Source organism: Aminobacter sp. DSM 101952, assembly GCF_001424795.1.
GTDB classification, from domain to species: Bacteria; Pseudomonadota; Alphaproteobacteria; order Rhizobiales; family Rhizobiaceae; genus Aminobacter; species Aminobacter aganoensis.
The window spans coordinates 1-57,671 of record NZ_LMCL01000010.1 but is presented as its reverse complement, the minus strand read 5'-3'; the positions used below and the strand labels follow the sequence as shown (position 1 = coordinate 57,671).

The following is a 57,671-nucleotide window of genomic DNA, read 5'->3' as shown; positions in this document are numbered from 1 at the left end:
GCGCGCCTCGATGTCGGCAAGGGTGAGCCGGCCATAAGGACCGTTCGGGTCAAGGCCATACAGGTTGGTGTTGGGTCCATTGAGGACTTCGATATGCAATATGTCGGACATGTCGGTCACGCGCTCGCAATCATGCTTTGATCTTGGTGGGTTCGACCGGCGCCACACGGTCATACGGCTTGGTCGCAACCATCGACGCACGGGCATCGAAATCGGCGAACCAGCGCGCAGCCGCAGGACGCCCTGCGCGCCAGTCCAGTTCGGGAAAACGGAAGTCGAGATAGCCGAGAGCGCAACCGAAGCTGATGGTTCCGATCGTCGCTTCGCCTCCGATTTCGGGCAGCAAGGCTTCGATCCTGTCCAGCGCCGCCTCGACCTTGCGCAACTGCGCGGCGCGCCACTGCGGCGAACGCTCACCCTCGGGCCGCATCAGCATCTCATAGCGGGCGAGCAATGCTGCATCGAGCAACCCGTCACCCAACGCCTGCTGCATCAGCGCCTGCCAATTGCGTTGTCCCTGTCGTCCAAAAAGCGTGGCGCTTTCGGCCTGGTCAGCGAGGTATTCGCAGATGACCCGGCTGTCGAACAGACACATGCCGTCGTTTGTCAGCAAAGCAGGGATCTTGCCGAGCGGGTTGACCGCAATGAGGTCCTCGTCGCCTGCGAGCGGCGTGGTGCCGCTCGTCACCAGCTCGATGCTGGAGACCAGCTGGACTTCGTGGGCAACCACCATGACTTTACGGACATAGGGAGAAGTGGGAGCGTAAAACAGCTTCAAGACAGGGACCCGCCTTTTGCAAGAGTTCTGAAATGGACTGCCGCGGCGAAGCCACTGGCCCGGCGAAATCGGCCCAGGCTGAACGAGGCGAGTTAGGGCTTTTGGTCTTCGGCGCCGATGCCACTGAGAGCGGCACGCGCCACCTCGACATCCTGGGCGCCCGTCCCCGATCCGACGCCGACGGCGCCGACACAGTGGCCGTCGATCAATATCGGCAAGCCGCCCTCGAGATTGGTGAGGCGGCCGCCGCCCGCAATCGCGAGCTTGATTTCATAGTTCGGATCGAGACGCGATGTGGGCTGGCGATGCGAGGCGGCCGTAATCGCCTTGGACATCGAGGTTTCGCGCGACAACAGTTTTGCCCCATCCATGCGCACAAACGCCAGCAGGTTGCCGCCATCGTCGACGATGGTGATGTTCTGGGGAACGTTGAGCGATTCAGCTTTGGCGACAGCGCTGGCGAGAGCCTTGAGCGCGCCGGCATGCGTGAGCTTCAATACAGGTCTGGTTGTCATGCCTACCTCCAAAGATGATGCCGGCCACGACGATCAGCCTGGCACGACATCTTCTTTGATAGGTATCCACCCAGGCCGTTAGATCTGTAAAATAGTATAGCTCGTGCCTATGGATCAATTTTTGCGATCTTGCGACGAAGCGGCACTAATCTGCGCAGTGGCGGATAAAATCGGCGAACAACGGCGCCTGTACCGACTCCACGACGCGCCAGCTCTCCAGTGCCAGCGAAACCAATCCCGAAGTGTCGATGGTGATCCGTCCCAGCGACAGAGAACCCGGTTCATTGGGCCGGCGTATGACAACATCGTAGCCACCGCAGGCAGGCTTGAGCACGCTTGCGTGCCATGCCACGATCCTCTCCCCCGAGCGTAACACCGCAGCTGGCATCACTCCTAGCTCGACGGTCCAGGCATGGCCGAGCAATGAACTGGCGCCTTCGACATCGCCCGCCATGAGCAGATCGCGCACGCGCGTCGACGAGCATGTGGCGTCGTCCCACTGGACCTCCTCGACTGCCGTTACGGCGAAGCCGCGCAGTCGACCGACGCGTCGCAACAGATCCACGTCGCCGCGCCGCCTTCGGCCGAAGCGAAAATTGTGGCCAACGACCAGCCGTGACACCTTGAAACCGCCGACCAGGATCTCATCGATGAACTCTTCCGGCTCCTGGCCGGCGAAGGCGTGGTCGAAACGCGGGCTATACATGAACTCGACACCGAACCGGCCGAAAGCTTCAGCCTTGGTAGCAGGCGTACCAAGACGAAAGGCAGTGGAGTGCGGCGCAAAAAGCTGTCGCGGATGCGGCTCGACCGACATGACACCGATCGGGCTGCCACCTGCAAGTGCCGCAGCCCGGGCGGCAGCCATCAGCGCCTGGTGGCCGCGATGGAAGCCATCAAAATTTCCGAGCATCATGACGCCTGCTTGCAAATGAGCCGGCACGGTCGTTGCGTCGGTTAGCAGTTGCACCGGACCGCCGCATTGCTCGACGAAGGTCGCGCCATTGGCTTCATGCAAGTTGAGCCGCACAAGGGACTGCTGGCCGCGTCCGGCAAAGCAGCCGGGATACGGCGAAAAGAATGCGTTTCGAGTATCGACCATCTTGTTCATGATCGAAAGCGTAGCCCAACGTCGCGCCTCGGGAAAATATCAAACAACAACCAACGGCATCAGCAATTCTGATCCAGCGGTCACAGCTCTGTCTCGGGCTCGATAACGGCAACCAGGCATGCGCTGCCCTTGCCCGGAGCAATATCGACCTCGGCGACGTCACGCACGACCAGCGTTTCGCCGGCCTCGATGCGGCCAGCGTCTGCTGTGCATTCACCGCACATCACGTGCACGACGAGCAGCCCGCCTGATGGAACCGACATGCCTGCTGCGTCAGCTCCACCGATCACGGCGACTCGCGCGTCCCAACGCCTGCGGCGCGTCATGACGTTCAGGACCTGCGTGGCGCCCACCGGCAGCCGCGAAAAGGGCGCCAAGGCGCTGTCGAAACGGTAGGGCGACAGATGCTCCAACATCACCTCCCTCCCATCTTCGAAGCGAAGAACCAGCGGATTGTCACCGATGCGCGTAATCGTCCTGTCGATGCCCGGAAACGGCGAGAATTGAGATTCATCGACGATCGGCGCCCGGCTGATGCGGATATCAAAATTCTCGTGCGATGCGCCTTGCGGCAGCAAAAGAACGTCTTGGGTCACGCCCTTGCCGTTTTTCCAGGGCGTCGTTCGATAGTCCTGCTCGGACAACAATTCCAACATCAAAGATGCCTTTCTGCCGGCCAGGTTGCGCGACTGCCGACTATCCGCCTTGACCGGGCGAACCGTTCAGTTCGGATTGTCAGCCAGCAGAATGACCTGAGACAAATCAAAGGCTATCTGCGCCGGCATGCCTACGGGGACCCTGCCAACGACGTCGCCGCCGGGCAGCCGCATTTCGATCGGGCCTAGACCGTCAATGCGCAGGCGCGTGATGGTATGCGAACCCTGGTAGATGTGGGTCAGCACTTCGCCCGTGACCACGTTGCTGCCGGCGTCGGCGGACGTCGCCATGCGGACATGTTCGGGTCGCACGAACGCCTTCACCATCTCGCCAGAGCCGAATTTCCATTCGGGACGGCGCGGTGCGGTCATGCGGATATCGCCTATTGCCAGCGAGATCTCGCGATCTGACGCCTGGTAGATAGCCGCTGGCAAGGCATTGATCTCGCCGATGAACGAGGCGACGAACCCGTTGGCCGGATTGCTGTAGAGATCAATCGGCTCGGCCACTTGCTGGATCTGGCCACGGTTCATCACCACGATGCGATCGGAAAGGCTCAGGGCCTCACCCTGGTCATGTGTCACGAAGATCGTCGTCAGGCCCGTATTGCGGTGCATCTCGATCAGTTCGACCTGCATCTGGGCGCGCAGGCTCTTGTCGAGCGCCGACAAGGGTTCGTCCAGAAGCAGAACCTTGGGCTGGATGGCAATGGCGCGCGCCAGCGCGACACGCTGCTGCTGGCCTCCCGACAGTTGCGAGATACGCCGGCCTTCCATGCCCGACAGCTTCATCATCTCGATGGTCTGCATGACCTTCCGGGTTACTTCGCTCTTGGAGAACTTCCGCTGCCGCAGGCCGAAGGCCACGTTGTCGAAGACGTTCATGTGCGGGAACAGCGCATAGCTCTGAAAAACCATGCCTGTATCGCGGAGGTGGACGGGAACATTGGTGACGTCGACGCCACCGATGTGGATTGCACCGGCACTGGGGTCGATGAAGCCCGCCACCATGTTGAGCAAGGTGGTCTTCCCGCACCCGCTGGGTCCAAGCAGGGTGACGAATTCCCCGGCACGGATTGGCAGCGACACGTTGTTGACTGCGTGGAACGCGCCGAATGTCTTGCTCACAGCCTTGATCTCGACCGAGTGTTCGAGAGCTGTGATGGCGGTCATTTTTTGATGCATCATGGTGCTAAACCTCTAGCGCTTCAGCCGTTGTCGATTCCGAGAATTCGACGGAGGCCGAGGAAATGATTGGCGATGATCATGATGGCTGTTGTCGATAGGATCAGCAGCGCCGATATCGCCGAAATGGTGGGGTCCGCATATTCCCGGATGTAATTGTACATCGCCACAGGCAGCGTTTGCGTGCGGCTCGCCGTGACGTAGAGCGAAGCCGTGAACTCGGTCAGCGACAGGATCGCTGCGATGAGCCAGCCGCCTATCATGCCAGGCAATATCAGGGGCACGGTGATCTTGAACATCACCCTGGTGGGGGTAGCGCCGAGATTGGCCGCGGCGCGGGCGTAGTTCGGGTCGACATTGCTCAAAGAGACGAAGACCGCGCGCGTCACGAATGGTGTCACGAGCAGCAGATGGGCCATGACGATAACGGCAAATCCCTGCGTCAGGTTGAGATGGCTACCGAGCAGGAGGAAGCCAAATCCGGTGGTGAAATGCGGAACGATCAGAGGCGACCACAGCGCGGCTTCAAGAAGACCGCGACCACGGAAATTGTAGTGGAAGATCAGATAGGCAAAGCTTGATCCAAGCAGCATGGCGAGCGTCGACGACATCCCCATGACGATCAAGCTGTTCTTGAAGGCCGCCTGAAAATCCGGATAGGTCAGCGCCTTTTCATACCAGCGCAGCGAAAAGCCGCTTGGTGGAAACGCCATCACCTCGGTGGGGTTGAATGACGTCGCCACGACGACCACGGCAGGCAGCGTCATGTAGACCAGGATGGCGACCACAGCCGTCCAGAACAGAATGCTTCGCATGTTCGTACCCTTGCTCATGACGTCGCCATATTCTGCTCGAGGCGGGCCGTGAGGAGTTTCATCAATGCCAGGCTTCCAAGCGCGGCAAACAATGCGACCAGACTGAGAACCGCGGCAAAAGGCAGGTTGAATGACGAGAAGCCCTGGAGATAGACGACATTGGAAATCATCAACACCTTGCCTCCGCCTATCAATTGAGGTGTCGAGAAGGCGCTCATCGTCCAGGCAAAGACCACCACGAAGCCGGAGAGAATGCCTGGCAGAGTAAGTGGAATGGTGACCCACCAGAAAACCGTGTTGGGCGTGGCGCCGAGATTTGCCGCGGCCTTTTCGCAGTCACGATTAATCTGGCTGATCGCGGTCGCCAGCAGGATGATCATGACCGGCATGGCAAACTGCACCAGTGCGATGACGACACCCACCCGCGTGTACATGATAGGCACGGACCTATCGATGACACCCAGCGACTTCAGCGCCGTGTTGACGACACCGTCCGAGCCAAGCACCAGCATCCAGGAATAGGTGCGCACGATTTCGCCGGTGAACAGTGGCGTGATCGCCAGGACGACAAGCACTGACCGCACCCAGTTCCGCTCGGCGCGTACCAATGCAAACGAAATCGGGTAACTCAACAGCAGGGCGAAGAACGCCGTCGCAAAGCTCAGAATGAACGTGTCGAGCAAAACCCAATAATAGATGGGCCGATTGATACGGGTGAAATTCTCCAGCGTGAAGCCCCCGACATTCAGCGAACCCGGAACGAATTCGAGGAAGCTGTATTTCAGGACGTTGAACATCGCTGCGGCGAAAATCACCGCGACGAGCACCGCAGGAACGAGAAATTGCACGAAGAAGGGGCGCTGTCTGGTCATGGCCGTTGGGCAGCGCACACGGCGCTGCCCATCCTTTCAGCTGGTTACTGCATCATGTTTTCGGTGAACCAGGTCTTCCACTGCGGAAGAAGCTTGGCGTAGGTCGCATCGTCGAGCACGATGGCCTGGGTCTTCCACTGCTCGTCGGTGGTGAAGATACCCGGCAGTTTCGCCAACTCTTCCGATATCTTGGCCTTGCGGTTCATGGGCGAGCATTTGTGGAATTCACAGATCTCCTGCTGGACGATGGGGTCCAGCGCGACGTTGATGAACTCGTGCGCGGCATCCAGCTTCTTGGTTCCGGTGTTGATGCCCAGCGCACCGATGCCAACCACGGCCCCTTCCTTGGGGATGGCGATCTCGATCGGCAGGCCCTGCTCGATGAGGTGGTAGCCGTTGATCGACAACAGCACTTGCACAGGCGTCTCGCCGGTACGGATGAGATCCTGGCTGGTCGCGTCGGACTGGTAAAACGCCTTGATGTTGGGCTTCAGAGCAGTCAGCTTGTCGGTGGTGCTTTCCCAATCGGCCGGGCTCTTGCCTTCCATGACCGATGCGGCAATGACGATGTGGCTGGGATCAAAATCCGGCAGGCCCAGATTGCTTTTCATAGCATCGTCCCAGAGCACCTTCCATGAATCGATCTTGAAGCCGGCGGGCATGAGATCGGTGCGGAAGGCCGGCGAATAGACGTAGGAGTAGACACCCATCTCGTAGCCGCCTCGATCGCCTGCCGGGTAGAGGTCGGCGGCGTTCGGAATCTTGCTCATGTCGAGCTTCTCGAACAGGCCATCCGACTGGTAAAGGGCACCCACATGCGAAGTCGTGTAGGTTACGTCCGACTCAGGATTGCCCTTGGCGACCTTGGCCTTGGCCAGTCGATCAAGCGTACCGCCGGTAATGAACTCTACTTCCATGCCGGTTCGCTTGGTGAATTCCTTGGCGATGATGGCCGTGCCGTCCTTCCAGTTGCCGCCCCAAGTGCTGACGACCAGCTTCTCCTGTGCGATTGACTGTGTCGCCAACGATGCCAGCGCCACGGCACCGATGCCAATCCAGAAATTCTTCATTGCATGCTCCTCATTTTTTCATTGTTTGTTTATTGACACCATCGTTGTCAGGCATCGCGTTCCCCAGCGATGCGAGACAGCGCAAACCTCAGGGTTTTTCCCCGAATTTAGTAACCCCTTTGCGGATCGACCTGATGAAGGGGTGGTTCGCCGCGACGCACGCGCCTTATGCTCTCGGCCACATCGCGAACCGCTAGGGCCGGCACGGTGATGCTGGCCAAATGCGGCGTTATGAAAACATTGTCCAAAGCCCAGTATGGATGCTCGGGCGGCAGGGGCTCGGCACCGAAGACGTCAAGCGTTGCTTCGCCGATGGCACCCGATCTGAGCGCTGCCACCAGGGCCGCCTCGTCGACCACGGCACTGCGCGATACATTGATGAATTTGGCACCTGCGGGCATCAGCGCCAGTTCGCGAGCTCCCAGCAGAGCCTGTGTATCGTTTGTGGCAGGAAGCATCGAAACGAAGATTTCGCAGTCGCCAAGCAGGGTTTCGAGCGAGCCGCGCCCGGCATGACACTCAACGCCTGGAATGGTCTTCAACGTGCGCGACCAGCCGCGGACGTCATAACCCATGTCGGCAAGCGATTTGGCTGCGTGGGCGCCGAGTTCACCGAGGCCAAGGATGCAAACCTTGATTTCGGCGAGAGGGCGCGGATGGACATAGTGCCACTGACCCCGCTGCTTGGCGCGCTCGAAGATGTGCATGTCGCGGGCATAACGGGTCACCGCGAAGATGACATAGCTCGTCATCAACGACACCATGCCGGGGTCGGAAAGGCGGGTGATCGGGACCGGCACGAGGTCGTCGCGGTTCAACAACGCATCCACCCCGGCACCGAGATTGGTCAAGAGCTTGAGATTGCTGAAGCGCCGAAAGAAGCCCTTGGGCGGCAGCCATGCCAAAGCGTAGTTTATTTCGGCGGGATCGCCGACGTCAGGGTCGATGCGGAAATCCAAATCCGGAAGTTCGCTAGCTAGAGCATCCCGCCAAGCCGTTGGGTCATCCACTGGACTGTAAAAGACGAGCGCATCACGCTTCATGCTAAACCCTTTTGCCGGGATCGGTCGCGATTTTGCCACCATGGATGGGCCTTTGTTAAAGCCTATCGAGGCCTGCAAATTGCACCAATCTATCGAAGATGGCTGGTTAACGATGTGACGCAGCGTGACCTTTGAAAAGAACTTTTAGTCGTTCCTTTGGATTGGATATTCCGATCCTGTCGCTGCCAGGCACAACTGGTGAGTGGGAACGCAGCGAAATCAAGCCGGTGCGCTGCGAGCGGCGACAATAGAAGTCAACGCAACCGCCCATCGTGCAATGCCTAGCTGGCCGGTCGGCTCGGGAGCGATACGCCCCCGAGCCCTGCTGATGCGCGATTTCTCAGTCCCTAGCCACTGACGGAAGCCAGGTTGCCAGTTCCGGAACGGCCATCAGCACCAGCGTAAAGGCCAGCGTCACGATGAAAAACGGCATGTTGGCCCGGAACACCTTGAGCTGATCGCACTTGGCAATGCGCCCGGCAATGATGAGCGACATTGCCACAGGTGGAGTAACCTGGCCGATCACCACCGCCATCACCATCAGAACGCCGAAATGCAACAGGTCGATATCGAACGCGATGAGGGTCGGCAGGAGTACGGGCACAAGGACCGGGATCAGCGGATCGAGGAACATGCCGGCGATGATGGCGATGACCATCAAGGCGCACAGGCGTAAGAAGAGGCTGTCGCCGATGGCTAGCACGTCGATGAAGGAAGCAAGCGTGGCCGGAATATGCGCGGCCGAAAGGACCGACCCCAACGCAGCCGAGAGGCTGACGATCAGGAGCAATTCTCCGGACAACTGCACGGCCGCCACGGTGGCCCGGTAAAGACCCATCCAGTCGATCGAGCGATAGACGAACAGCGCCAGGAAAGCGGCATAAACCGCGCCGAATGCTCCGGCTTCCGACGGCGTGAAGATCCCCAAGACCAGACCGCCAACGATGATGCCCGGCATGCCAAAGGCGAGGCTGGCGGAAAGGGCCGCACGCCTGATCTCTGCCAGGGAGAAGCGGCCGAATGTCGGATAGCCGTTCTTGTGCGCCAGATAGCCGACAGTGATCATGAACAGGATGCCAAGGATAACGCCAGGAATAAGTCCGGCTAGGAACAGCGCGCCAAGCGAGGTTCCCGTAACCGCCGAATAAAGGATCGCAGGCGAACTCGGGGGGATCAATGGACCGACGCCGGCGGATGACGCGCTGACAGCCGCAGCAAAGGGTGCGCTGTAGCCCTCCTTCTTCATTTCCGGAATGAGGATCGAGGCGCTACCGGCAAGGTCCGCAGTAGAGGAGCCTACCATGCCACCAAAGAAGATGCTGGTCAGCACGTCGACCTGTGCGAGGCCGCCCTTCATCCAGCCGACCAGCGATCGGGCAAAATTGAACAATTTGCCGGATATCCCGCCTGCGTTCATATAGATGCCCCCAAGCACGAAGAGCGGGAACGAAATGAGCGTATAGCTGCTCATGCCAGCGACCATGTTCTGTGGCAGGACGAGGCCCCATTGGCTGCCGAGGACAATGCTGATGGTAACGGCGATCATCAGCGCAGCAATCATGGGAACGCCTGCGACCAGGAAGGCCACAAGCGAAGCGATGCCTATTGAAGCGCCGATCATGATAGTCCCCCTGCATTGGCACCGGTTTCGCCTGGATCGACCGCGTCGTTGCGACGGAAATGGCCGATCGCCTCGGCAAGGAAGGCAAGACAGATCAGCCCAGCGCCGATGCACATCGCCGAGGTGAACCAACCCTTCGACACCGACAGATAGACTGAGCGATCCGCCCCGAAGAGCGAAAGATAGTTGAACGATACCAGCGCCAGATAACCGAAGGCGACGGTGGAAAAAAGTTCAGTGCAGACGAGCAGGAGCCGGCGCGAACGCGGCTTGAGCTGGTCGATCAAGAAGCCAATGCGGATGATCTCCCGCCTGCGCACCGACAAGAACATGCCGAGCATGGCGAGCCAAGGCACCAGGGCGATGACGACCTCGTCCGCCCATATGATCCCGCTATTGAGAGTGTAGCGCAGGAAGGCATTGGCGAACACCAGCAGGGTGATGGTTGCGAGGACCAGCACGCCCAGGAACTCCACCACGCCGTTTATCCATTTGTCCGCCGTGGTTTCATCGACCGGACCTGCAAGCTCGGCCTCGATCGAGGCCTTGGTGATGGCGTGCGCAAGATCGGCACGCAGTTCGCTGTCGCGAACGGTCATGGAATCTCCTCCCAGGAATTGGCAAGATCGCTTGGCTGGCGCCGTCGCCTTGCGACGACGACGCCACCCGATGATCACTTCGCGGCGGCAGCCTCGAGCACGGCCTTGGTAAGGTCGGCTCCGGCGATACCCTCCACCGAGGCGTAGATCGCCGCGGAATCGGCCTGGAATGCCGGCCGGTCGATCTCGTTGATCGCGATCTTTCCGCCAGCCTTGAGCTTGTCGAGCAGATCTCGGTCCTTTTGCTCGCCGATCTTGCGAAGCTCCACCGCTGCGTCAGCCGCGGCTTCCTTGACCAATGTCTTTTGAGCGTCGCTCAGGCTGTCGAATTTCGAGCCGTTCATCACCAGGGTAACCGGCGTGTAGACATGGTTGGACAACGACAGATAGGCCTGCACCTCATGCATCGAATTCGAAACGATGTCGTTGAGCGGGTTCTCCTGGCCGTCGATGGTCCCACTTTGCAGGGCAAGATAGATTTCGCCGTAATTCAGCGAGACCGGCGTGGCACCGAACGTCTTGAACGTCAGCATGCGCGCCTGGCTGCCTGGAACCCGCAATTTCACACCTCTCAAGTCTTCTGGCTTGGTGATCGGGCGGACATTGTTGGTAATCTGGCGGAACCCCATTTCGCCGAACGCCAGCACTTCCACACCAGCCTTGGCCCGCATGGACTGGCGAAGCTTTTCGCCGATCTCGCCATCGAGCAAACGGGCAACATCGCCGCGATCGCCAAACAGGAAGGGAAGTTCGAACACGGCCCAGGACGGATCGAGCTGCACGGCGTCGGACCCCATCGGAGTGACGTCGATCTGGCCGGTGCGGATCTGCTGCAGATGGACATTCTCGTCGCCCAGCGCCGCACTGTGATGAAAATCGCCTTTGAGGTCATCGCCCAGCTTGGCCTTGAGCTTGTCGGCCATGGTCTGCAGGAGCAGTGTGTCCATGGTCGCGGCGGGTGAAGGACTGGACATCCTCAGCGTCAGCGTCTCCGCGCTAGCTGGTGCGGCAAACAAGGCCGCTCCGAGCAAGAAAAGACCGCTTCCGGTGACACGCTTTACGATATTGAGCATTTCAGTTCCCCATTTTTTGCTTTCTTGAAATGTCTAAAGGTACTTCTGGACGAGCGTTTCCTTGAGCCTTTCGCGGTTGAGAGTGACGCCGAAGCCGGGCGCGTTCGGAATGGCGACCCGACCGTTCTCCGCCTTGGGCGCGTCGATGAACATCTGTTCCTCGACCTGCTCCGACCCGAGATGGATTTCTGCCAATGTGCCGTTGCGGAAGCCGGCTACGTGATGCAGGCACCAGATGCCGCCGCCGCCGGCGTCGGACAAAGGCTTGTTGTAGGCCTGGGCAAGATGGGCGACCCTGCGGGTCTCCGTCATACCGCCATTGTACATGCTGTTGGGCATGAAGATGTCTATGGCATCGTGCTCCACCCACTCCCGGAAGCGAAGCACATGGCCATCCATTTGGCCGGCCGAGAACGGGATCGTCGTGCGCTTGCGCAGCATGCCGAGGTCGCGAGCATCGACCCGGCGCAGCGGATCTTCGAACCAGGCGATGTTGTAATCCTGTATCATCGGACACAGGCGCATCGCGTTTTCGGCGTTGAGGCTCTCGTTAGCATCGACCGCAAGCAGGATGTCGTCGCCGATTGCTTCGCGTACCATGCGCACACGCCGGGCATCCTCAACCACGCCGCCCTTGGAACCCACGAGCATCTTGAGCCGTGTGTGTCCCTTGCCGATCAAGCGGCGCGCCATCTCGATCAACTCGTCCGTGCTATAGGCGAGGAACCCATAGGTCACATAGGCGTCGGCGTAGTCCTTGTGTCCGCCCAGCAGTTGCGCGACGGTGCGGCCACTCTGCTTGCCGATAAGGTCCCACAACGCCAGATCGACACACGACGATGCAGAAAGATTGATGCCAGTCATCTGACCGCGTTCCGAAAGGATCGGCTGCAATCGGGCATGGATCAGTTCGAGGTCGCGTGGGTCCATGCCCATGATGGCCGGGGCGATGTGATGGGCGACGATACCGGCCACGCCGTGCCAGAGAAACCGCGACGCCATGCCGAAGCCTACGTGCCCGTCGTCGGTTTCGATCTCGCATATGATGCGATAGTCATCCTCGATAGGCTTGTTGATGATCGGGACGAAGTTCTTGAAAGCGTGGATGCTGACCCGGATATCCTTGATTTTCATACTTGTTTTCTACCCTTTCAAATATTATTTGAATGATTGAGGATGAGCGGGTACGGATCCCCATCTGTCTTCTGAGAAGACCATCATTCAGGATCAGAGCTAGCAACGATATATTTCCAATCCAAAAGATCGGAATTCTTAACCTTCGCCTCCTTATTTGCGAACTTGTTGGAGGCTGAAAAGCTGACCGGCTTGCTTTAGACGCGGCGGCCCGCAAGACTGCGCCAAGTCCCCCTGGACAAGACCAACAGTGTCGGGGCCGACACAGCCTGCAGGTCGGCAACCAATAAGACTTCATGGAGAAGCAAGGCTTTGTCGGCGGATCCATCGCAGGAACCGACCGGCAGGCCGATTCCCGAACCACCCGGCGCGCCAACAATGTCAGGTCGAAGGGCCACTCGCACGTCGAGCATGTCTTCGCCGAGTTAAGAGGTTATGGGGTCGTCATTTGAAGGTGCCGCACAGGCCACGACGAAGTCTGGCAGCTTGGCCTCGTATTGCGGGGAACACGAAGAAGATGCAGATTTATGATAGATTCTTTGGACTACTATTGATCTCAACGTACCTATCTGAAAACAGCTCTAATTTCTAAAAACATTACCCTAATTCGCCTGAGTATACGTGCAGTTATACTTTCTCCGAATTGGACTTTTCTGCGATTTGACGGACCCTTTTTGCAAGCACGCTTGCCAGCTGATGCCAGAATCTCGTCATCACCGGGCTTCATAGAAATCATATTCGCTCTCCAATTAGGCGCTTTATCCTGCTATCCTCTTCTAGAACCCGAGATAATTTGGCGTCGTAGAATCAAATTTGTCCGGCTCAGCATCATATAAACTTCGTTTTGATGCATTTCCGAGCACGCTATACGCATAATCAAAGTGATATTTCAGACCAAAAACCTTCACTATCAGACCACTTATTCCACAATCAGGCAGATTTGAAACTTTTGTTACATAAGCGTTACTGATTTCATCAGGTGTCGCATTTCGCCCAACACCTAAGACCTCGTATAAAGCTGTACCTGTCATCACTTTGACTCGAAGCTCGAAATAATCCACGCTGACGTTGAACCCCCTGCGTAAAATTACAAAACACCTTTTCCGAACCAGTAACTCAAGAATCCTGATGCAGGCCCAGTTGCCAGATCGTTCGACAAGTGACGTGCCCAAACAGCCGCTAACCACAACAAAGGCCGAGCAAAAGCGGCGCGCATTCATCAGGACAAACTCCAGCCCCAACGCGCCCAACGATGCTGCAAAATCCTTGCCTGGACGCCCTAGAGTTGCGCTTGCATAAAACGTTCAACGGTTCATCCTGACCTTCTCGACCTTTAGCGCGCAGTTCAAAACGCTCTGTGCTTCCCCATCTCCTGTGACGGCAGGGAAAGTAGCGCTGCAGCTGGGCAAGGCCTTCACTCCTTCGCTTCTGAGGAAGCGTCCCTCGCGGGTACTGATCAGCGATCAGTCCGCCTGCCTTGGATCCTTTGCATTGTTCTTCGAAGCTACCTGCCAAACTGTTCGAAGAGATCAGCGATCTCTCCCATCGGTTTGTTGGCCAACGCCAAGCACAACAGGACCCGCGCCTTCGGGCCGCGCAGGCGCCCGGCAAAAAACGCCCCGGCATCCTCAAGGTCCCGTCCGCCACCGTCGCCATAAAGCGGGAGCACCCGGCCTTCGGGACAGCGGGAAGCGACAACGGTGACAATGCCCTTTTGGCTTGCCCGGGCTACCGCTGCGACGACCGCAGGAGTAGCGTTGCCGCGGCCGAATGCCTCGAGCACGATGCCGCGAGCGCCCGACGCCACTGCGGCGTCAAACAGGCGGCTGTCAGCCCCCATCGCAAGGGTGATCAGATCGACGCGTGGCTCGATAAGTTCGGCCTTGATTCTCGGATAGCCCGAAAGCCGCCTGGTGATCAGGACCGCACCGTGGTCGACCTCTCCCAGCGGCCCGAAAGCGCTTGAATCGTATGCCGCCAAGCGCGAGGTATGCACCTTGGTGGCATCTATGGCGGCCAGCACCTTGCCAGCGAACACGACCAGCGAACCGAGGTCGCGGGCATCGGGCGACGCAGCCACGGCGATGGCATCTGCAAGGTTACGGGGTCCGTCCGCATCGGGCTGGTCGGCGCCACGCTGAGCACCGGTGAAGGCGACCGGTTTGGGTGACGAAACTACAAGGCCAGCGAGGAAGGCACTTTCCTCCAGCGTATCGGTGCCGTGGGTGACAACACATCCGCTGATCGTGTCGTCCCTGAGCCATTTGTCGATCTGGCGTGCCAGGCGGAACGACGTATTTAGGTCGATGCGGTTGCTGCCGACATTGCTGAACTCCTCAACGACAACATCCACGTCAGGCGCGAGCATACCGAGCGTCGACAGCAATTCCTCACCGGTGGCAACGCTTATCAAGGCGTTTTCGTCCGGATCGTAACGCGAGGCAATGGTGCCGCCCGTCGAGACGACCAGGACCTTTTGCCCGCTCCTTCGATCTGTTTTCATTGCCCTCGCCTAGTGCAGGATCTGACTGAGGAAAAGCCGCGTGCGGTCGTGCTTCGGCGCGTCGAAGAAGACAGATGGTTCGGCGCTTTCGACGATCTGGCCGCGATCCATGAAGATGACACGGTCGGCGACACGGCGCGCAAACCCCATCTCATGGGTGACGCAGATCATGGTCATGCCTTCTTCGGCCAGGCCCACCATCGTGTCGAGAACCTCCGTCACCATTTCCGGGTCGAGCGCGGACGTCGGTTCGTCAAAAAGCATCACCTTCGGGTTCATGCAAAGGGATCGCGCAATCGCGGCGCGCTGCTGCTGCCCACCGGAAATCTGCGAGGGGTACTTGTGCGCGTGATCCGAGATCCTGACGCGCGAGAGATATCGCATGGCGGTTTCATTAGCGGCCTTTCGGCTAAAACCGCGCACCGACATCGGCGCAAGCGTGCAGTTTTCGAGGATAGTCAGGTGAGGAAAGAGATTGAAGTGCTGGAAGACCATTCCAACTTCTCGACGCACCTCATCCACCGACTTTGCATCGTCAGTAAGCGCGATGCCGTCGACGACGACCTGGCCGCTCTGATACTGCTCGAGGCGGTTGAGACAGCGGATCAATGTCGATTTGCCGGACCCCGACGGGCCGCAGATGACCACGCGCTCGCCCTTGGCCACGTCGAAATCGATGTCTTTGAGCACCTGGAACTGTCCGTACCATTTGCTGACCGAGCGCATCAAAACCGCGGCATCGGATGCTTTAGCCGGCATTTGCATTGATCAGCCCCTCGCTTGGAATTTCGTGCGGCACGGCCATGCTCAGGGGATCGAGCAGGACGTCCAGTGCGACGGCATCCAGGCCGAGCGACACCGCGACCTCCTTGACGGTCCGGCCGGACGCAAGCGCCTGCTTGGCGATATCGGCGGCCTTGGCATAGCCGACCACCGGCACGAGTGCGGTAGCCAGCGAGATGCTGCCTTGGGCCCCGGCGCGGCAGCGTTCGACATCCGCCTCGATACCCGCCACGCATCGCTCGGCAAGATTGGTCATGGCCCGCCCGAGCAGGCGCATTGAAGTCAGCAGGTTGTAAACGATCAGCGGCTCGAACGCGTTGAGCTGCAGCTGTCCGCCCTCAGCGGCCATGGTGACGGCGAGGTCGTTACCGATGACCTGGTAACATACCTGGTTGACGGACTCGGGAATGACCGGGTTGACCTTGCCGGGCATGATCGACGATCCGGGCTGGACCGCCGGCAGGCGGATTTCGCCAAGTCCGCTGCGCGGCCCGCTCGAGAGCAGCCTCAGATCGTTGGCAATCTTGGAAAGCTTGACCGCGATCCGTCGCAAGATGCCGGAGAATGTCACGAAGGCACCGGTGTCCCAGCTCGCCTCCAGAAGGTTGCTGGCGGCCTTCAACTCAAGGCCTGATATCTTCGACAGCTCGACGATGGCCCGTTCGGCATAGGCGCGTGAAGCATTGATCCGGGTGCCGACGGCGGTTCCGCCAAGGTTCACTTCCTGGAAGAACGAGGCGACCTCCTCCAGCCGGGCTGTATCTTCCCTCAGTGTCGCGGCAAAGGCTTCGAATTCCTGGCCAAGAGTGATCGGGACAGCATCCTGCAGCTGGGTGCGACCAATCTTGACCGTTGTCGAAAACTCGCGCCCCTTCACCTCGAAGGCAGAGATCAGCTTGGCCAAGGCGGTCTGAAGGTCGGAGCAGCTGAGCACCAGCGCCAGCCGAACCGCGGTCGGATAGACGTCGTTGGTCGACTGAGACATGTTCACATCGTCGTTGGGATGGATCGTCTCGTATTCGCCCTTTGGTCGCCCCAGATGCTCAAGCGCGCGATTGGCAATCACCTCGTTGGCATTCATGTTGCTTGAGGTGCCGGCGCCGCCTTGGAAGACGTCCACGACGAACGGGTTCATCAGCTGTCCGTCAATAACGTCGTCGCATGCCCTGACGATGGCCCCGAATTTCGGCTCGGGAAGCTGCCTCGCGACATGGTTGGAAATGGCCGCTGCCTTCTTGACCATGGCCAGCGCGCGGACCAGCGTCGGAAAGTGGCTGAGCGCGATGTCGGAAAGCGAGAAATTCTCGACAGCCCGCAGCGTCTGGATGCCAAAATAGGCGTCAATGGGGACATCCCGTTCGCCCAGCGAATCGCGCTCGCGCCGTGTGCGCGAGCGATTGTCTTCGTGCCCGGTCATGGTCGATCTCAGGCCACTTCGTGCGCCGGCTTTGCGGCCTTTGCAGTGTTCGCTTCGAGCTCCGATCTGGTGCCGAAATAATCGGCGCGAACCGCGGCGCCGATCAGGTTGACGAAGAACCGTCCGGCCGAGATCGCAGTGAGCTGGTTGACGTCCTTGGAAGGCGTGATCTCGACGATGTCCATGCCAACGACGCGGCCCTTCTTCACCAAGCCGTGCAGCAGCTTGCGGGTCTGGGCGTAGGTCACGCCAGCCAGTGCGGGACCGGCGACGGCCGGCATCACCGAAGGATCGATGCCGTCGGCGTCGATGGTGATGTAGTAACGGCCGCCATCGGGGATACGGTCAAGGATGGCGTCCATGCCGACGTCGTGCAACTCGTATGCGGTGATGATGTTGGACCCGTAGGCCTTGGCCGCTTCGTATTCTTCCGGACGCGCCGTGCCCTGGGCGCGGATGCCGATCTGGAAGATGTCCTTGACATGGGCCATCTCCGAGGCACGGCGGATCGGGCTGGACAGGCCGTCATGCACGCCGTTGATCTGGTCACGCCAATCGAGATGCGCGTCGATCTGGATCAGCGTGATCGGGCCCTGATCGTCATACGCGCGCAGGACCGGAATGGGGATGCCGTGATCACCACCAATGATCAGGGGCAGCGCGCCGGCGGCCAATATCTTGCGAACCGCTGCTTCCGCATTGCGATAGTGAGCGCCTGGATCCTTGGGATCGCCAACGACGTCACCGCAATCCACGGCCTTGATGGCACGGTCGTCATACAGCGGCCCGCCGACGTCGAAATCATACCTGTCGAGGTTGCGGACGGCGCGGTCGGTCGCCTGGCGCACGGCGGTCGGTGCACGCGTCTGGTCATTGGTCACTTCGTCGATGGTATAGGCCGAGCCGTAGGGGATGCCGAGGAACGCGATATGCGCATCCAGCGTGTCGAGATCGGTGTGCACCTTGGAATAGAGCATGCTTGTATGGCCATGCTTGGGCGCGGAAGTGAGCTGTGCTGTCATTTCGCTGTCCTTCTCAGTGGATTGGCTGTTCGGCTGCAGGCGACGAACCGTTGCTTGCCGGTTGTTCGGATGTGATCTGCGAGAGGAATTCACGCAGACGAGGATTGGTCGGGTTGGAAAGTACGTCGTTCGACGGACCGGCTTCGGCAACGTAGCCTCGGTCGAGAAAGACGACCCGGTCCGCGACATGGCGCGCAAAGCCGATTTCATGGGTGACGATGACCATCGTCATGCCGGAGTCGGCGAGTTCACGAAGGAACAATAGGACTTCCTTGACGATTTCAGGATCGAGCGCCGAGGTCGGCTCGTCGAACAGCATCAGCTCCGGTCCCATGGCCAGCGCACGCGCGATCGCGACGCGCTGCTTCTGGCCGCCTGAAAGCGAAGAGGGGAACATATGAGCCTTGTCCCGCAGCCCAAACCGCTGCAACAGCGCAAGCGCCTGTTCTTCGGCTTCCGCACGTGGTCGTTTCTGGACTTTGATGGGGCCCTTCACGAGGTTTTCCAGAACGCTGAGATGCGGCCACAGATTGAACTGCTGAAAGACGAAGCCCATCTTCGGACGCATGCGGTCGATCTCGCGATGCGACTGCATCCTCAGCTTTCCGTCCGTCCTCCGCTCCCTGCCGATATAGGCGCCGGCAACTTCAACAAGTCCGCTGTCGGGCGTGGTGAGGTGGTTGATGCAGCGCAGGAGCGTGCTCTTGCCGCAACCGCTGGGACCGATAATACAGACGACCTCGCCTGCCGCGACATCGAAGCTGATATCGCGAAGAGCCACCGCACCACCGAAGCTTTTGGCCAGATTAGATACCTTGAGAAGGGTCTTGGTCATGCCGGCCTCCGTGCGCCGATCAAAAGATACTTGTCCGCCAGACTGCTCCGCGCCTGGTGAGCCCCCTGAGCGGCGCCAAACGCCCTCTCCGCGCGGTGCATGAAATGGGCAAAGATCGCGGTGACAACCCAGTAGACGGCTGCGGTGGTCAGGAAGACTTCGAACGGGGCGAAGGTTTCGCCCTGGACGACGAGCCCTTGGTAGGTCAGCTCCGCAACGGTAATCGCGCTGAGCACCGAGGTTTCCTTGACCATCGAGATGCTGGTGTTGGTCGAAGGCGGCACCAACAGGCGCACGGTCTGTGGAGCCACGATTTCCCAAAGGCCCTGGAAATAGGACATGCCGATCGCCCGAGCCGCCTCCATCTGCCCCTTCGGCACAGCGAGGATCGCGCCGCGGATGATCTCGGCGAAATACGAACTGGCAAAGAAGGCGAGCGCGATCGTGCCGACGATGGCTTCGGGCAGGCGAAGGTTGAAGAACGGCAGGCCGTAGAAAAACAGGTAGAGCACGACGATGAAGGGGATGTTGCGGAACCACTCGACATATGCAGTGGCGATCCAGCGCAAGGTCCGGCGATGCGACAGCGCCATCAGCGCGATCGGCATGGAGATCAGGAACCCCGCTGCGACGGCAGCGACCGCGATGACGATCGTCAGCCATGTGCCGCGCGCGAAAAGCGCCCAGTTGTCGAGAATGACATTAAAGTCGAAGGCCATGACTTTATCCTCTGCGCGCGGCGAAGCGCGTCTCCAGAATCCTGCCGCTCTGGCTGATGACGAAGTTCACCGCAAACAGGATGATCGCTGCGGCGAGCAGGGTTTCGAGCGGCCTGAAGGAGGCGTTGGCCACCTGCTGCGCGGTTCGCAACACTTCCACCACCGTGATCACCGACAGCAGGGCTGTGCCCTTGACGATGGTGGTGAGTTCGTTGACCAACGGCGGCATGATGCGGATGTAGAGCTGCGGCAGGATTACCTTGGTCCAGATGACCTTGCCTTTGATGCCGAGGGCGATCGCTGCTTCGACAGGACCGGAATCCATGCCGGACAATCCTCCGCGCATGATCTCGGTGATAAATATCGAGCTGTTGAACGCGATGGCCAGGATGCCTGCCTGAATCGGCGACAAGTCGAGGCCGAGAGCCGGCAGGCCGTAGTAGAATAGGAATATCTGCACGAGGATCGGTGTTCCCCGTATGAAGCTGATCACCACGCCGATCGCTGCATTGAGCGGCATGATGCCAAGCGTGCGCAGGATCGTAAGTGTCGTCCCGCCGATCAAGGCCAGAAGCATGGCGACAAGGGAGATCGCCAGATTGGTGCCCATGGCCGGCAGGAGCTGGGGAAAGGCGCCGCCCAGGGCGGCAACGCTGAAGTCCATCGTCGGTTTCCTTCGACGTCGGGGTGGATGGCTGGCCTACAGCGCCCCACGTCCTGTTGAGCACACCAAGGACGCTGTAGGATCTTGGATTTGTGCATGGTTCCGTTCGAAGATCGTTTCCGATTTTCGTGGTCATGCCGGTCCCGGGCCTTTGGCGTCGGGACAGCAGGGAGGCGTTTAGCGAGCGCCCTCTGGCAGGTAGCCCTTCTCAGGCAGATCGTAAGTCATGCCGAGCCACTTTTGCTGCAATTCGGCCAACTTGCCGCTCTTCTTGAGTTCGAGGATCGCTGCATTGACAGCATCGCGCAGGTCCTGGTCCTCGGGGCGAACGACCCATGCATTGTAGCTCGGTACCACCGCAGCCTTGCCGACCAGTTCGAAGACGCCGGGGCGCTCGTTCATCAGATTCTGCAGGACCGGCAGGCCGGCAAGTGCAGCGTCTGACGTGCCATTTGCGACCGCAAGGAATGAGTCATTGAATGTTGGAAACAGCTTGAGGTCGGCAAAGCCTTCACCGCTGGCCTTCAGGCGCTCATCCAGGGCCTTGGCAACCGGATCGACCGCCGAAGCAAGCTGCGTCGACACGACCTTGCCCTTCAGGTCTTCGACCGTCTTGATGTCGGCATTGCCGATCTTCTTCATGGCATAGGCGGTGCTGTCGGCAATAGGCAAGGTGTAGGCGTAGCGCTTGGCCCGCTCCGGGTTGATGCCAACCGAGGTGGCCACGAAATCGAACTTGCCGGCAATGAGCCCTGGCAGGATGCCCTGGAACGGCAGGTCGAGCTGCTCGACCTCAACGCCCCATTGCTTGGCTATCTCATCCAGCAGATCTTTGCCGAAGCCGACGATCTGGCCGTCTTTGACGAATTCGAAAGGCGGATAGGCAGCCTCGGTTCCAACGGTAACCTTCTTCGTCCGCTGGATCTTCTCAAGCGTGGTCTCGGCCAAGCTGGGTGCGGCATAAGAAACTGCGCAGGCCAGGCCAAGCGCTGCAATTCCGAACATGCGTCTGGTAAGCATTTGGTTCATTCCTCCAAAAAAACCGATGGGCGTTGGAATATTAGAGACGGGTGTTGGGCGCAAACATAATGAATCCACCGCATCTCCTGGAAACCGCCATCGTCCCCGCGCCGGCGTTGGATGGACGCCGTGTCGGCACTTGTGAGTGCAAAAAATTACACTGCAATTACAATCTATTACTCTCACCCATCGCATAGGCTGCTGCGAAATGTTTCGCATTGGGGCGGAGGTTGACGATTACCGACATTTCTGACTAACATGATCCATATTCATAGTAGTGGCGTGCAATGGTGACGAACTCGACTGCGCACAACCAGATGGTGGTTAGCCGGTTGGGCTTTGACCTTCAGTCTCTGGAGATTTTCACCACTGTTTGCAGGACAGGCAGCATGACTGCCGCTGCGGCCCAGGCCGACCTGACACAATCGGCAGTCTCGCGGCAGATATTGAACCTGGAGCGACGTCTCGGTGTTTCGCTGATCGAGCGTGGATCGCGACCGCTCAAGGCAACTCTGGCCGGACAAAAGCTGGTCAATGTTGCCGAGCGGCTGATTGCCGAAGCGTCTGCGGTCCGCGCGCAGTTGCAGAGCGCAGACGTCCGGATGATCCCGCAGCTGCGCCTGGGCCTGATCGACTCGCTGTCCGATCCGCTGGTTCCAATACTGATAAAAGCGCTTCGCGACCGTGTCGGCTCGATCTCGGTTGCGACAGGATTCATGGAACCGCTGCGCCAGCGGCTGCTCAAGCGTGAACTCGATGCGGTGATCTCGGCCGATCCATTCGACGATGTCGACGGTTTCGAACGGTTTGAGCTGTTTCAGGAGCAGTTCGTGGTGCTTGTGTCTCGCGGGGAGCCGCCTTTTGGGGATGAAAGCGAGTTCCGCAGCTTCGCCACCCGTTTTCCTATGATCCGCTCAGGCAGCACCACCGGAATCGCCCAACGGGTCGAGCAACATTTTCGCAGGATGAGACTGGACGTGCCCCAGGCGTTCTCTTGCGACACGATTGAATCGATCGTCAGTCTTGTTGCCTCAGGCGTAGGGTGGTCGATCCTGACACCTGTGTGCGTCAGGAAGTGCATTTCGCTGGCACCCGCAATCCAGGTGCTCCAACTCCCTGGAGCGGGGTTCTCGCGACACATTTATCTTGTTGTCAGGCAAGGCGAGATGGGCAGCTTCGCAAAGCAACTTTCGACAATCTGTCGTCGCGCTGTGCAGAAGAGCTACATGCCGCCGCTTGTAGCGGTAGCACCATGGATGGTGGACGCGATTACGGTTGCTTGATGTCAGAGCGACAACGCAGCTAAGTTCGATCGAAGCATGTGGTAAACTCGCAGCCGCATGCAGCGCACGAGGCGTCGTGCAGGGACTTGCCTTCCAGGCGCTGGAGGAGTTTCCCCAAACGTTGTGACAAGCCGCCGCCGCTGGGCAAACCAAAGCCGGAGAGCCAGCACGATTTTTTCGCGACTTGGCGGCGACTGGTCGAGTGACGGCTCCCCGCCTAGACTAGCGATCGACAAAGGCCGTCTGACGTCAGCCCGGCCAACCCAGGAAGAGCCGCGCCCCACTCCGGAAACCTTTGGAGGCTTTCTCGCCGCTCGCTTGGCGGGCCAGAACCTACTTCAGGTACATTCGTGTCGGGTCGATCCCTCGCAAAATGCTCAGCTCCTCGAGCGACGGCGGCTCACTCACCACGATGTTGTCCGGGATGTCTGGTCGGAAACCCATGTTGTCGAGGACCGCATCGATCTTCACGCCCGGGTGCAGAGCACTCACCGACAGTCGTCGCGTCTGCGGATGGCAATCGAACACGCAGAGGTTGGTAATGACTTTTAGCACGCCGCCGGCGATCAAGCCGCATTTGGCGCGCGACTGTCCACCGGCGACATAGCCGGGGCTGGTGATGAAGTCGACGGTCTCGACGAAGCGTTTCTTCTCGTGCGGCATGATGACGATGGTTTCGGCGAGGCTCGCTATGTCGTTGCCGCCACCCGAGCCTGGCAGCCGCGTCGACGGTTGCCGGTGGTCGCCAAGATAGGAGCTGTTGACATTGCCATACTGGTCGATCTGGGCGCCGCCGATGAAGCCTATGTCGACATAGCCGCGCTGCAGCAGCGCCAGCACGTCGGTCGGGCTGAGCAGCATGTTGGCTTTCTCGGCGGTGCGCATCTCGTTGGTCGACGGGGGTAGCCGGCCGGGTTGGATGAACGGCCCAATGATGCCGCCCTCGAACAAGATAGTCAGGCTGGGCGCGTTCAGCCGCTGGGCCAGCGTCGCGCCAAGTAGCGGCACGCCGACGCCGGCAAAAATGATCAACCCGTCGCGCATGACGCGCGAGCACATCACCGACAAGAGTTCGGAGGTCGTGTAGGCATCGGTGGCCTGGTGCTTGCCCATCTCGCTTCTCCTCAGCCTCTCGCCTCGACACCGATTTTCGCCAGGAAGGCGTTCCAGTCGCGCGGCTCGAAGATGTGCTCGCGCATATAGTCGAGCGCCCCTGCCAGGCCGTTCCTGCGGGTGAAATCGGCGTAGTCGTCCATGCGCTTGTAGAAAGGATCGTAGCAGCCGGCACATTCGTGCGGCGCGGCGCCGTACGGCACCTCGACGACGGCGTCCACGGCCATGAACGGGATCTTGGTGTGGTCAGGCGCCTGCCGGATCTCGTCGTTGTCGATGATCTTCTCGGTGGTCAGGATCACCCGGTCGGCGGCCATGGCAATGTCGGCGTCCATGAACGGCAGGCCATCATACTGGGCGTTGCCAAATTTGTCGGCCCGCTGGACGTGGATCAGCGCCACATTCGGATAAAGCGCCGGCAAAAGCAGGAGCGGATCGCCCGTGTAGGGGCAGCTCATGGTCTCGAGCTTCGTCACCAGCGCGTCGGGCATGGTGGAGCCCATCATCACCCGCGTCGGCATGAACGGAATGCCCATGGCGGCGGCCCGATACATCATGCCCAGGCTCATGTGGCTCCATTCCTCGTAAGTGACCTTGCCGTTCTCGACATAGTCGCGCATCACCCGCGACAGGCCCCAGACGATGCCCTGGCTGAACCAGCTCGTCATGTATTTGTCGACGCAATCGCCGGCGAGCAGGAAATCGCCCTCGGTCGAGGTGATCGAGCGCGAGACGGTGAGGTGCTTCTTCTTCTGGCGCACGATCTCCCACACCGCCGCGAAGGGCGTACGAGAAAAGGTGTTGCCGCCAATCGCGACATGGTCGCCGTCCCGAATGGTGGCGATTGCTTCCGACAGAGACGTGGTCTTGTCGCGCAGGCCCCGGTTGCGGGACGCCAGGCGCTTGCGCAGCGCGAGATAGGCCGGCGTGTCGGGCGCGCTTTGTTGGTGTGCTGTCATCGTGACCTCGCTGGAAAAGTCAGGCGCTCAGTAGAGCGTGATGATGATGTTGTTCAGAGCGTCGAGCCGCGCCGTGGCGCCCGGCGGCACGACGCAGGTGGTGTCATATTCCTCCACGATGCAGGGGCCGCGCCGCGGTTCGCTCAATGCTGCGCGGGGAATGACCGCCGTTTCTAGCCAGCCGTGCTCACGGCCAAAATAGGCTTGGCGAGGCTTTTGCTCGGACTTCAGGTCGCCCGCGTGCCGCTGCGGCCGTCCCGGCTTCTGCGTGTTGCGATGCGCCGCAAGGCCGGCCACCTGGATGCTGATCAGTTGCACAGGCTCGTCGAACGAGGCACGATGGCCGTAGGTGCGCTCGTGTTCGCTGCCGAACGCTTCCTCGATCTCTCGAATCCGCTCTGCGGTCAGCGGCCCGTGCGGAATGGGGACGCTGATTTCGAAGGTCTGCCCCTTGTACCGCATCGCTGCGAAATACCCGATCGTCATCTCATCCCTGGTGAAACCGTCGGCACGCAGTTGCGCGACGGCCTTGTCCTCCAACACATTCCAGGCCGTCGTCCATGCGTAGGGATCGACGTCGCGCAGCAGTTCCCGCATCGTTTCGGTGTAATAGTGCTCGACATCGGCGTAGAGCAGGCCATAAGCGGAAAACAGACCGGCCGAAGGCGGCACCAGAATCGTCTTGATACCGAGTTCCTGCGCCATGCCCGCGGCAAACAGCGCGCCATTGCCGCCGAGCGCGAACAGCGTGAAGCCGCGGGGGTCCCGACCACGTTCGGACGACACCGCCTTGATGGCGCGGATCATGTTTGAGATGGCGATCTGGCGGGCGCCCCAGGCAGCCGTGGTGACGTCGACTCCCAGCGGCTTTGCCAGCAGCTCTTCGTAATACCGGCGGCTGCGCTCGGCGTTGAGTTTTAGCTCGCCACCGACGAGATAATGCGGGTTGATGTAGCCAAGAAGCACGTTGGCGTCTGTCACCGTCGGCCGCTCGCCGCCCTTGTCGTAGCAGAGCGGCCCGGGATTGGCGCCGGCGCTTTCCGGGCCGATCTGCATGGAGCCGCCGGCATCGATCCAGACGATCGAACCGCCGCCGGCGCCGACCTCGGCGACATCGATCGCCGGCACCGCGAGCAGATAGCCGCCGCCGGTCAGGAGCCGTGACGAGATCATGATACCGCCGCCGACGGAATATTGCTGCGACAGCACAAACTTGCCTTCCTCCGCGACCGAGGCCTTGGCCGTGGTGCCGCCCATGTCGAAGGAGATGATGTTGTTGTGGCCGCTTTCCATCGCGTGGCGCACCGCGCCAACCACGCCGGCCGCCGGACCCGATTCCACGATATTGACGGGCTTCTCGCTGGCATCCTTGGCGGTTGTCAGGCCGCCATTCGACTGCATCAGCAGGATCGGCGCCTTCATGCCCTGCCGATGAAGGCTGTCGCCGAGGTTCTTCAGGTATGAGGCGACGATCGGCATGATGTAGGCGTTGACCACGGTAGTCGAGGTCCGCTCATATTCCTTGATCTGCGGCAGCACTTCCGAACTGATGCTCATAGGCAGGTCCGGTGCGAGCTCGCGGATCACCTCTGCGATCAACTGCTCATGCGCCGGGTTGGCGTAAGAGTTGAGCAGGCAAACCGCGATCCCCTCCACCCCCTCGCCCAGTAACCGCCGCACGGCTGCCTCGACCTCGGCCCGCGCGAGCGGTTTGGTCACCGTCCCGGCGGCATCGACGCGTTCATCGACCACGAGGCGCAGGTAGCGTTCGACGAGCGGCACCGGCTTGTCCCAGTGCAGATCGTAGAGCTTGGGCATGCGCAGATTGCGTATCTCGAGAACGTCGCGAAAACCTTTGGTCGCGATGAGCCCGATGCGGGCGCCTTTCAACTCGAGAATGGTGTTGGACCCCACGGTCGTGCCGTGCAGGAACTCGGTGATCTCGTCCAGACCGAGCCCGGCGGGCTCGAGGACGCCCGCTAGCCCCTCGATGATGGCGCGGGCATAGTCGTCCGCAGTGGAGGAAACCTTCCGGGTAAAAGTCTCGCCCTTGGCATTGACGACGACCAGGTCGGTAAACGTGCCGCCGATGTCGATGCCGACGCGGCATCCAGCCGCCTTGGTCCTGTCCAACATATCTGTGGTCTTTCCTGTATTCGGCTGCGTACGGGACTGGGCTCAGTCGCCCCAGTTGACGAATTCGGTTGCGCCGCCATTGCGGAGGTTTCCGCGCAGCGTGGCCGTGGCGTGGTGGTCGATCACCAGGGCCTGCTCGTCGAAGACCAGGCCGTATTCCTCGCGGGCCGCGGCCGGGCTGATGATTTCGTTGCGGACGTCGCGCAGCACCGCCGCCGGCTCGCGGTCGAGCGGGTCGCCCCAGCCGCCGCCGCCCGGCAGCACGTAGCGGAACTCATCGCCTTCGTTGACGCCGATGGTGACCTTGGAGCCTATCGTCTCATTTCCCTTGCCCGGGTTCAGGCTGACCGAGCCGGGCTTGCCGGCCTTGCCGCCGTAGAGACCATAGGCGCGGGTGGTCTGCCGGTCCGCGCGGATCTGCAGCGTCGCGTTGGGAACCTTGATGCGGTAGTCGCGGTAGAACGGCGCGCCGCCGCGGAATTTTCCGGCGCCGCAACGGTCCTGCGCGAATTCGTAGGCGAGGATCTCGACCGGATGCTCGGATTCGATCTGCTCCACTGACTGCGAGGCCATGTTGACGAAGATGTTGGAAATGCCGTCGATACCGTCGGCCCAGGGACGGCCACCCCAGGTTCCGCAGGAAAAATCGACATAGACGAAACGTTCTCCCGATGGCGCGAAGCCCGCGATGGTGACGCCGACATTGCCACCGTCGGAAGCAGCGAACACCCGATCGGGCACCATGCGCGCCAGCGCGCCGAAGGCGCAGTCGACCATGCGGAAGCCCGTCAGCGCACGGGCGGCACAGGCGCCGGGCATGGCGACGTTGGCGATCGTGCCTTCCGGCGCGACTGTCTTGATGATGCGGAATATGCCGTCATTGTTGGGGATTCCGCCCGGCAGGATCGAGCGCAGTGCGGTGTAGGAAGCGGCCTCGGTCACCGAGAGCGTGCAGTTGATGGCGCCCTTCACCTGCGGGGCACTGCCGGTCCAGTCGAATTCGACCGCTTCGCCCTGCTTGCGCACCGTCACGAACAGCCGGATCGGCTGACCGATGTCCATGCCGTCGTCGTCGATCCAGTCCTCGAACGAGAACTCCCCGTCCGGCAGTTCCTTCACCGCCGCCCTCGCAAGGCGTTCGGTATAGTCGATGATCTCGCGCATATGAACGGTCGAGGCATCGATGCCGTAGCGGTTGACCAACGCCAGGATCTTGCGTTGTGCGATCTCGCAAGCGGCGAGTTGCGCGCGCAGGTCGCCGCAGAGCTGGACGGGCAGCCGGACATTGCTGCGGATCAACGTCCACAGCGCCTCGTCATGCTGGCCGGCAGCCACCAGCTTGAGCGGCGGAATGCGCAGCCCTTCCTGGAAAATCTCGGTCGAGTTGACCGAATTGGAGCCGGGCACATGGCCCCCGACATCAACGTGGTGGGCAGTGGTCGCAGCGAAGGCGATCAGCTTTCCGGCCGCGAACACTGGCTTCAGAATAAAGATATCGGGCAGGTGCATGCCGCCTTCAAACGGGTCGTTGAGGACGAACACGTCGCCTTCTTCGATGCTTCCGGCGAACTTCTTCATCACCGCCTGCAGCGCCGTGCGGATAGAACCCAGATGCACCGGCAAGGTCAGGCCCTGCGCCACCAGGCGACCCTCGGCATCGGCGATGCCGGTGGAAAAATCCATGTTGTCGCGCAAGACGCCTGAATATGTCGTGCGGCAGATGGTGACGGCCATCTCGTCCGCGATCGAGAAGAGCTCGTTCTTGAACAACTCGAACTCGATAAAGCCGCTGTCCTCGGCCCGAACCATGGCTGTTGCCGCCATCCCGGTGTTCCTCCGCATGTGATCGATGCTAAGTAAGTATTCTTTTACAACGGCAGCTGTCAATGCCCTTGACCGCCATTTTGTGCGACTTCTCCCCGCCGACAGGGCCGGCAATTTTCGGCAGGCGAAATAAATCGTCGCCGGCGCGCGCCGCTTGACAGCGCACCTTAGTAAGCACTTAATTACTTCTGCAGCATCGGCTGACGACAGAGCCGTTCTGGAGAACCACAGGCAAGCAAAACCCATCGGCAACGACCGGTCGCAACGGCGGAAGCGCAGTTGCGGCATCGCGTCATTCTGTGCTCCGGAACGTCTCCTTCGGTATCTTCAACGGGAGGAACTTGATGAACGCAAAGGGTATGATTGTGGGCGCCGTCGCGGCGCTCGCCTTGTCGGTCTCGGCGGCCTTCGCCGACACGATCAAGATCGGCGTCAACCAGCCGCTGACCGGACCGGTGGCGGCGTCCGGAAACTACGTCACCGACGGCGCACGCATCGCCGTCGAGGAGATCAACACCAGGGGCGGCCTTCTCGGCAAGCAGATCGAACTGATAATCGAGGACAACAAGGGCAATCCGACTGAAGCCGCGGCGGTCGCCGAGAAATTGATCATGCGCGACGAGGTCTGCGCGATGATGGGCGCCTGGGGCTCGACGATGACGCTCGCCGTCATGCCTAAGCTCGAGGAATACGGCGTGCCCATGGTGGTGGAGACGGCATCGTCCGGCAAGGTCACCAACTCAGGCAACAAGTGGGTCTTCCGTACAGCACCAACCAGCGACATGCTGGCAGAATCCTTCTCGCCTTTCGTCGAAAAATTCGGGATGAAGAAGGCAGCGTTCCTGGCGGTCAACAACGATTGGGGCAAGAGCAACACCGACGCGTATTCGGCAATGCTGGACAAGCGTGGCGTGCCGACGACACTACGCGAAACGATGGATGCCGCCGCCGTTGATCTTTCGGCGCAGCTCGCCAAGATCAAGGCGTCCGACGCCGACGTGCTGCTGGTGACGACCGAGATCGAGCAGCTCACGCTGGTGTTCAAGCAGGCGCATGCGCTCAAGATGCCGCAGCGCATTATCGCCACCACCACCTCGTCCACACCCGACCAGGCAATCGAGCATGCCGGCAGCGCCGCCGACAACGCCTATTTCACCGTGCTTTTCGCCCCCTGGTTTCCCGACATGGCGCCCAACCCGGAGGTGGCGAAGTTCTTCGCCGAAGCATGGGAGCGCAAAGGTCTCGTCTTTGCCGGTCGCATCGAGGGCCAGCGCGGCTACGACGCCATCCTGAGCATTGCCGCAGCAATCGAAAAGGCCGGCAAGGCCGAGCCGGACGCCATCCGCCAGGCGCTGTGGGAGGTCGAGGTGAAGGGCGTAAACAGCAACATCCACTTCAACAAGCAAGGGCCGGAAGGCGCCGAAAGCGGCCAGAACACCGCCAACGTCTTCGTGGTCCAGGTAAAGGACGGCAAGGTGGTGCGGCCCGACTTCGCAGCCCAATAGGCGTCGTCGCCCGCTGTCCGGCACCGTCGATCACGGCAGGCACGAAGAGCTCAAGGTCAGTCAGCCATGCCCTTCGGGGCTTGGCTGCCGATCCATTCCGACGAGCATGTCCGGACCGGAGATGGCTAAAAGAGCCAGCCGCACACGAGTGCCGCTGGCTTTCACATCATGGAAGAGAAGGGTCTGATCATCCGCGCCGGAACGGATTGCGAAAAAGCTCGCTGAGCCAGGCTTTCAGGGCGACCCCAAGGCTGCCCGCGACACGCAGTTCGCCGGCGTCCTCGATGGGGCCTACCGCGCCCTCCGGTGACAATGAGCGGCCCAGATTGGCGGCGAATTGTGCGGTGATGGCGCCGATGAAATGCGTGACGATGCCGGCACGTGCGAACTGCGCCAGCGCCCCCGAGAGCAGGTAACTGACCTCGATGTCAACGCGGGTCCCCTCACCTTCAGCCGTGAGCCTATAGTTCAGTTCGCCTTCGGCGAGCGTGGCGCTTTTGGTGTCGCGGCCGGCACCGTGGATTACGCCAGCCATCATCGCGTCGTCGCGCCGTTGGCTCGCCGTTCCAGCGAATTCCGCGCCGATCGGCCCCATCTTGATGCGCATCTTGATGTTGTAGGTTCCGTCGGCTGCCTCAGAGACGAGGCTGGCGCCGGGGATGCAGCGCACCATGGCCGGCACCTCGCCAAAACGTTGCCAGACGACCGGCAGCGGCGCGTCGAGCAAAAAACTCTGCCTGACCGCCGATGCCTTCTTGCCGCTGGCGCCAAGCGGCGCAGGCGCGGGTTTACGGGCCGCCAATTCAGCGTTCGGACGCAAGGATGAAGCAGTCGCCTTTGTCGCACCGCTAACATCCGTGCCGGTCTTTGCATGGCCCGACCCGGCCGGCCCGAGTGGCAATGCGGGCCGCGGCTCAAGCTCGCCCCTGGCTTCCTGGCGGGCTACGATGACCCAACGGATCGCCTTGACGATGCCGGAATAGCCGGTGCAACGACAGAGATTGCCGGCGAGTTCGATGCGGATGCGCTGCTCGTCGGCGTCGCCAAGCCTCAAGACGATGTCGCGCGCCATGACAAGCATGCCCGGCGTGCAAAACCCGCATTGGAGAGCGTGATGCGCGTTGAAGGCGGCGCGCAACTCGGTCATCAGCGGGTCGGCGTCGAAATCCTCGATGGTGCGAACGCTGGCGCCGTCGCAGGCGGTTGCATTGCCGATGCAGGAGCGCACCGGCACACCATCGACCAGGATTGTGCAGGCGCCGCACACGCCCTGCTCGCAGCCGAGATGCGTGCCAGTGAGGTTGAGGTTTTCGCGTACGAGGTCGGCGAGGCTGGTGCGCGGCTCGACAGCAACGGTCACCGTCTCGCCATTGACGGTCAGAGACAGTTCGCTCATGGCTTCACCTGTTGCAGTGCTCGCGCGAAGGCATTTGCGTGCATCGCATCCTTGATCGGCTCGCCGGCGATGCCCAGCCCCTCGACCATGGCCTTGGCCGCATCCAGCCGTTCCGGAGAAAGCGGCAGGTAGGCGGAGATGTCGGGCAGGACGATCGGCCGGGAATCGGTAGCGCCGATCACCGCGCGGCTGACGCCGGCGGCGGGGTCGACGACGATCGCCGCCATCGCCTCGGCGAACTCGCCGCGCTTGCGGCAGAACTTGAAATAGCCGAAGCGAGCGGCCGGCGAATGGCGGCGGATGCGGATGCCGACGATGAACTCCGCCTCGTCGAGCGCCACGGAGAACGGCGCCGTCATGAACTCGGCAAGGGCAACACGGCGCTCGCCGGTGGCGCCGGCGATCAGCATCTCGGCGTCGACGGCGGTCAGCGTGGTCATCCAGTCGGCGGAAGGATCTGCATGCGCCAGGCTGCCGCCCATGGTGCCGCGGTTGCGCACCGCACGATAGGCAATGCCGGCTGCCACCCTTGCCAGGAAACCATTGGCGGCGTCGGGTACGCGGTTGTCTTCCACCGCAGCGTGGGTGACGCAGGCGCCGTAGACGATGCCGTCCTTGTCCTCACGCACGCTGGCGAGCTCGCCAATACCGGTAATGTCGACGACAAGTTCGGGCTGGGCGAGGCGCAGGTTGAGCATTGGCCCGAGCGACTGGCCGCCGGCCATCACCTTGCCGCCGCCATCGGAATCGGCCAGCAGCCGGACCGCTTCGGCCACGCTCGACGGGCGGGCATATCTGTAAGCACTTGGTTTCATGACTGGACCGGCTGCCTGCCGTTCCTGCCGGCGGCAATCGCCGCGAGCAGCCGGTGCGGCGTCACCGGCGTCATCGCCACCTCGGCGCCGAGCGGCCGCAGCGCATCGTTGACGGCGTTGGCGATCGCCGCCGGCGGGGCGATGGCCCCGCCCTCGCCCACGCCCTTGATACCGTGCGCTGTGAACGGCGACGGCGTTTCCATGTGGACGATACGGATGTCTGGCACCTCGCAAGGACCTGGAATGATGTAGTCGACGAAGGTCGAGGCGAGCGGCTGGCCGTCGGCGCTGTAGGGCGACTCCTCGTAGAGCGCGGTGCCGATACCTTGCGCCACGCCGCCGATGATCTGGCCGTCGACGATAAGGGGGTTGACCAGCGTGCCGCCATCCTCGACCACGACGTAGTCGAGGATCTCGACCGAACCGAAATCCGGATCGACGGCGACGACGGCCGCATGGGTGGCATAGCTGAAGGTGCCGCTATCAACCATGGGCTTGTAGCCCGCCGTAACCTCGAGCCCTTCCGGTGCGACGTCGGCCGGCAGCGTTTCCGGCGACTTGTACCAGGCCTGGGCGATGTCGGCAAAACCGACACTGCCGCCCTGCCCCTGGATGCGACCGCCGACCAGCTCGACCTCGTCCTTGCCCGTCTGCAAGAGATGCGCGCCGATCGCCAGCGCCCGCTCGCGGATGATCTCGCAGGCGCGCGACACCGCGCCGCCGGCCATCACCATCGAGCGCGAGCCCCAGGTGCCGGTCGAATACGGCGTCAGCGCCGTGTCGCCGTGCACGACATTGATACGGTCGGTGTCGATGCCTAGAACCTGGTTGGCGACCTGCGCCATCGAGGTCTCCATGCCCTGCCCGTGCGAATGCACGCCGATGCGCAGCTCCAGCCCGCCGTCGGGTGTGACCCGCGCCGTCGCCTGTTCGAAACCCGGCACCATCGGTATGCCCCAGGCGGCGTAGACGGTGGTGCCGTGCGCGGCCTGCTCGCAATATGTGGCAAAGCCGATGCCGAGCAGCCGGCCATCGTCGCTTCCCTCGCGTTGCCTGGCGCGAAACGATGCCAGGTCGATCGTCTCGACGGCGCGGCGCACGCTCTCGGGATAGTCCCCGCTGTCGAACAGCTTTCCGGTAATGTTGGTGAATGGCATCTGCTCGGGCAGCACCAGGTTCTTCAGCCGCACGTCGGCGGGCTCCAGCCCGGCTTGCCGAGCGATGGCGTCAATCATCAACTCCAGCGCGAAGCAGACACCGGTGCGGGCGACGCCGCGATACGGCATGAAGGGCGGCTTGTTGGTGGCGACCGAGCGGGTACGGCAGGCATAAAACGGCATCTGGTAGGGGCCGGGCAGGATGCTGGCGATCTGCGCCGATTCCAGGCAGGCAGAGAACGGCCACACCGAATAGGCGCCGACATCGACGGCAACGTCTGCCTCGATGCCGAGCAGCCGACCTTCGGCATCGGCGAAGGCCTTGATGCGATAGTGGTGCTCGCGGGTGTTCGCAGCGGCTACGAGATGCTCGCGGCGATCCTCGATCCAGCGGAAGGGCTTCTTTCGCGTCAGCGCTAGCCAGGCGACGCAAAGCTCCTCCGGTTGCAGCACGCATTTGAAGCCGAAGCCGCCGCCGACGTCGGGCGCAACGACATGCACCTGCCGCTCCTCCAGCCCGAGACATTCGGCAAGCCCGGTACGCATCATGTGCGGCAACTGGGTCGAGGTGTAGACCACAAGCTGGTCGAGCCGGGTGTCCCACCAAGCGATGGTTCCCTTGCCTTCGAGCGGCACCATGCACTGACGGCTGAGACGGATTTCGCGCTCGACCTCGATCGCCGCACCGTCGATCCGCGACCGATCACCCTTCTCGATCCTGGTCTCGAGATAGATGTTGTCGCTCCACTCCTCGTGAACGCGGATGGCGTCCGGCTGCTCGGCCACGGCGAAATCGGCGAGCGGCGGCAGTGGCTCGATCTCGGCCACCACCTGCGCGACCGCGTCCTCGGCCTCGGCACGCGTGCGGCCCAGACACATGGCGACCAACTCGCCGGTGAACCGCACCTTGCCGTCGGCAAGCGCCGGCTGACTGGACGGCTTGAAACCCGGCAGGCCGGAGACGGCGCGGATCGGCTTGACCGAAGCAGCAATGTCGGCGGCGGTGAAGAAGCGGCCGGCGAGCTCATCAGGCGCGGTGACCGAGACGATGCGGCCATGCGCCAGCGGGCTGCGCAAAAAAGCGACGTCGGCGAGGCCCGGCATCTTGATGTCGCCGACATAGCTGCCGCGACCGCGCATGAAGCGCTCGTCCTCCTTGCGCGGGAGGCGGACGCCGATGCCCTTGCCGGCCTTTTGCTCCCCTGCCGCCATCAGGCTGCCTCGGGCCGTTGCCCCGTGAGTTGCTGGAAGGCGGCAGGATCGGTGGCGCCCTCGCAATTGATGACCAGCACCTTTGCCTTGTCGTCGAGGCCGACGAGCGCGCGCGCCTCCGGGTCGGCGCAGATGGCAATTACTGCGGCGAGGCCGGCAGCACCGGTTTCGCCGGCGACGACGCGCGGATCGCGCCCGCGGGGGTTGGCGAAAAGCCGCATCCCCTCCACCGCAGCCTGGTCGTTCATGCGCAGGAACGCCGTCGTGCCGGTGTCGATGGTCGGCCACGCAACATGCGAGACCGCCGCACAGGACAGGCCGCCCATGATGGTTTCGAGGTCGCCTTCAACGACCACCGGCGCGCCGGCGAGTGCGCTGGCGAAGACGCAGTCGGCAGTGACCGGCTCGACGATGATCGCCTGCGGCGCGCGCGCGCCGAGCAGGTGGTGGAAGGCCGACAACATAGCCGCCGCCATGCCCCCGCAACCGGCTGGCAACATGAGGTGGGTCGGCAGCTCGCCGCCTAGCTGCTCGACAATCTCATGCGCCATTACTGAATAGCCGGCCATGCAACGGACCGGGATGTCCTGGTAATAGGGCGTGGCGGAATCGGAGATGAGCAGCGCCCCCGGGTCGACATGCGCGACCCGCTCGACTGCAGCGTAGGCCTCGTCATAGATGCCGTCGATTCTCACCACCTCGGCGCCCTCGCGCCGCAATGCCTGCTCGCGACCGGCACTGACACCGCTCGGGATGTAGATTATCGCCCGCATCCCCATTCGGCGCGCGGCGTGGGCGACCGAGAAGCCGTGGTTGCCGTCGGTGCAGCAGATCAGGAAATTGTCGACAAGCGCCTCGCGGTACTTGCCGTCGAGCAAATCGCGGTCGGACACGGGATGGCCAAGCCGCTTCTCCAACAGGGCCGAGACCTCGCTGACGGCGGCGTAGACGGCGCCGAGCGCCTTGAAGCTGGCGAGGCGGAGACGCCGGCTTTCATCCTTGCACCACAGCCCACCGAGGTCGAGCTCGGCAGCCGCGCCGGGCAGAGCTCGGAGCGGCGTCACTGCATAGTCTGCCCAGGACGAGATCCGGGCGCGCGCCTCTTCGGCCTGCGCCTGCCCATAGCAAGTCTGGCGCCTGCCGGCGTCGACCTTGCCGGGATTCAGGAAGACCTCGGCGTCGAACCGGCCCTTCACCTTGACGATACGATTGTCGGACATATTTCCTCCCCACCGGTCCCGGGCCGGCCGTCACACTAGAGCGGAACGCGATCAGGTCAAATCGGCATCCCGCTCTGTCTCCTTGTTCGGCCGCATGCCCCGAAAAGCCTGCAACTTTTCCGGCTTGGCGGCGCTATGTCAGTTCAGATGCTCTGGCTCGAGCACGATCTTGCCGAAGATGCTGCGGCCTTCGGCCAGCCGGTGAGCCTCGGCGGCATCCTTGAGCGGCAGCTTTGCGCCGATGACAGGCCGCAGCTTCTTGGCCTCAAGCAGCTTCACGATGGTCGCCAGTTCGTTCATCGTGCCGTGGTTGGAGCCGATGATGGAGAGCTGCTTGTGCCAGATATGGGCGGCGTTCATGCTCACCCGGTAGCCTGACGAGGCGCCACAGGTGACGAGGCGGCCGAAGCGCGTCAGGCTCATGACGCTGTCTTCCCAGACGTCGGCGCCGATGTGCTCGAACACCACGTCAACGCCGCGCTTGCCGGTGAGCCTGCGGATCTCCTCGCGGAAATTCTGCTTCTTGTAGTTGATCATGTAGTCGGCGCCGAGCTCCAGGCCTTTCTCGCATTTCTCGTCCGAGCTGGCGGTGCCGAACACACGCAGGCCGTGCAGCTTGGCGATCTGGAGCGCGGCGAGGCCGATGCCAGAACCGACGGCGTGGATCAGGATGTCTTCGCCGGCGCGGATGTTGGCGCGCGCCAACTTGTGCCAGGCAGTGAGGAAGGTGATGTTGGTGGCTGCACATTCGGCGAAGTCGAGGCCCTTGTAGAGCGGCAGCACGTTCTGCGAGCGCACGGTGGCGTATTGGGCGTAGCCGCCCCACAGTGCCGAACCGTAATACTTGTAATTCAGGCACACATTGGGTTCGCCGCGGCGGCAGGATTCGCAATGGCCGCAGCCGACGGTGGCGTAGACGACGACCGGATCGCCGACCTTGACGTTGGTGACCTCCGAGCCGATCTCGGCCACCTCACCGGCGATGTCACCACCGGGGATGTGCGGAAAGCGCGCGTTGGGACGGTAGTCGCCCTTGCGGCCGATGATGTCGAACCAGTTCACCGAGGTGGCGCGCACCTTGATCAGGACGTCGCTGCGACCGACAGGAAGCGGATCCACGTCCTCGTATTTGAGCACTTCAGGCCCGCCATATTCGTGGAAAAGAGCTGCTTTCACGTATTCCTCCAGAACAAAAAAGGATAGTCGGCGACCCCGTCAGATCGCGGCGATCGCCTCGGACAACTTGTCCGTGACGAACAGGTGGCCGACCTTGTGGGTGATCATGAAGTCGATCTTGGACGCCAGCGCGACAGCCTGCGGAGTGCCGCCGCAGCCCCAGAAAACCGGAACGTCGTCCTCGGCGAGCTCAAACACGCCTGTGTCGAAATCGGTCTTCTCAAGGTCGACGCCGATCAACGACGGATCGCCGATATGGACTGGCGCCCCGTGGGTGGCAGGGAACCGCGAGGTGACCTGCACGGCACGCACCAGCTGGTCGCGCTTGACTGGACGCATGCTCACCACCATCGGCCCGGCAAACCGACCAGCGGGAACGCAAGGCACATTGGTCGTGTAGACCGAAACGATCTTGTTCTCTTCCTGATGGCGCAGCGGAATGCCCGCATTGAGCAGCGCCTCCTCGAACGAATAGCTGCAGCCGATCAGGAACCCGACCAGGTCGTCGCGCCAATAAGACGTGATGTCGCTTGGCTGGTCGACCAGCTTGCCTTCCTTGTACACGCTGTAGCGCGGCAGGTCTGTCCGGAGGTCGGCATTGGCGACCTGCGTGATCATCGGGCTCCCGGGATCTGTGATCTCGACGATGGGGCACGGCTTCGGGTTGCGCTGGCAGAAGATGAGGAAGTCGAGCGCAACCTCCTTCGGCAGGATGATCAGGTTGGCCTGCGCGTAACCGCGAGCCAGGCCCTCGGTTCCGCCGGTCCAGCGGCCTTCGCGGACGATCTTGCGAAGCTCCCTGGGGTGAAGCCCCTCGAGCTCCGCCTTGGACACTTCCGGCTGCTGCTGAACCTTCGTCACGATCGTCATTTCTTTAGCCTCGCTTTCGTCGTTCGTAATAAGTAATAACTTACTTACTTAGCACTCGAAGTCAACCCGGTTTTCGTTATCTGGCCCAAAGAGAGGGAGGATGTGGAGAGCGCTATCGCGCCCTCCGAAAGGTCAGGCTTCCATGCCGAGGTAAGCCTGCTGCACGTGCGGATTGTGGATCATGTCGTCGCCCTTGCCTTCGAGGGAGACATGGCCGGATTCCAGCAAATACGAGCGGTCGCACATCTCGAGCGCGGCGTAGGCGTTCTGCTCGACCATCAGCACGGTCGTGCCCTGCCGGTTGATTTCCATGATGTATTCGAAGGTCTTCTGCACGTTGTTGGGCGCAAGCCCCAGCGACGGTTCATCGAACAGCACCAGCTTCGGCCGCGACATCAGTGCCCGACCGATCGCCAGCAACTGCTGCTCGCCGCCCGACAGCGTGCCGGCCGCCTGGGCGCGCCGTTCGCCGAGCACCGGGAAGCGGTCGAACACCGCGTCCATGTCGTCGCTCATATGCTTCCAGTCGCGACGGCGGTAACAGCCCATCTCCAGATTCTCCTGGACGGTCATGTAGGGGAATACCCGCCTGCCCTCTGGGCAATGGGCGATGCCCATTTCCAGTATTCGCCGTGCCGACGCCCTGGTGATGTCCTCGCCTTCGAAGGTGATACGGCCTCCGACCGGCGGCAGCAGGCCGGAAATCGCCTTCAGGGTTGTGCTTTTGCCGGCGCCGTTGGCGCCGATCAGAGCCACGAACTCGCCCTTGCCAACGCTAAGCGAAACCTTCCGCAGCACGTCAACCTTGCCGTAGCGGCATTCGATGTTGTCTACTTCAAGCATGTTTCGGCCCGTGTCCGAGATAAGCGCGGATGACTTCTGGATTCTGCTGTATTTCCGTCGGCGGACCGTCCGCGATGATCCGACCATGGTTGAGCACCACCACGCGGTCCGATACGCCCATGACCATGCGCATGTTGTGCTCGACAAGCAGCACGGTGATCTTTTTCCTGCCGATTTCGCCGAGCAGGTTGCGGAAATTCAACGCTTCGGTGGGGTTCATGCCACAGGCCGGCTCGTCCAGCAGAAGCAGCGATGGCTTAGCCGCCAGCGCCACCGCCACTTCAAGGAGCCGCTGTTCGCCATAAGCGAGTGCGCCCGCCAGCTCGTTCGAGCGGTGACCGAGGCCGACGAAGTCGAGGATTTCCGCCGCCGCCTCGCGCAACGCCTGTTCCTGGCGGCGCACCTTCGGTGTCAGCAGCAGTGTCTGCCAGATCGAGGCGTCGCCGCGCCTGTGCAGGCCGATCATGATGTTGTCGATCACGGTATCGTTGCCAAAGACGCTGGTCTTCTGGAACGTGCGCACCAGGCCGGCATCGGCGATCTGGTGCGGCTTCAGCCCGTTCAACCTCCTGCCCTTGTAAGCCACGACGCCCTTGGTGGCGGCGAGAAAGCCGGAGATCACGTTGAAGGCGGTGGTCTTGCCGGCGCCGTTCGGGCCGATCAGGCTGACCACTTCGCCTTCGTCGACCTTGAAGCTGGCGTCGGAGATCGCCACGAGCCCGCCGAAATGCACTGCGAGATTGTCGACGGTGAGCACCGTCTGGCGCGTCGTCGCAGGCGTCGTCATGTGTAAGGTCATCGCGCCACCTCCTGCCGCCGTCCGTTGCTGGCCGACGTGTCCCTTGCAGATTGGTCGCGCCGCTTCTGCCAAGTTGCCCATCCGCGCTGCACCGCCGGAACGATGCCTTGCGGCAGGAAGAACACGATCAGGATCATCAGTGCACCGTAGACAATCCACTGCACCTCCGGCAGCATGTGACCGCGCGTCAACTCCGGCAGGATGCCAAAGATGAGACCGCCGACCAGCGGCCCTGCAAGCGTGCCCTTGCCGCCGGAAATCACCATGATCACCATCGTCACGGTGTAAATAAACAAGAACACGTCCGGATCGACGATGCGGACATAGTGTGCGTAAAGCGCGCCAGCCGCCCCGGCGATCGCCGCCGAGGTGATGGCCGCCAGAACGAGGTAGCGGGTGACGTCGACGCCGACCGACTTAGCCAGCGACTCATTCTCACGCAGCGCGATCATGGCGCGGCCGACCCTCGACTGCACCAGCCGCTGGATGATGAGGAAGGCTACGAGGCCTACGGCCAGCACCATGTAGTAGTTGGCAACCCGGCGAGAAAGCGCACCGGCTTCCATCCACGGCACCCCGGAGGCGAGCGGCGGAATGTTGTTGAGCGCCATCGGGCCTTCGGTGAGGTCGACCCAATTCAGCGCCACCAACCGCACAACCTCGGCGAAACTGATGGTGACGATGACGAAATAGGCACCGCGCACCCGGAACGACAGCTTGCCGACGAACCAGCCACAGAGCCCAGAAACGATCAGTGCGCAGAAGAAGGCAAACCACACAGGCTTCGGCTCGACCACGAAGGTGTAGCTGTCCGTCAGCTGCAGGTCGAAGCCCAGGGAGACCAGCGAGCTGGTGTAGGCGCCGATGCCGAAGAAGGCGACATGGCCGAGGCTGAGCTGGCCGGTGTAGCCGAGCAGCAGGTTGAGGCTCATCGCCCCGATGGTGAAGATGCCCATCATGATGAGCACGTGATATTGGTACTGGTTGCCGAGCCACAGCGGCACGGTCACCAGGAAGGCCACGATGAGCCATTTCGCCAAGGTGTTCATCCGATGCGCTCCGTCCTGGCAAAGAGACCTGTCGGCTTGACCATGAGTACGAGGATGATGAGCAGGAAGCCCATCGCGTCGCGGTAGCCGGACGAGATGTAGCCAGCGCCTAACTCCTCGACCAGCGCCAGCACGAAGCCGCCAAGTGCGGCACCCTTCATGTTGCCCAGCCCGCCTAGGATGACGATGGCGAACGCCTTGACCACGGCAAGATTGCCCATGGTCGGCATGACGATGAAGATCGGGCCGAGCAGCGCGCCGGCCGCCGCGGCAAGGCCTGAGCCGAGCGCGAAGGTGGCGAGGTAGATCATGTTGATGTTGATGCCCATCAGCGAGGCTGTGTCGCGATCCTGGAACGTGGCGCGCATCGCCTTGCCGAGGCGGGTGCGCTGGATCAGCGTCTGCGAGCCGACGATCAGCAGGATGGCGACGGCGAAGACGAACACGCGTGACCACGCCACCGACACGCCACCGACCGACAGCGGCTCCTCGGGGAACGGCATCGGGATCGATTTGGCAACGCCCGACCAGATCAGCTGCTCGGCATTCTGCATGATGATCCAGGCTCCGATCATCACCAGCATGGTGGTGTCGATGTCGGCACCGCGCAGCCGGCTTAGCAGCACCCATTCAAGCAGGGCGCCGAGCATTATGCCAAGCACGATGGCAATGACTATGGAGAGCAGGAAATTGACGCCGAGCAGTACCGAGAACAGGTAAACCATGTAGGCGCCGAAGGTGTAGAGTTCGCCATGCGCGAAATTCACGACGCGCATGATGCCGAAGATGAACGTCAGGCCGATACCGAGCAGGGCATAGGTTGAGCCCAGGATCAACGCGTTCAACAGATGCTGCAACAACTGGTCCAAGCTGCCTGCTTCCTCTGGTGAAAGTCTGGAGCGGGAGTTCGATCAGGAACGGATCGATCCGATCATTCCGCTCTGTTCTGGTTGCGCATGATCCCTCTCCGAAGGCAGCGCCTTCTGGAACCATGCTCGTGGGAGGATGAGCGCCGCCTCGTCGCACAAGCAACGCGGAGACGGCGCATCAACCCGGTTCGAGGCAGGGCGTCAGATCTGCGGCAGCGCCAGCTTGCCGTCCTTGATCTCGATGACATAGACGTTGGGCGAGCTCTGGCCGCTTTCGCTACCCTCGACCCCCACCTTATCGAACTTGATGTTGCCGTTCACACCCTTCACGTCCACCGCCCACAGCGCATCGCGGATGGCCTTCGGGTCGGCGCTGCCGGCCTTGTCGATGGCCGCGGCGATAGTCGTCACGGCATCGAAGCCGCGGAAACCGTCGGAGAGGCCGGACTTGTCGAAGCCACTCTTGTTCCACATGTCGATGTACTGGCCAGCGACGTCAGGGTTGGCGGCGGCCTCCGGGAACCACGGCGCGAAGAACAGAATATGGTAACTGTTGTCGGCCGCACCGCCCAGCTGCTCGGCAAGCCGGTCTGGAAACTGCGAACCGCCGGTGGTGATGGTGCGGCGATCGATGCCTAGCGCCTTTGCCTGCTTGAACACGAGGCTAAGCTGTTCGAAGCCAGTGGTGACGAACAGTGTGTCGGCATCGGAGGCCTTGATCTTGGCGAGCTGCGCCGAGACGTCCTGCGCCGCCGGGTCCATGGTCTCGACCAGGCCGACAGAGACGCCCTGGGCCTTCAGCATCTTGCCGAACTCATCGGCGGCGCCGCGACCCCAGTCGTTGTTGACGACGAGGAAATCGGCCTTCTTGACCTCAAACTTCGGCACCAGCCGACCGAACGCTTTGGCTTCCATTTCGGAGGTCGGCGCGATGCGGAACACCCATGGGTTTCCGGCTGACGTGACCTTGGACGAGGACGCAGTCTCGACCACCATGGGCACGCCGTATTCCTCAAGCTTGGGCATGACGGCGAGCGTGAAGGTCGAGCCCCAGGCCCCCATCATCGCCGCCACCTCGTCGCGCGAGATCAGCTTCTCGGCAGCGGCGGCGGCTTCGCTCGGATTGCTCTTGTTGTCCTCGATGACCAACTCGATCTGCTTGCCACCGAGTACGCCGCCCTTTTCGTTGACCGCCTGAGCGGCGAGCTTCGCGCCATCGGTAATGAATGTACCAGACGCAGCAACCGAGCCGGTGAGCGGCTGGTTGATGCCGATCTTGATCGTGTCGGCAAACGCACCCATGCCCGACAACGCCAACATAGAGGCGGCAAGCGCCAATCTTTTCAGTGTAGCCATGCGGTTTCTCCTCCCTGCATTCGCTAAGTAATAAAACACTTACAAAAAATTGTGTCAATCGCCTGCTGCGTGTGGAGGCGGGATTTCCGGTGCAGCGAATGGCCCTCTGGAAGGTCGCGAAAACACCTCCGACAACCCTACGGAATTGCGCCTGAAGGCGCTGCGCGTTTGAATTTTCTCATCAATTTGACGGAAACGTGCGAACAGGACCCACACTGCTCGAGGTATGGCACCGAGGGTGCCACTCCACCGATTGAAAAAATTTCTTACTTATTCGTGATCGGCTCTGATATCCTGCTGCCGAACCGGTCGAGAAGGGAGAACCGCGTGGGAGGTCACAGCTACAGTTACTTGCAGCGCTGCGCGGCCAATTACCTGCCGCTGACGCCCGTCGCCTTTCTGGCCCGTTCGGCGGTCGCCTATCCCGACAAAGTGGCGGTGGTGGACGGCGACCGTCGCTTCACCTATCGGCAAATGCACGAGCGCTGCCGTCGCTTCGCGGCTGCGCTCGCCGCGCGTGATGTCGGCGACGGCGACACGGTCGCCGTGCTGGCGCCCAATGTCGCCGCCATGCTGGAGGCGCACTACGGCGTGCCTATGGCTGGTGCAGTGCTCAACGCTCTCAATACGCGGCTCGATGCAGCGGCACTCGGCTTCTGCCTCAGCCATGGCGAGGCGAAACTTGTGCTGGTCGACGCCGAATACCTGCCGTTGATGAAGGCCGCGATGGCGAGCGCCAGCATCGGCGTGCCACTGGTGATCATTGCCAATGAGAATAGCACAGATGGCGTCCCCTCCGCCGGCGAAGAGTACTACGAGGATTTCCTGAACTCTGGTGACCCGTCTATGGCGCCCACAGGCATAAGCGACGAATGGGCGCCGATCAGCCTCGGCTACACCTCCGGTACAACCGGTGATCCGAAAGGCGTCGTTTGTCACCACCGGGGCGCTTATCTCAACGCGCTCGGCAACGCACTTGCCGCCCATCTCGACGACCGCTCGGTCTATCTGTGGACGCTGCCGATGTTCCATTGCAACGGCTGGAGCCACACTTGGGCGGTCACGGCCGCCGGCGGCACCCATGTTTGCCTGCGCAAGATCGACCCGGTAGCGATCTACAGGCTGATCGAGCGCGAAAAGGTGACGCATCTCAGCGCCGCGCCGGTGGTGCTCAACATGATCGCAAGCGCGGCCGAAAAAATCGAGGGCGGTTTCGGCCGGCCGGTGCGCATACTCACCGGCGGCTCGGTGCCGCCGACGCCGGTAATATCGTCGATGGAACGCATTGGCTTCGTTGTCATGCACATCTACGGCCTCACCGAGACGACGGGGCCGAGCCTGATCTGCGAATGGCACGAAGACTGGGACGCGTTGCCGCAAGAAGAGCGGGTAGCGCTGAAGACGCGCCAAGGCGTCAACCTCGTGACCATGCAGGAGGCGGTGGTAGCCGACCCGACAACCGGCCGCGAAGTCGCCTGGGACGGCCGCGAGATGGGCGAGATCCAGTTGCGCGGCAACACCGTGATGATGGGCTATCTGAAGAACCCCAACGCGACGGCGGCGGCGCTGGCCGGCGGCCGCCTCCACACAGGCGACCTCGCCGTGCGCCACCCAGACGGCTACATCGAGATCAGGGACCGCGCCAAGGACATCATCATCTCCGGTGGCGAAAACATTTCCTCGGTGGAGATCGAGGAAATCCTGTACCGCCATCCGGCAATCCACGAAGCGGCCGTCGTTGCCAGGCCGGACGAGAAGTGGGGCGAACACCCCTGCGCCTTCATCGACCTCAAAGACCGCGAGATTGCTATCGGCGCCGCCGAACTCACCGAATATTGCGGCAACAATCTGGCGCGCTTCAAAATCCCTAAAACCTTTGTGTTTGGCCCGCTTCCCAAGACATCCACCGGCAAGGTGCAGAAACATCTGCTGCGCGCCCGGGCGCGCGGTCTGAACGGCGCCGATGAATTATCCTAAGGCCGATCGAACACGGCGATTTCAATAACAAAAGGCCGCAAGGGGCATCGAAATGGATAAACGCAATCCATCTACACCTGCTGCCACCGAGCAAGACGGTGAGGCGAACGGGGCGGAGAATAAAAAGACGCCCCGCAAGCGCGCCGCCGCTGGGCGAAAGCACACCTATGTCCCGCGCGACCCAGCGGCCACGCGCCGCCGTATCCTCGACGCGGCGGTGAACGAATTCGCCGACAAGGGATTCAGCGGCGCGCGCGTCGAAAACATCGCCAAGACCGCGAACGCAAACATGCGCATGCTCTACCACTATTTTACCGACAAGGAGCAGCTCTACATCGCCACCATTGAGGAGGTGTACCGCGCCGTCCGCGCTGCCGAGCAGGACCTGCATTTCGACGAAGAGGACCCCCGTCTTGGCCTCGAACGGCTAGTCGACTTCACCTTCAAGCATTTCGCCGACAATCCCGACCTGATCAGCATCGTCATGAATGAGAACATCCTGCGCGCGCAGTTCCTGAAACAGTCGGAACTGGTGCCGACGATGACTTCGCGATTGTCGAGTTCGGTGAGCACCATGCTAAAGAAGGGCGTGGAATCCGGCGTATTCATCCGCAATCCCGACCCAACGCAACTCTGGTTGACGATCTTCGCCCTGTGCTGGGTGCACCTGGCCAACAAACACACAATGTCATGGACTTTGCAGGTCGACCTGACCGACGCCGACTGGCTGGAAGCACGGCGGCAGCATGTCGTCGACGTCGTGCTGAGCTATCTCTGTGGCCCCCGGCCGGGTGCTTCGGCCGCGGCCGAGATCGTATGAGCGACCTTGCTCGGTCATGGTAAGCTGACGCGCTAGGATCCGGACTCAATTGCACCAGTAAGTGAGTGTTGCAGCGATGCGAGGAAGTTCCTTGCCAGCTTGTCGTATCGCGTGGCGATGCGCCGCCAGTCCTTGAGCCTGCACCGGAGGCGCTCGACGAGGTTTCGGGCCTTGTATGCATCGCGAACGTAGGGGATCGGTGTTCGTCGGCTCATGGTTGAGGGAATGACCACGGTGGCGCCGTTGGCTGCAATGGCGGCCCGGATGGCGTTGGTGTCGTAGCCGCGGTCGGCGATGAGTCGATCGAAGCGGCCTGCATCCTGCTCGATCAGTGCGCCTGCCATGCTCATGTCGTTGATGTTGCCGACAGCATGAGCAGCCTTGGCCGACCCTGGGCGTCGTTCAGTCCGTGCAGCTTGCTGGTGCGGCCGCCACGCGAAACACCTATGGCCTGCGCGAAGGCCCCCCTTTTGCGCCGCCAGCAGAGCGGTGCGCCTTGATATGGGTGGCATCCATCGCCACCGTTCCCCAGATGCCGTTGTTACCGGTCAGCGCCTCGAACATGCCCAGCCAGATACCCTGTCGGCTCCAGCGGTTGAAGCGATTGTAGATGGTCGTGTAGGGCCCATACTCCGGAGGACAGTCGCGCCAGCAGGCACCGCTCCTGAGCATGTGCACGATGCCGGAGATCACCCGGCAGTCATCAACCCAGTGCGCGCCCTTGCGTCCTTGCGGCAGCAACGGCTCGATCCGAGCCCATTCCGCATCGCTCAAACCAGGTCAATTGCCGCTGCTTCATCAAGGCCTCCATCTCCAAGGCTTGAAATCACATTTCGGCAAATGCAGGAAGCAAGCTCGGATTGGACCCTCCCTTCAACCACACCTTCGCTCTGAGGTATTTCGGCGCCCTGGAACCTGAGCGTCATCAATTCTCATCGCGCTTGCCTGCTGTTGCCGATTCTATTCCCCTTCAGCCAAGGCTGAAGCGGGGCGCGACCCAGTCCTTGACCAGCGGTCGCAGCGCAGCCCGATCGATAAGGCCGGCCGTTGCCTGCAGCGCATCTGCGACAACTTGCTCCTGATCGATCCGGGTGGACTTCCCGTCCTTGACGACCATGTCGCCATTTACCACAACATCACGAACAGGCGGCAATCCGGCCATCACCACCGAGCTCGCGAGACGCGTGACGGGCTGATGCGCGAGGCCTCCCATATCCAGCGCGACGATGTCGGCCAGGCAACCTGTGCGCAATTGCCCGACGTTGCGGCGCAAGAGGCGACCACCGCGACGGGTCGCGAGTTCCAGCATCAGCTCGGCAGTGGTCGCAAGCGGATCGAACTCGCGGATTCTCTGGAGCAACAGGCCGGCCTTCATGGCCTCGAAGATGCTCAGGCCACCCACGGCCACACCATCGCTCCCAAGCGCGACATTGACACCGGCCTTGAGCAAGGGCTCGAGCCGGATGATGCCGGAGGCAAGATACTGGTTGCAGACCGGATTGTGGACGACGTTCGCGCGTGCCTCACCCAGGATCTCGACTTCGGCATCGTCGTACCAGATGCCATGCGCGAAGGAAGCCCGCTCCGACAGCACGCCTTCGCGCGCCATCCAGATTGCCGGTCGCATGCCGTGAATCGCCTCGAATATCTCGACTTCGAATTTCGACTCGCTGCAATGGGCCTGCCAGCCGATGCCGTGATCCCGGGCAAATTCGGAACAGGCGACGATCAGGTCCGGGTCGAGATAGACGATGTTTTCCGGCATTGGCCAGATCTCCACCAACCCACCTGCCGGATGCGTGGCCAGGCATTCGCGCATGATGGCGATCTCCTCTTTCGAGGAGTGGCGAAAGAGACGTGGATCACAGTTCATGCGCCGCCCGCCTTCGACCATCGGCCCAAAGATGCCGCGCGCGACAACGCCGCGGACGCCGATCGCGGTCATCTCCCGGGCAAGGGTCACCACCGTTTCGGCATCGACTGGGGCGTAGTGATTGTCGACGATCGAGGTGGTGCCGTTGAGCAGGGAATTCAGTGCCGCCAGCCGGACGATGGCCAGCGCATCCTGGGGCTGTACGTTCGCGGCAAGCGGCAGCATGAATTTCTCGAGCCAGGGCAGCAGCGAGAGTCCGTCCCCAAGCGTCCGCCCGAGACTCTGGAACAGATGCGTGTGGCCGTCGACCAGGCCTGGCATGGCGACGCGCCCCGACCAGTCGATCCGCCGCGCCTTGGCACCGTAAATTTTTGCCATGTCTCCCGCGGGGCCGACCTCCAGGATCCTGTCGGCGAATACGGCAATCGCGCCATTGCGGATCAGGGGTTGAGCAGGATCAAGGGTCAGCAAGTCGGCCCCTTCGTAGAGGGAGATGTCGTCGTTCGTGCTGGATACAGCGTCGGTCATGGCAAGCCTTCGAGGTTCGATCCTGCGCCCGACCGGGCGCAGGAGGAGGATGTCAGATTGAATGCACAGCCGGCGCGCGGCTGGCGGCGGGCCGGGTGCCGTTGAACACGATGTTGAGGACAACCGCCGACACTGCGGTCAGGATCACTCCGCTGCCAAGCAGGGGCTCGAGCGAAGACGGGAGCTGGTGGAATATCTTGGCCGACATGTTGGGCATCATGCCAAGGCCCATGCTGATGGCCACGATGAACGCGTTGTAGCGGTTCCCCTGCCAATCGACGCGCGAAAGGATGCGGATGCCAGAACAGGCAACCAGACCGAACATCACCAGTGCCGCACCTCCAAGGACGAAGCTCGGAACCGAAGCGACGACGCTGGCAACCTTGGGAAAGAAGCCCAGGACGATCAGGATCACGCCGCCAGCGACACAGATGAAGCGGCTGCGCGCACCGGTGATGCCGACAAGACCGATATTCTGAGCATAGGAGGTATAGGGAAAGGCATTGAAGATGCCGCCGATCACCGCCCCCAGCGCGTCGGCACGAAGACCGCGACGGAACTGGTCCCGGGTCAGGTCGCGCTCGAGGATCTCACCCAGCGAGAAGAAGAGACCGATCGATTCGACCATCGCGATCAGGACGACCAGCGTCATGGTGAGGATCGGAATGACATGGAAGGTCGGCAGGCCGAAATGGAACGGCTGGACAAAGCCGATCAGCGGCGCCTCGCTCACGCCCGAGAAGTCTACCAGCCCCAAGAGATAGGCGACGGCATAACCCAGCACAATTCCGACCAACACCGATATGTTGGCGAGGAAGCCTCTTGCAAAGCGGGCTATCAGCAGGATCGAAAGCACCACGAAGGCTCCAATGAGAAGATAGAGCGGCCGCCCGAATTCGGAGCTTCCGAAGCCTCCGCCAATCCATGTGGTGGCGACGCCCAGCAGCCCTACCCCCAAGCTGACCAAGGTGGTGCCGGTCACGACCGGCGGGAACAGGACAAGCGCCCGGGCGATCAGCGGCGTCGCGAGATAGCAGATCACCCCTGCCGCGATGATCGCCCCATAGAGCCCTGTCATGCCAACGTCAGGGGTCAGACCTATCGCAATCATCGGAGCGAAACCGGCGTAGGAGACACCCATCATGACTGGCAGGCGGATACCTATCTTATTGCCGATGCCAAGCGACTGGATGATCGAGATGATGCCGCAACACAGAAGATCGGCATTTATCAGCGTTGCAATGTCCTGCTTGCTCAGGCCAAGCGCGCCGCCGACGATGAGCGGGACGGTGATGGCCCCTGCATACATGACCAGAACGTGCTGAAGGCCAAGCGCGGCGAGCCGCGGCGGGGCAGGCATCTCATCGACAGGATCAACTGCCGGCGCGGCTTTCGATTGTGTGGCGTTGGCCTCTTGACTAGCATTCTGCATGGGGCTCCTCCCTAGGACCTAGCTGCTATACGATTGTCTTTATTCCCCGAAGCATCGGAGCCGCCTGTTCAGGCGCCTCCGATGAACTGCGCGACCTCCTTCGCCAGGGCTCGGGGTTGATCGAGCGGCACGAGATGGCCGCTCGCCGCGATCTCCGACAGATCCCATTCCTTGCCCATGGCGGCCATGCGCAGGCAGACCTCGCGTCGCACGAAGCTTTCTGAACCCCGAATGATCCTCACTTTCTGACCAAGACTGCCAAGCTCCTCCCAGAGATTGTCGTTACGGAAAGGCCAGCGGGTGAGGAAGAAGGGATCATGCCGCCGCAGCCATTGGCCTTCCTGGCTTTCAACCAGCGAGGCGCGGGTAAAGCTGGCCAGATCGGTCTCGGATGCGTGACGGTTCGGGTGCCGCTCCCAGGCAAGGGCCTCCTCCAGGGAGGCGAAACGGTAGGGCCGCGGCAGTACATCGGTTTCGGCCGCGTCAAACGAGGGTTCGACGTCGACGATGATCAGCCGGCGCGCAATGTCCGGGCTCGTGGCCAGAAGCCTGATGGCGACCAGAGCGCCCCATGACGATCCCATGATCACCGGCGGCTCGGGGCCCAGGTCGACCTGATCCAGAATCCTGCGCACATCTGCAACATGGTCGGCGGTTCCATAGGCCCCGTCCGCCGACCAGCCGCTTCGGCCGTGACCGCGAAAATCAGGCGCGACGATCCGTGCCAGACCCGCCAATTCACGTGCCACCCCGGACCACAGAAAGCCGCCACCGGTGACGCCGTGCAGAGCGAGGATGACGGGGCCGGAACCACCGTAGTCGGCCACATGCAGCGGAACTCCGGCGCCGTCGACAAAAATGGACGTCGGACCGCCATCAGACATTGGCTAACTCGTTCGTCAGTTCCAGCAGCCAACGGCGGTATTCCACACTGACGATGTCGGCGTGACGGACCGGCATTTCCTGCCGCGCCAGTTCACCGGCCAAATCCATCTGGATCGGGGTCTGAGACTCGATGATTGGCTTGTCCTCCGCCAGGACTTCGTCTTCGAAATCCATGAAGAAGGCATCGTGCTCTGCTTCAGTGCCGAAGTCGCGTGCCTGCCACCAGAAGCTGCGGGTCGTTGTGGCGTCGACCGGCGAAGCCGCCATGAACAGGACATAGCGCTTGCCGTTCGGGAATATCCGCTTGAGATGGACGGTATGCGGCATGGTGACGTGATAGACATTGGTGGGCTCGATCCAGTCGTCCGTCAGGCCGAGAAGCTCCTTCTTCTTGCCGACGCCCGGCTCCTTTACGCCACTGCGGTCGAAGCGCATGACGTTATCCTCGCGCCAAACCTTCACAGCCTCGACGCGCGGATTTTCGCGGCTACCGATCGTGCCGTCGTGGACAAAGGCGAAGTGCGCGAAATCGACGAAATTCTCCAGACGGCGCGGCGTCGAGGTGCTCCAGTCGTAGGAATTGCCCCGAAGCACGCGATATTCGCCATCGTCCAGTTCCGAGAATTCGGGCGGTGCATATTTCGGCTCGTCTGCGAGGCAGACCCAGATCATTCCGGCCGACTCCGTCGCATGGTACTTGCGCACCTTGCGGTTCATCACCGATGCCATCTCCTCGCGCGCAGGGATGCGCACGCAGTCGCCCTGCTGGTCGAACTGCCAGCCGTGATATGGACATTCCAGCTTGCAATCGACCACTTGTCCCAATGACAGTGCCGCCCCCTTGTGCGGGCAGCGATCCTGCATGGCGACAAGGTCCGAGCCAAGGCGCGCAACCACGATCTTCTCGCCCATCAGTTGGACACCATGCGGCTTGTCTACGATCTCGTGCGAATAGCAGACCGGATGCCAGAAATGGCGGAGTGCCCGATAGGTGGGGTTTTCGTGCGGTGCGGGCGACCTGGGTTCGTTGTTGAGCATGGCTGTCTCCTAATTGAAGTGGGCGCCACCGTTGACCAGAAGGCTCTGGCCGGTGACGAAACCAGCGAGATCGCTGAAGAGGAATGCGGCAGCTCCAACCATGTCCTCGGGAAGCTGCGTGCGCCTGATGCAGCGCCCGGCGATGATGCGTTCGTCGGCGATGGTGCCCTGCCGCGCGATGATGTCGTCATCAGGGATCAAGTCGGGGCAGAGCGTATTGACGATGATGCCATCGCCCCCGACCTCGCGCGCCAACGCACGTGACAGGCCGACGATGGCCGCCTTGGAGGAGACGTAGTGCAGGAAATTAGGGACGCCCTTGTATGGCGTGTTCGACGAGACGTTGACGATGCTGCCCTGGCCCTGCAGCTTCATCTGGGCGTGAACCGCCTTGATGCATTGCCATGACCCCTTGACGTTGACCTCATAGCAGAGGTTCCATTCATCAGCGGGTATGTCGAGGAATGAGCCAAAACTCGCCGACTTGAAGAAACCGGCATTGTTGAGCAGCCCGTCGATCCGGCCGAACTTCGAGACCGCCGCAGCAGCCATAGCGTCGCAATCCTGCTGCCTCACGACATCAGCCGTGACGACCAGCACCCGGTCGGCGGAGCCCCAGGCTGCAGCTTCCCGGCTGATATCCACCAGGTCGGCAGCGACGACATTTGCTCCCATAGCGAGGAAGCCCCGACAGTAGGCCTGACCAATGTTGCCGCCGGCTCCAGTGACGATGATGGTCTTGTTCTTCAAGAGGCTCATGTTGATTTCCTTTAGAGATCGAGAGTGAGCGAGGGGGTCTTGGCCCGGGACACGCAAATCATCATGGTTGCGTTCGAGGCACGTTCGTCGGGACTGAGGACGAGATCGCGATGGTCGGCTTCTCCGGCTAGGATGGCGGTCTCGCAGGTGCCGCAAACGCCTTCGCGACACGAACAAAGCGGCGCCATGCCCCGTGCCTCGAGCGCCTCAAGTACCGAGCATCCTGCCGGTATCGTGAGCGTCATACCGGAGCGGGCACAGACCAGTTCGAACTCGTGGCCCTTTGCCCGCACGGCATCGTTGGCGAAATACTCGACATGGACGCGGGCTGGCGGCAATTTCGCGGTGGCTGCCTCGAAAGCCGCCATGAGCGGCTTCGGTCCGCAGCAATAGAATTGGGCGTCGTCCTGCGCGGCATCGACAACCGCCGCAATGTCTAGCGGTGCGATACCCGGCATGCCGTCATGGACGTGGACGAGGCTTGCCCCGACGCGCGCGGCAAGGATGCGCAACTCCGCCATGAAGGGCGTGCGCTCGGGGGTTCGGGCGCAGTGATAAAGCGTCCAGGCACGGCCAAGCTCGCTCAAGCGGCGGACCATCGCAAGGATGGGTGTAATTCCTATCCCGCCAGCGATGAAGATCGACTGATGCGCGGATTCGTCGAGAGGGAAATTGTTGCGTGGCGGGCTGATCTCGATGCGGTCACCGGCCTTCAAATCCTGATGAACGCAACGCGAGCCGCCGCGGCTATGCGGATCGAGATTAACCGCAACATCGAGCGTTTCGCCGGCGGCAGGATTGATCAGGGAATACTGTCGGACAAGACCGTTCGGCAAGTGCAGGTCGATGTGCGCCCCTGGCGTGACCTCGAGCGCCTGGCTGGCCGCCTCAGGCTTCAGGCTGAGCTGCACGATCCCCGTTGCAACAGGGCGAATGGCCTCGATGACAGCCTGCATAGCTGGGGTTCTCCTAGCTTCCTTTGCGGACCAGCCGAAAGGGTTGTGAATGCAAGCTAAATTGGATTAATCCTTATGGAGAAATAAGATTTTTTTATAAGCTAGGGCAGGTGATGAAGATCACGAACAGACAGATTCAAGCCTTTGTCACCATCGCCTGGCAGCAGAGTTTCTCACAGGCGGCGAACGTGCTCGGCGTGACGCAACCCTCGCTCAGCATGTTGATCCGCGACCTCGAACTAACGCTGTCGGTCTCTCTCTTCGACCGCAATACGCGAGGTGTCCGGCTGTCGCAGGCCGGGCTGGAACTGTTGCCGATTGCGGAGCGCATCATGTCGGATCTCCAGCGTTTGGAGGAAACCTCCGGCGATTTGTCGAGCCTGGCACTCGGCGAATGCCGGGTGGCCTGTTCCTCGGTGCTGGCCTCCGGGCACCTGCCAACCGCAATCCGGAAGTTCGATGCCGACTTTCCTGGCATACGCGTCGTCATCCGCGATACGGCGGAGCAGAATCTGGTCGAATTGGTGCGCAACGACGCGGTCGACTTCGCCATTGCGACGAAGGTGGAGGCCGATCCGAGAATCTATCAGGAAATGGTTCAAACCGATCAGATGACGGCATATGTCGCACCGGATCATCCATTCGCCGCCGCTGAATCCGTCAGTTGGCGGCAATTGGGAAACGCGCCGCTGGCGCTGCTGGATCGCAACAGCCCGCTTCGCCACATCGTCGACAGGACGGCGGGTCAACTGGGAATACCGCTCAACACCCGCTATGAAGTCACATTCGGAACGACCGCGCTTGCCTTGGCGGAACAAGGACTTGCCATCGCCATCCTGCCCGCGAATGCGATGCGGAACGCACAGTCCTTTCGTTGCGTCCCCCGGATCATGGTCAAGCCCCAGACGCACCGGAGCATCATGCTGGTGCGGCTGGCAAACCGGAAACCGAGCGCAGCGGCGGAGAAGTTCTGGGACTACTGCCAACGTGAACTGTGTTAATGACTGGTCAGATCGACAAACCGCGGCTTGGTCTGTTCAAGGAAGCTAGGCTGCCATCAGCCCCTGTCAGCTGCCAACATCGGCCAGCAGCTGACAGCTGAGCTAAGATCGGTTGCTTGTCCCGGCTCTAGAAGTCGACCGTGGTGGCCACCCCCGTGGCAACCGCCCGCTCGACGGCAACTGACGCCACTGCAAGATCCTGCAACGCAACGCCGGTTCCGTCGAAAAGGGTAATTTCCTCCGCGCTGACGCGCCCGGGATGATCCCCGTTGATGACGGCACCGATCTCGATGATGGCGCTGGCGTCCACGAGCCCCTCGGCAACGGCGTGCTGGGTTTCTCCGATCGTGACCGCCTGCGCGATTTCGTCCGTGAACACAGTTGCATTGGCCAGCAGTCGCGCGTCGACCTCCTGCTTACCCTTTGTGTCGGTCCCCATGCACGCCAGATGCGTTCCTGGCCGCACCTGCCCTGCCCGCAGAATCGGATCAAACGAGGACGTGATCGTAATGATGACGTCAGCCTGGGCTCCTAGCGTATCGAGATCGACACGTTCAAATGGCAGGCCGTGCTCTGCAGACCGCCTGCGCGATTTCGTCCGTGAACACAGTTGCATTGGCCAGCAGTCGCGCGTCGACCTCCTGCTTACCCTTTGTGTCGGTCCCCATGCACGCCAGATGCGTTCCTGGCCGCACCTGCCCTGCCCGCAGAATTGGGTCAAAAGAGGACGTGATSGTAATGATGACGTCAGCCTGGGCTCCTAGCGTATCGAGATCGACACGTTCAAATGGCAGGCCGTGCTCTGCAGCCACAGCTTCGAGGCGGRCCAGATYCTGCGGGACGATGTTCCATCCCACCACTTTTTCGAACGCGCGCTGCTGCAACGCCGCTTTAAGCTGGAAAGTCGATTGATGGCCCGCTCCAACAATCCCCAGGACCTTGGAGTCCGGACGAGACAGATRCTTGATGGAGATCGCCGACGCGGCGGCTGTCCTCAAGGCGGTCAATAAATTGGCGCCGACTACGGCCCGGCACTCTCCRGTATCGGCATTGAACAGCATGATGGTCGACTGATGGTTCGTSAGCCCCCTGGAAGCGTTGTTCGGCCAGAAACCGCCCGATTTCARRCCAAGCACGAGGCCGCCGCGATCGATGCCCGACTTGACGCCATAGATGGCATCGACATGACCGATCGCTTCGCGAACGACCGGGAGGTTCGAGGCCGACTTCTTTGCCATGGAGGCGAAGACCCTCTCGACCGCTGCAAAACAATCAACGGCCGAAACAAGCCGGGCGATCTCTCGTTCGGGTACGATGATCATCAAATCTCATCCTCAGAAAAACCGGGCCAAGCCCCCGGGGAATTGCTCAATATGCCTTGCCGCGGGCCGAAACCGGCCACAACGTTTCGACCTTTCCATTGCGCACGCCGACGTACCAGTCGTGCACGTTGCAGGTCGGGTCGCAGTGCCCGGGCACCAGCTTGAGCTTTTCGTTGATCTTGAGCACGCCRTCCGGGTCTTCGACCACWCCGTGCTCGTCCGAGCATTTGATGTATTTGACGTCGTCGCGCCCGTAGACGAAGGGCAGTCCGCTATCGACGGACTGGGCCTTGAGGCCGGCGTCMACGACGGCCAGGTGGGATTTGGCGTGGCTCATCACGGAYGTCAGGATGAACAGCGAGTTCTCCCACTCGCCCTGATCGATGCGCTTGCCGTCCTTGTCCTGGATACGTCCGTAGTCCGCGTCCATGAAGGCATACGAGCCGCATTGGAGTTCGTTGTACACGCCCGAGCCCGACTCGAAATAGTAGGAGCCGGTGCCGCCGCCGGACACCAGTGCCGGATCGAGGCCSACAGCTTTGAGGCCCACTGTGGCATCAGCCACTTGCGCAATTGCAGCGTCGAGCTTGGCCTTTCGCGCCTCATAGCTGTCCATATGCTGCATCGCGCCCTGATATGCCTGGAGRCCGGCGAACGACAATCCTGGCGAGGCGGCGATTGCCTGTGCAATGTCGACCACCTCCTCGGTCGTTTTCACGCCGCAGCGGCCGGCACCGCAATCGATCTCGACGAAGCACTCGATYGTCGTCCCATGCCTTTGCGCAGCAGCGGAAAGATCGGCGACATTGGCCCGGTCGTCGACACACACGATGATGCGGGCGCCCAGCTTCGGCAGCCKGGCRAGGCGGTCGATCTTGGCGGCGTCCCTGACCTGGTTCGAAACCAGGATGTCCTTGATGCCGGCGCGGGCGAAAACCTCCGCCTCGGATACCTTCTGGCAGCAGACTCCGATGGCCCCGCCCATCTCCATCTGCAACTTGAGCACGTCGACTGACTTGTGCATCTTGCCGTGAGCGCGATGGCGCATGCCGTGRGCCTTCGCATAGTCGCCCATCTTGCGAATGTTCCGCTCGAGCGCGTCCAGRTCCAGGATCAGGCAAGGCGTCTGGATGTCCGCTTCATTCATGCCCGGCAGCGCAGGCACGTCGAAACCGACCTCGAGACCGGCAAAGCTTGCAGATGCGTTCATCGTCTTCTCCTTAGTTCCACGGCAGCTTGTCGACGTCGACATTGCCGCCAGTAATGATGACGCCGACGCGCTTGCCGGCGAAGAYTTCCCGATTCTTCAGAATRGTKGCCAATGGAACGGCGCTCGACGGTTCCATGACGATTTTCAATCGCTTCCAGATCAGCTTCATCGCATCGACTATCTCGTGTTCCGAGGCGGTATGGATGTCGGTGACGAAGTTTCTGACAAAGTGCCAGGTGAGGTCCTTGAGAGGTACCTTGAGTCCGTCGGCAACCGTATCGGGCGCATCGTCAGAGATGATGTGGCCTGCCTTGAAGCTCCTGTAGGCGTCGTCCGCCTGTTCCGGCTCCGCGGCATAAATCTTGAGATGCGGCGCAAGGCTGGAAAGGGTCAGGCACGTACCCGAGACCATCCCGCCCCCGCCGATCGGCGCCACGACGGCATCCAGGTTTTCAACCTGCTCGATCAGCTCGGCCGAGCACGTCGCTTGCCCGGCAATGACGCGGTGATCGTTGTAGGGATGGACAAACTCAGCCCCGGTCTTGGCAACCACTTCGGCAAACACGGCTTCACGGCTCGTCGTCGAGGGTTCGCACTCGACGACCGTGCCGCCATAGCCCTTGACCGCGTCCTTCTTCGCTTGTGGCGCCGTGCGCGGCATCACCACCGTACAGGGAATGCCACGCCGACCTGCCGCGTAGCTCAGGCATGTTCCGTGATTGCCGCTCGAATGGGTTGCAACGCCCCTGCGTGCCTGCTCCTCGGACAGGCCGAAAACGGCATTGGAAGCACCTCGTGCCTTGAACGCCCCTGCCTTCTGCAGGTTCTCGCATTTGAAAAAGAGCTCGGCGCC

At 61.5% G+C, this 57,671-nt stretch carries 52 protein-coding genes and 2 pseudogenes (1 of these 54 running past the window's edge); 5 read left to right on the top strand and 49 right to left on the bottom strand.

What is annotated here, in order from left to right; genetic code table 11:
• The 23 genes from ASC75_RS09660 to ASC75_RS09555 form a co-directional block, all read right to left on the bottom strand.
• Positions 1–111 carry the 5' end (the start) of a type II 3-dehydroquinate dehydratase gene (locus ASC75_RS09660; RefSeq protein ID WP_055973792.1) on the bottom strand. 339 nt of this gene lie to the left of the window's left edge, so the window shows 111 of its 450 coding nt (coding positions 1–111); its start codon is at positions 109–111; the stop codon falls past the left edge of the window.
• A gap of 19 nt (positions 112–130) precedes the next feature.
• A complete protein-coding gene (locus tag ASC75_RS09655; protein ID WP_055973752.1) occupies positions 131–778 on the bottom strand; it encodes a glutathione S-transferase in 648 nt (215 codons plus the stop codon).
• Between the two features lie 92 nt (positions 779–870).
• On the bottom strand, positions 871–1,293 hold the full coding sequence (locus ASC75_RS09650; RefSeq protein WP_055973748.1) for a heme-binding protein: 423 nt from the start codon (positions 1,291–1,293) through the stop codon (positions 871–873).
• A 145-nt stretch (positions 1,294–1,438) separates the two neighbouring features.
• A complete protein-coding gene (locus ASC75_RS09645) occupies positions 1,439–2,404 on the bottom strand; it encodes a hypothetical protein (RefSeq protein WP_055973746.1) in 966 nt (321 codons plus the stop codon).
• A gap of 80 nt (positions 2,405–2,484) precedes the next feature.
• Entirely contained in the window at positions 2,485–3,060 is a 576-nt protein-coding gene (locus ASC75_RS09640; RefSeq protein WP_055973743.1) for a HutD family protein, read from the bottom strand.
• Between the two features lie 66 nt (positions 3,061–3,126).
• Complete coding sequence (locus tag ASC75_RS09635) at positions 3,127–4,233, bottom strand: ABC transporter ATP-binding protein (RefSeq protein WP_055973790.1); 1,107 nt, start codon at positions 4,231–4,233, stop codon at positions 3,127–3,129.
• Positions 4,234–4,268: 35 nt separating this feature from the next.
• Complete coding sequence (locus ASC75_RS09630; protein ID WP_055973741.1) at positions 4,269–5,078, bottom strand: ABC transporter permease; 810 nt, start codon at positions 5,076–5,078, stop codon at positions 4,269–4,271.
• A complete protein-coding gene (locus tag ASC75_RS09625; RefSeq protein WP_055973739.1) occupies positions 5,075–5,932 on the bottom strand; it encodes an ABC transporter permease in 858 nt (285 codons plus the stop codon). Before ASC75_RS09625 ends, ASC75_RS09630 begins: the two co-directional genes overlap by 4 nt.
• 44 nt (positions 5,933–5,976) lie before the next feature.
• Entirely contained in the window at positions 5,977–7,002 is a 1,026-nt protein-coding gene (locus ASC75_RS09620; RefSeq protein WP_055973736.1) for an ABC transporter substrate-binding protein, read from the bottom strand.
• A gap of 107 nt (positions 7,003–7,109) precedes the next feature.
• Positions 7,110–8,045 (bottom strand): glyoxylate/hydroxypyruvate reductase A, encoded by a 936-nt coding sequence (locus tag ASC75_RS09615; RefSeq protein WP_055973734.1) that lies wholly within the window; start codon positions 8,043–8,045, stop codon positions 7,110–7,112.
• A 340-nt stretch (positions 8,046–8,385) separates the two neighbouring features.
• Positions 8,386–9,666, bottom strand: coding sequence for a TRAP transporter large permease (locus ASC75_RS09610; RefSeq protein WP_055973732.1), 1,281 nt, complete (start codon positions 9,664–9,666; stop codon positions 8,386–8,388).
• Positions 9,663–10,265 (bottom strand): TRAP transporter small permease, encoded by a 603-nt coding sequence (locus tag ASC75_RS09605; RefSeq protein WP_156381177.1) that lies wholly within the window; start codon positions 10,263–10,265, stop codon positions 9,663–9,665. The genes ASC75_RS09610 and ASC75_RS09605 overlap by 4 nt, the downstream gene beginning before the upstream one ends.
• A 74-nt stretch (positions 10,266–10,339) precedes the next feature.
• Entirely contained in the window at positions 10,340–11,338 is a 999-nt protein-coding gene (locus ASC75_RS09600; RefSeq protein ID WP_156381176.1) for a TRAP transporter substrate-binding protein, read from the bottom strand.
• A gap of 33 nt (positions 11,339–11,371) precedes the next feature.
• Complete coding sequence (locus ASC75_RS09595; RefSeq protein ID WP_055973729.1) at positions 11,372–12,472, bottom strand: mandelate racemase/muconate lactonizing enzyme family protein; 1,101 nt, start codon at positions 12,470–12,472, stop codon at positions 11,372–11,374.
• A 776-nt stretch (positions 12,473–13,248) separates the two neighbouring features.
• Complete coding sequence (locus ASC75_RS25940) at positions 13,249–13,692, bottom strand: hypothetical protein (RefSeq protein ID WP_156381175.1); 444 nt, start codon at positions 13,690–13,692, stop codon at positions 13,249–13,251.
• 284 nt (positions 13,693–13,976) lie between these two features.
• Complete coding sequence (locus ASC75_RS09590) at positions 13,977–14,975, bottom strand: asparaginase (RefSeq protein WP_055973727.1); 999 nt, start codon at positions 14,973–14,975, stop codon at positions 13,977–13,979.
• A gap of 9 nt (positions 14,976–14,984) precedes the next feature.
• Positions 14,985–15,740, bottom strand: coding sequence for an amino acid ABC transporter ATP-binding protein (locus ASC75_RS09585; RefSeq protein ID WP_055973724.1), 756 nt, complete (start codon positions 15,738–15,740; stop codon positions 14,985–14,987).
• The gene (locus ASC75_RS09580; RefSeq protein ID WP_055973721.1) at positions 15,724–17,175 is read right to left on the bottom strand and encodes an aspartate ammonia-lyase; all 1,452 of its coding nucleotides are present in this window, start codon (positions 17,173–17,175) and stop codon (positions 15,724–15,726) included. Before ASC75_RS09580 ends, ASC75_RS09585 begins: the two co-directional genes overlap by 17 nt.
• Positions 17,176–17,183: 8 nt before the next feature.
• A complete protein-coding gene (locus ASC75_RS09575) occupies positions 17,184–18,197 on the bottom strand; it encodes an agmatinase (RefSeq protein WP_055973719.1) in 1,014 nt (337 codons plus the stop codon).
• 13 nt (positions 18,198–18,210) lie between these two features.
• Positions 18,211–19,032: an amino acid ABC transporter ATP-binding protein gene (locus tag ASC75_RS09570; protein ID WP_055973716.1), complete on the bottom strand. Its 822-nt coding sequence runs from the start codon at positions 19,030–19,032 to the stop codon at positions 18,211–18,213.
• The gene (locus ASC75_RS09565; RefSeq protein WP_055973714.1) at positions 19,029–19,751 is read right to left on the bottom strand and encodes an amino acid ABC transporter permease; all 723 of its coding nucleotides are present in this window, start codon (positions 19,749–19,751) and stop codon (positions 19,029–19,031) included. Before ASC75_RS09565 ends, ASC75_RS09570 begins: the two co-directional genes overlap by 4 nt.
• 4 nt (positions 19,752–19,755) lie before the next feature.
• Positions 19,756–20,415 (bottom strand): amino acid ABC transporter permease, encoded by a 660-nt coding sequence (locus tag ASC75_RS09560; RefSeq protein ID WP_055973711.1) that lies wholly within the window; start codon positions 20,413–20,415, stop codon positions 19,756–19,758.
• Positions 20,416–20,592: 177 nt separating this feature from the next.
• Entirely contained in the window at positions 20,593–21,435 is an 843-nt protein-coding gene (locus ASC75_RS09555; protein WP_055973784.1) for a transporter substrate-binding domain-containing protein, read from the bottom strand.
• A 317-nt stretch (positions 21,436–21,752) separates the two neighbouring features.
• Here ASC75_RS09555 and ASC75_RS09550 point away from each other — a divergent pair, with 317 nt between their 5' ends.
• Positions 21,753–22,718, top strand: coding sequence for a LysR family transcriptional regulator (locus tag ASC75_RS09550; protein ID WP_055973778.1), 966 nt, complete (start codon positions 21,753–21,755; stop codon positions 22,716–22,718).
• A 333-nt stretch (positions 22,719–23,051) separates the two neighbouring features.
• On the opposite strand, the gene ASC75_RS09545 is transcribed toward ASC75_RS09550, so the two are convergent.
• From ASC75_RS09545 to ASC75_RS09530, 4 genes are read right to left on the bottom strand one after another with little or no spacing between them, the layout of a single operon-like run.
• Positions 23,052–23,831, bottom strand: coding sequence for a CoA-transferase (locus ASC75_RS09545; RefSeq protein ID WP_055973708.1), 780 nt, complete (start codon positions 23,829–23,831; stop codon positions 23,052–23,054).
• 11 nt (positions 23,832–23,842) lie between these two features.
• The gene (locus ASC75_RS09540; RefSeq protein WP_055973705.1) at positions 23,843–24,790 is read right to left on the bottom strand and encodes a CoA-transferase; all 948 of its coding nucleotides are present in this window, start codon (positions 24,788–24,790) and stop codon (positions 23,843–23,845) included.
• A 27-nt stretch (positions 24,791–24,817) separates the two neighbouring features.
• On the bottom strand, positions 24,818–26,926 hold the full coding sequence (locus tag ASC75_RS09535) for a hydantoinase/oxoprolinase family protein (RefSeq protein ID WP_055973702.1): 2,109 nt from the start codon (positions 26,924–26,926) through the stop codon (positions 24,818–24,820).
• 42 nt (positions 26,927–26,968) lie between these two features.
• Positions 26,969–28,750: a hydantoinase B/oxoprolinase family protein gene (locus tag ASC75_RS09530; RefSeq protein WP_082496496.1), complete on the bottom strand. Its 1,782-nt coding sequence runs from the start codon at positions 28,748–28,750 to the stop codon at positions 26,969–26,971.
• Between the two features lie 344 nt (positions 28,751–29,094).
• Between ASC75_RS09530 and ASC75_RS09525 the strand changes: the two genes are divergently transcribed.
• Entirely contained in the window at positions 29,095–30,255 is a 1,161-nt protein-coding gene (locus ASC75_RS09525; protein ID WP_055973700.1) for an ABC transporter substrate-binding protein, read from the top strand.
• Between the two features lie 187 nt (positions 30,256–30,442).
• Here the strand turns inward: ASC75_RS09525 and ASC75_RS09520 are convergent, their stop codons facing one another.
• The 11 genes from ASC75_RS09520 to ASC75_RS09470 form a co-directional block, all read right to left on the bottom strand.
• Positions 30,443–31,651, bottom strand: a complete 1,209-nt coding sequence (locus ASC75_RS09520) for a 2Fe-2S iron-sulfur cluster-binding protein (protein WP_055973698.1) — start codon at positions 31,649–31,651, stop codon at positions 30,443–30,445.
• Positions 31,648–32,466: an FAD binding domain-containing protein gene (locus tag ASC75_RS09515; RefSeq protein WP_055973694.1), complete on the bottom strand. Its 819-nt coding sequence runs from the start codon at positions 32,464–32,466 to the stop codon at positions 31,648–31,650. Before ASC75_RS09515 ends, ASC75_RS09520 begins: the two co-directional genes overlap by 4 nt.
• Complete coding sequence (locus ASC75_RS09510) at positions 32,463–34,835, bottom strand: xanthine dehydrogenase family protein molybdopterin-binding subunit (RefSeq protein WP_055973690.1); 2,373 nt, start codon at positions 34,833–34,835, stop codon at positions 32,463–32,465. The genes ASC75_RS09515 and ASC75_RS09510 overlap by 4 nt, the downstream gene beginning before the upstream one ends.
• Entirely contained in the window at positions 34,835–36,055 is a 1,221-nt protein-coding gene (locus tag ASC75_RS09505) for a diaminopropionate ammonia-lyase (RefSeq protein WP_055973687.1), read from the bottom strand. The genes ASC75_RS09510 and ASC75_RS09505 overlap by 1 nt, the downstream gene beginning before the upstream one ends.
• A gap of 138 nt (positions 36,056–36,193) precedes the next feature.
• On the bottom strand, positions 36,194–37,231 hold the full coding sequence (locus ASC75_RS09500) for a zinc-binding dehydrogenase (protein ID WP_082496495.1): 1,038 nt from the start codon (positions 37,229–37,231) through the stop codon (positions 36,194–36,196).
• A gap of 39 nt (positions 37,232–37,270) precedes the next feature.
• Positions 37,271–38,101 carry a putative hydro-lyase gene (locus ASC75_RS09495; protein WP_055973683.1) on the bottom strand — a complete coding sequence of 277 codons (831 nt, stop codon included), beginning with the start codon at positions 38,099–38,101 and terminating at the stop codon, positions 37,271–37,273.
• 132 nt (positions 38,102–38,233) lie between these two features.
• On the bottom strand, positions 38,234–38,944 hold the full coding sequence (locus ASC75_RS09490) for an ABC transporter ATP-binding protein (protein ID WP_055973680.1): 711 nt from the start codon (positions 38,942–38,944) through the stop codon (positions 38,234–38,236).
• Positions 38,937–39,743, bottom strand: a complete 807-nt coding sequence (locus tag ASC75_RS09485; RefSeq protein WP_244487801.1) for an ABC transporter ATP-binding protein — start codon at positions 39,741–39,743, stop codon at positions 38,937–38,939. Before ASC75_RS09485 ends, ASC75_RS09490 begins: the two co-directional genes overlap by 8 nt.
• Positions 39,740–40,792, bottom strand: a complete 1,053-nt coding sequence (locus ASC75_RS09480) for a branched-chain amino acid ABC transporter permease (RefSeq protein WP_055973673.1) — start codon at positions 40,790–40,792, stop codon at positions 39,740–39,742. The genes ASC75_RS09485 and ASC75_RS09480 overlap by 4 nt, the downstream gene beginning before the upstream one ends.
• Positions 40,789–41,661 (bottom strand): branched-chain amino acid ABC transporter permease, encoded by an 873-nt coding sequence (locus ASC75_RS09475; RefSeq protein WP_055973671.1) that lies wholly within the window; start codon positions 41,659–41,661, stop codon positions 40,789–40,791. Before ASC75_RS09475 ends, ASC75_RS09480 begins: the two co-directional genes overlap by 4 nt.
• A gap of 201 nt (positions 41,662–41,862) precedes the next feature.
• A complete protein-coding gene (locus tag ASC75_RS09470; RefSeq protein ID WP_055973668.1) occupies positions 41,863–43,017 on the bottom strand; it encodes an ABC transporter substrate-binding protein in 1,155 nt (384 codons plus the stop codon).
• A 327-nt stretch (positions 43,018–43,344) separates the two neighbouring features.
• Between ASC75_RS09470 and ASC75_RS09465 the strand changes: the two genes are divergently transcribed.
• Together ASC75_RS09465 and ASC75_RS09460 are read left to right on the top strand one after the other, a co-directional pair.
• Positions 43,345–44,994 (top strand): AMP-binding protein, encoded by a 1,650-nt coding sequence (locus tag ASC75_RS09465; RefSeq protein WP_055973665.1) that lies wholly within the window; start codon positions 43,345–43,347, stop codon positions 44,992–44,994.
• 52 nt (positions 44,995–45,046) lie between these two features.
• A complete protein-coding gene (locus ASC75_RS09460) occupies positions 45,047–45,814 on the top strand; it encodes a TetR/AcrR family transcriptional regulator (RefSeq protein ID WP_082496494.1) in 768 nt (255 codons plus the stop codon).
• Between the two features lie 32 nt (positions 45,815–45,846).
• On the opposite strand, the pseudogene ASC75_RS25385 reads toward ASC75_RS09460, so the two are convergent.
• From ASC75_RS25385 to ASC75_RS09420, 7 genes and pseudogenes are all read right to left on the bottom strand, one after another.
• Positions 45,847–46,588, bottom strand: a pseudogene (locus ASC75_RS25385) (IS5 family transposase).
• 196 nt (positions 46,589–46,784) lie between these two features.
• Positions 46,785–48,215: an amidohydrolase family protein gene (locus tag ASC75_RS09445; RefSeq protein ID WP_055973655.1), complete on the bottom strand. Its 1,431-nt coding sequence runs from the start codon at positions 48,213–48,215 to the stop codon at positions 46,785–46,787.
• Positions 48,216–48,267: 52 nt separating this feature from the next.
• Positions 48,268–49,647, bottom strand: coding sequence for a nucleobase:cation symporter-2 family protein (locus ASC75_RS09440; RefSeq protein ID WP_055973652.1), 1,380 nt, complete (start codon positions 49,645–49,647; stop codon positions 48,268–48,270).
• Positions 49,648–49,715: 68 nt separating this feature from the next.
• Positions 49,716–50,531, bottom strand: a complete 816-nt coding sequence (locus ASC75_RS09435; protein ID WP_055973649.1) for an alpha/beta hydrolase — start codon at positions 50,529–50,531, stop codon at positions 49,716–49,718.
• Entirely contained in the window at positions 50,524–51,570 is a 1,047-nt protein-coding gene (locus ASC75_RS09430) for an aromatic ring-hydroxylating dioxygenase subunit alpha (RefSeq protein ID WP_055973646.1), read from the bottom strand. The genes ASC75_RS09435 and ASC75_RS09430 overlap by 8 nt, the downstream gene beginning before the upstream one ends.
• 9 nt (positions 51,571–51,579) lie before the next feature.
• Positions 51,580–52,329, bottom strand: coding sequence for an SDR family oxidoreductase (locus ASC75_RS09425; RefSeq protein ID WP_055973643.1), 750 nt, complete (start codon positions 52,327–52,329; stop codon positions 51,580–51,582).
• Positions 52,330–52,340: 11 nt separating this feature from the next.
• On the bottom strand, positions 52,341–53,285 hold the full coding sequence (locus ASC75_RS09420; RefSeq protein ID WP_055973640.1) for a PDR/VanB family oxidoreductase: 945 nt from the start codon (positions 53,283–53,285) through the stop codon (positions 52,341–52,343).
• Between the two features lie 113 nt (positions 53,286–53,398).
• On the opposite strand from ASC75_RS09420, the gene ASC75_RS09415 reads away from it, so the two are divergent.
• Positions 53,399–54,286: a LysR family transcriptional regulator gene (locus ASC75_RS09415; protein WP_055973636.1), complete on the top strand. Its 888-nt coding sequence runs from the start codon at positions 53,399–53,401 to the stop codon at positions 54,284–54,286.
• Positions 54,287–54,413: 127 nt separating this feature from the next.
• Here ASC75_RS09415 and ASC75_RS09410 read toward each other — a convergent pair whose 3' ends face one another.
• The 4 genes and pseudogenes from ASC75_RS09410 to ASC75_RS09395 all read right to left on the bottom strand — a co-directional run.
• Complete coding sequence (locus tag ASC75_RS09410) at positions 54,414–54,902, bottom strand: hypothetical protein (RefSeq protein WP_082496493.1); 489 nt, start codon at positions 54,900–54,902, stop codon at positions 54,414–54,416.
• A pseudogene (locus tag ASC75_RS09405) lies at positions 54,865–55,608 on the bottom strand (ornithine cyclodeaminase family protein); the annotation flags it as partial. The gene ASC75_RS09410 and the pseudogene ASC75_RS09405, both read right to left, overlap by 38 nt.
• 46 nt (positions 55,609–55,654) lie before the next feature.
• Complete coding sequence (bhcC, locus tag ASC75_RS09400) at positions 55,655–56,818, bottom strand: 3-hydroxy-D-aspartate aldolase BhcC (protein ID WP_055973633.1); 1,164 nt, start codon at positions 56,816–56,818, stop codon at positions 55,655–55,657.
• Positions 56,819–56,828: 10 nt separating this feature from the next.
• Positions 56,829–57,671 (bottom strand): pyridoxal-phosphate dependent enzyme (locus tag ASC75_RS09395; protein WP_055973630.1); only part of this gene is annotated, 843 nt, incomplete at its 5' end.

Bases quoted from the DNA above. Each gene is read 5' to 3' on its own strand.
- ASC75_RS09650 (WP_055973748.1), bottom strand. From the start codon at position 1,293: ATGACAACCAGACCTGTATTGAAGCTCACGCATGCCGGCGCGCTCAAG.
- ASC75_RS09645 (WP_055973746.1), bottom strand. From the start codon at position 2,404: ATGAACAAGATGGTCGATACTCGAAACGCATTCTTTTCGCCGTATCCC.
- ASC75_RS09640 (WP_055973743.1), bottom strand. From the start codon at position 3,060: ATGTTGGAATTGTTGTCCGAGCAGGACTATCGAACGACGCCCTGGAAA.
- ASC75_RS09635 (WP_055973790.1), bottom strand. From the start codon at position 4,233: ATGACCGCCATCACAGCTCTCGAACACTCGGTCGAGATCAAGGCTGTG.
- ASC75_RS09630 (WP_055973741.1), bottom strand. From the start codon at position 5,078: ATGAGCAAGGGTACGAACATGCGAAGCATTCTGTTCTGGACGGCTGTG.
- ASC75_RS09625 (WP_055973739.1), bottom strand. From the start codon at position 5,932: ATGACCAGACAGCGCCCCTTCTTCGTGCAATTTCTCGTTCCTGCGGTG.
- ASC75_RS09620 (WP_055973736.1), bottom strand. From the start codon at position 7,002: ATGAAGAATTTCTGGATTGGCATCGGTGCCGTGGCGCTGGCATCGTTG.
- ASC75_RS09615 (WP_055973734.1), bottom strand. From the start codon at position 8,045: ATGAAGCGTGATGCGCTCGTCTTTTACAGTCCAGTGGATGACCCAACG.
- ASC75_RS09610 (WP_055973732.1), bottom strand. From the start codon at position 9,666: ATGATCGGCGCTTCAATAGGCATCGCTTCGCTTGTGGCCTTCCTGGTC.
- ASC75_RS09605 (WP_156381177.1), bottom strand. From the start codon at position 10,265: ATGACCGTTCGCGACAGCGAACTGCGTGCCGATCTTGCGCACGCCATC.
- ASC75_RS09600 (WP_156381176.1), bottom strand. From the start codon at position 11,338: ATGCTCAATATCGTAAAGCGTGTCACCGGAAGCGGTCTTTTCTTGCTC.
- ASC75_RS09595 (WP_055973729.1), bottom strand. From the start codon at position 12,472: ATGAAAATCAAGGATATCCGGGTCAGCATCCACGCTTTCAAGAACTTC.
- ASC75_RS25940 (WP_156381175.1), bottom strand. From the start codon at position 13,692: ATGAATGCGCGCCGCTTTTGCTCGGCCTTTGTTGTGGTTAGCGGCTGT.
- ASC75_RS09590 (WP_055973727.1), bottom strand. From the start codon at position 14,975: ATGAAAACAGATCGAAGGAGCGGGCAAAAGGTCCTGGTCGTCTCGACG.
- ASC75_RS09585 (WP_055973724.1), bottom strand. From the start codon at position 15,740: ATGCAAATGCCGGCTAAAGCATCCGATGCCGCGGTTTTGATGCGCTCG.
- ASC75_RS09580 (WP_055973721.1), bottom strand. From the start codon at position 17,175: ATGACCGGGCACGAAGACAATCGCTCGCGCACACGGCGCGAGCGCGAT.
- ASC75_RS09575 (WP_055973719.1), bottom strand. From the start codon at position 18,197: ATGACAGCACAGCTCACTTCCGCGCCCAAGCATGGCCATACAAGCATG.
- ASC75_RS09570 (WP_055973716.1), bottom strand. From the start codon at position 19,032: ATGACCAAGACCCTTCTCAAGGTATCTAATCTGGCCAAAAGCTTCGGT.
- ASC75_RS09565 (WP_055973714.1), bottom strand. From the start codon at position 19,751: ATGGCCTTCGACTTTAATGTCATTCTCGACAACTGGGCGCTTTTCGCG.
- ASC75_RS09560 (WP_055973711.1), bottom strand. From the start codon at position 20,415: ATGGACTTCAGCGTTGCCGCCCTGGGCGGCGCCTTTCCCCAGCTCCTG.
- ASC75_RS09555 (WP_055973784.1), bottom strand. From the start codon at position 21,435: ATGCTTACCAGACGCATGTTCGGAATTGCAGCGCTTGGCCTGGCCTGC.
- ASC75_RS09550 (WP_055973778.1), top strand. From the start codon at position 21,753: ATGGTGGTTAGCCGGTTGGGCTTTGACCTTCAGTCTCTGGAGATTTTC.
- ASC75_RS09545 (WP_055973708.1), bottom strand. From the start codon at position 23,831: ATGGGCAAGCACCAGGCCACCGATGCCTACACGACCTCCGAACTCTTG.
- ASC75_RS09540 (WP_055973705.1), bottom strand. From the start codon at position 24,790: ATGACAGCACACCAACAAAGCGCGCCCGACACGCCGGCCTATCTCGCG.
- ASC75_RS09535 (WP_055973702.1), bottom strand. From the start codon at position 26,926: ATGTTGGACAGGACCAAGGCGGCTGGATGCCGCGTCGGCATCGACATC.
- ASC75_RS09530 (WP_082496496.1), bottom strand. From the start codon at position 28,750: ATGGCGGCAACAGCCATGGTTCGGGCCGAGGACAGCGGCTTTATCGAG.
- ASC75_RS09525 (WP_055973700.1), top strand. From the start codon at position 29,095: ATGAACGCAAAGGGTATGATTGTGGGCGCCGTCGCGGCGCTCGCCTTG.
- ASC75_RS09520 (WP_055973698.1), bottom strand. From the start codon at position 31,651: ATGAGCGAACTGTCTCTGACCGTCAATGGCGAGACGGTGACCGTTGCT.
- ASC75_RS09515 (WP_055973694.1), bottom strand. From the start codon at position 32,466: ATGAAACCAAGTGCTTACAGATATGCCCGCCCGTCGAGCGTGGCCGAA.
- ASC75_RS09510 (WP_055973690.1), bottom strand. From the start codon at position 34,835: ATGGCGGCAGGGGAGCAAAAGGCCGGCAAGGGCATCGGCGTCCGCCTC.
- ASC75_RS09505 (WP_055973687.1), bottom strand. From the start codon at position 36,055: ATGTCCGACAATCGTATCGTCAAGGTGAAGGGCCGGTTCGACGCCGAG.
- ASC75_RS09495 (WP_055973683.1), bottom strand. From the start codon at position 38,101: ATGACGATCGTGACGAAGGTTCAGCAGCAGCCGGAAGTGTCCAAGGCG.
- ASC75_RS09490 (WP_055973680.1), bottom strand. From the start codon at position 38,944: ATGCTTGAAGTAGACAACATCGAATGCCGCTACGGCAAGGTTGACGTG.
- ASC75_RS09485 (WP_244487801.1), bottom strand. From the start codon at position 39,743: ATGACCTTACACATGACGACGCCTGCGACGACGCGCCAGACGGTGCTC.
- ASC75_RS09480 (WP_055973673.1), bottom strand. From the start codon at position 40,792: ATGAACACCTTGGCGAAATGGCTCATCGTGGCCTTCCTGGTGACCGTG.
- ASC75_RS09470 (WP_055973668.1), bottom strand. From the start codon at position 43,017: ATGGCTACACTGAAAAGATTGGCGCTTGCCGCCTCTATGTTGGCGTTG.
- ASC75_RS09460 (WP_082496494.1), top strand. From the start codon at position 45,047: ATGGATAAACGCAATCCATCTACACCTGCTGCCACCGAGCAAGACGGT.
- ASC75_RS09445 (WP_055973655.1), bottom strand. From the start codon at position 48,215: ATGACCGACGCTGTATCCAGCACGAACGACGACATCTCCCTCTACGAA.
- ASC75_RS09440 (WP_055973652.1), bottom strand. From the start codon at position 49,647: ATGCAGAATGCTAGTCAAGAGGCCAACGCCACACAATCGAAAGCCGCG.
- ASC75_RS09435 (WP_055973649.1), bottom strand. From the start codon at position 50,531: ATGTCTGATGGCGGTCCGACGTCCATTTTTGTCGACGGCGCCGGAGTT.
- ASC75_RS09430 (WP_055973646.1), bottom strand. From the start codon at position 51,570: ATGCTCAACAACGAACCCAGGTCGCCCGCACCGCACGAAAACCCCACC.
- ASC75_RS09425 (WP_055973643.1), bottom strand. From the start codon at position 52,329: ATGAGCCTCTTGAAGAACAAGACCATCATCGTCACTGGAGCCGGCGGC.
- ASC75_RS09420 (WP_055973640.1), bottom strand. From the start codon at position 53,285: ATGCAGGCTGTCATCGAGGCCATTCGCCCTGTTGCAACGGGGATCGTG.
- ASC75_RS09415 (WP_055973636.1), top strand. From the start codon at position 53,399: ATGAAGATCACGAACAGACAGATTCAAGCCTTTGTCACCATCGCCTGG.
- ASC75_RS09410 (WP_082496493.1), bottom strand. From the start codon at position 54,902: ATGCAACTGTGTTCACGGACGAAATCGCGCAGGCGGTCTGCAGAGCAC.